The sequence below is a fragment of the Halanaerobaculum tunisiense genome, assembly GCF_054657635.1.
This window is the reverse complement of record NZ_BAAHYI010000008.1, coordinates 1-57,671: the sequence shown is the minus strand read 5'-3', so window position 1 is coordinate 57,671 and position 57,671 is coordinate 1. Positions and strand designations below refer to the sequence as shown.

The window sequence follows — 57,671 nt, the reverse complement described above, 5'->3', positions numbered from 1 at the left end:
TGAGTTTTTACAGGAAGGAACTAGTAGGTCTGAGGTAAAAGATTTCGAGGTTGACTGGCGAGAAGCTGAAGGAGAGTATTTTCGGTTTAGTATTAAGTATTAATTTATTGGAGGCGATACAGTGGGGCTATTATCTAAACTAAAAAGCATATTAGGATTTAGCCCGCAACAAGAGCTGGTTAAAGTAAGAGTTATCTGTGATAGTTGCGGTCAAGAGATTGATTCAGTCTTTCGTAGAGGCTATGATTTACAACCTACTTACGCTGAGCAGGATTATGATTATTCTATTACTAAACAGTTAGTTTGTTCTGGCTGTTATAAATCACTTGAGTTAGAATTAGAGTTGGATAATAACTTAGATGTATTAAATAGTGAACTAGATGAAGGAGAATTAATTCTAGATATTGATGAATAAAGTAGGGGATTGGATCGGGGGGAAGAAAATGACTTTAGCTAATTATTTAACTGTATTGCGCCTTTTGTTTCTCCCTTTTTTCTTATTATTTTTTTTCTTAAATATAAAGTATAATTATTTGATTGCAGGGGTTATTTTTATTCTGTCTAGTTTAACTGATCTACTTGATGGCTATATTGCTCGTAAGTTTGATCAGGTTTCAGCAGTAGGAAGATTGTTAGATCCATTAGCAGATAAACTAACTTTTATTACAGTATTTGTTGCTTTAGCAATTGAAGGATTTATCCCCATAATAATTATTACTATTATCTTAGTAAGGGAATCTATAATTTTATGTGGTTCGATTTATCTATATTATTATAGTAATGATATTATAAGTCCTAGTCAATTAGGAAAAACTGCTACTTTTTTATTGTACATAACTGCCGTAGCTTATATTTGGAATATATCTGTCTTAAAACCAGTTATCTTTTTAGCAATTATTATTGCTTTTATTTCAGGGGCTAAATATTGTATAGAAGGTTATAATAGATATCTAGATGAGACCAGTATTAATTAATACTGGTCTCATCTAATTCAAAAGTAGCTTTAGAACAGGAAGTATATGCTATAGTAGGTGCTTCTCAAGATAAGAGTAAGTGAGGTTTATTCAGTTAATCCTTAGATGTATCTGTTTAGGGTTAAAGCCAATTGTACAGCTAGGGAAGTAGGAAATATATATATGGTGTGAGTGTGGGAGATGAGTGTGAGTGACACCAAAACTTACTCGACTCACGACACACAGCATATAGCACATGACAGATAGCTAACACTAAGGAGGTAGAGGGGATATGGAAACTAATATTTATCATTTGTACCATAGTGGTCTAGCAGTGGAAACAGAGAATTATCTATTAGTTTTTGATTACTATAATGATACTCCAGCTAACGGGAATAGAACTATTAGTCAAGGAGTAATGACTAGGGAAAAGTTAGCAGAAAAAGAAAATGTATTAGTTTTTGTTACCCACAGTCATCATGATCATTTTAATCCTGTTATTTTTGATTGGGCAACAAATAGAGAAGATATTAAGTATATTTTAAGTTCTGATCTTCCTGTATCAGCTCAAGAAAATTATTTTAAGGTAGCTAAGTATCAGAATATAGAAGTGGCTGGAGCTCAGATTGAAACATATGGAACTACTGATCAGGGATTATCTTTTTATGTAGAGGTAGATGGATTTAATATTTTCCATTCTGGAGACCTTAACTGGTGGCATTGGAAGAAGTTCACTCCTGCAGAGAGAAAGAGAGAAGAAGAGGATTACAAAGCAGAAGTGGCCAAATTAGAAGGGAAAGCAATTGATTTTGCTTGTGTACCAGTTGATCCTAGATTAGAAGAGTATTATTATTTAGCAGGTGAATATTTTGCTCAGACAATTAAGCCGGAGTTAATTATTCCAATCCATTTTAGTGATAATTATCAGATTACTGCTGATTTTAGGGCTCAGATCAGTGATTTAGCAGTAGAGGCAGCTGAAATTAATGAGCGAGGAGAAAAGCTTACTTTAAAAAAGTAATTGTTCACTTGTAAATTGTTAATTTAAGGTTGGTGATAGAATGAAAGTGATTGATTTTCATTGTGATACAATGGCTAAGATATTTAATAGTGATCAACAGATTAAATTTGTAGCAAATGATTTAGCTGTAGATATTACTAAATTACAGGCAGCAGATTCTTTAGCTCAATTTTTTGCTCTTTATATAGACCTTAACAGCGAAGTGACTCAGGGAGCAAATAAATTTGAAGAGGCTTTAGCTATGTTAGATCAATTTTATCAGTTAGTAGAACAGAACCAAGAAGATTTGGCTATAGCTAGAAATTATCAAGAGTTAAAAGTAAACCAGAAGCAAGATAAGATATCGGCCTTGTTAAGCATAGAAGAAGGGGGCGTCTTACAGGGGAAGGTTTCTAACTTACATAAAGTTTATTTATTAGGTGTTAGAGCAATCACTCTTACTTGGAATTATCCTAATCAACTAGGATATCCTAATAGCAAACTAGAGTATAGAGATCAAGGGCTAACCCCTTGTGGTAAACAGATGGTAGAAGAAATGAATCGGTTAGGGATGTTAGTTGATGTTTCTCATTTATCAGATCAAGGCGTCTGGGATGTATTAGATTTATCTACTCAACCAGTTATAGCTTCTCACTCGAATGCTCGGGCTATTAAGAATAATCCTAGGAATTTAACTGATGATTTGATCAAAGCTATTGCTCAGCAAGGTGGAATTATTGGGGTTAATTTTGTGGCTGATTTTGTGGCTGATAAACAGGTAGCTAAAATAGAGGATATAATTAAACATATTAGACATATTAAGCAAGTAGGCGGCAGTGATGTAGTAGCTTTAGGTTCCGATTTTGATGGTACTGAGTGTGAGATGGAGATTAGTGATATTAGTCAGATGGATAAATTAATTCAGGGATTAAGGAAGACTGATTTTAGTGGAGCAGAGATGGATAAAATATTATTTAAAAATGGACAGCGGGTGTTAAAAGAAGTATTAGGGTAAATCCTAATACTTCTTTTTATCGATAAGAAACCATATATTTTTAGTTTTAAGTATACCATGATGGTATACTTAACTCTTTTAGGAGAGGTAATATTTCTGAATCTAAAACAAGAATTGAGTAGTTAAAGACAGCTTTAAAAAATAAAGTAGCAGAGGAAAAATGATTTTACAGATCAAGAAGTGAATTCAATAAGTCGAAAACTAGATAATACAGTAGTAAAAAAATAAATTATTAGCAGGAAAATTGTTGTTTGCTGAAGAATTATATAATCAAATAACTAGTATAAGTCTAAGAGAGGAGCGATTAATTGTGGAGTTAATCGGGCTAGTATATTTGTTAGGTGTCGTTTTTAATATCTTGATCTTTGTTATAAATTTAGTAAAAGATTTCAAAAATATTAAGGTTAATTATAGAGGAACTTTGATTTTTATTATTTTAAGTTGGTTGATCTATCCTATTTTATATTTTACAACTAGATAACATTTATATTTTGTTAGAATTAAAGTGGATATATTGGAGTTAGGTAAAGAACTACTACAACATTTTATTGAATCATATACTTTAAATAATAAAAATAGTTATTGAAGGAGTAGATAGTAGGCAATGATCTGTAATTAGAAAGAGAAATAATATAGGCAGTCAAAAAATTATTCAGGAGGGATTAGCGTGGTTTCTTTATGGAGGAAGTATCGTTCTGTTTCTTTGGTTTATCGGATAGCAATTGCTTTCGTTTTAGGTTCAGTTATGGGGTTGATTTTTGGTCAATCAATTACAGGGATAGAGCCGTTAGGTAATTTATTTGTTCGGCTATTAAAGATGATTATTATCCCAATTGTATTATTTACTTTAATAGCTGGGATGAGAAAGCTTACCCCGTCTAAATTAGGTCGAGTAGGTGCTCAGACAGTAATTCTTTATATTTTAACTACTGCTATAGCTATAGTTATTGGTTTAGTAGTGGCTAATATAATTGACCCAGGAGTAGGGATGACTTTGCCAGAAAGCGCAGAAATACAGACTAAGGAAGCTCCTAGTTTAGTGGATGTATTTCTGAATATAGCACCTAAAAATCCAATTCAAGCTTTAGCTGAAGGGAATGTGCTCCAGACAATTTTTATTGCAATTATTTTTGGTTTATCTTTGGCAATTCTACAGGAGAATGCAGAGGGCCAAATCAAACAAGGTGTGGAGACTATCTTTAATATAGTTGAGACTTGTGCTCAAGCAATGTTTAAGATTGTGTGGGGTGTAATGGAATATGGTGTAATTGGAGTATTTGCTTTGATGGCTTCAGTATTTGGAAAAACTGGTGTAGAAGCCATTGTGCCCTTTGGGAAACTTATTTTTAGTCTAGCATTAGCAGTATTTATTCATATAACTATTACTTATTTATTAGTTATAATGGGAGGTTTAGTTAAGCAGTCGCCAATACCATTTTTAAGAGGGATCAAAGATGCTATGATAACGGCTCTTAGTATTCGTTCAAGTAGTGGAACTCTTCCTGTAAGTATGTCTAATGCTGAGGAAAACCTTAAAATTGATGAAGAAGTTTTTAGTTTTTCTCTGCCTCTTGGTGCTACGATAAATATGGATGGGACAGCTATGTATCAAGGAGTAGCAGCTATTTTTGCTGCTAATTTAATTGGACAATCTTTAACTATAGCCCAGCAGGTGACAGTACTATTGACAGCTGTATTAGCTAGTGTTGGTACTGCAGGTGTTCCTGGCAGCGGGTTGATTATGTTGACTATGATTCTTACTCAATTAGGATTACCACTTTCAGTCGTTGGCTTTGTAGCTGGGATTGATCCTATCTTAGATAGATTAAGAACTATGAATAATGTGACAGGTGATTTAACTGTAACTACGTTAGTTGCTAAATGGAATGATGGGATTGATTTTACTAAAGGTGTTTGGAGTTCTGAGGAACAAGAACAAGAAAGTATATCAGCTTAAATAAACTTAATATTTATTATAAAACCAACCTCCATTTTTGAAAATGGAGGTTGGTTGGTTTTTTGTTATCCATAATTTCCCTTTATAGTTTCTAAATATAAAAAACTCGATGGCAAGTTAAGTTTTTTGAATATTAGTAATTAATTTCTTGGTTTGTTGTTTAATTGATCTAGAGTTTTAAACAAAATTAACAATTAATAGTAAAATTTACTTATGTTAAGTGAATAAATTTTAAGAAAAATTAAATTCTTTTTATTTCCCTTTAATTTTTTTCTCAAATTGCATATAATAAAGATCAACCATAATAATTATGCGGATAACTAAAATAATATACAACTGAGGAGGAGTAGAGAATGGTACAAGGAATAGGAATTCCACCAGCGGAGGGGCTGTATTCGCCTGAGCAAGAGAAAGATAGCTGTGGAGTAGGATTTATTGCTCAGATGAAAGGTGAACAGAGCCATCAAGTAGTGGAACAAGGATTAGATATTTTAGAGAGGTTAGCTCATCGTGGTGGTGTAGGTGCAGATCCATTGACTGGAGATGGAGCTGGTTTATTGATTCAGCTACCTGATCAGTTTTTACGATCTGAGATGAAAAAACAGGATGTTGAATTACCAGCAGTAGGGGATTATGGAGTAGGAATGATCTTTCTACCGCGTAAATTAGATGATTGTCTCTTAGCTGAAGGAATTATTGAGGATGTAATTAAGGCAGAAGGGCAAGAAGTTTTAGGTTGGCGGGAGGTACCAGTAGATACAACCGAGATTGGAGAGAGTGCTGCTAGTACCCGGCCAGTAATTAAACAAGTTTTTATTAAAAAGTCTTCTGCTACAGATAACTTTAGATTAAAGTTGTATTTGATTCGGCGGAAGATTGAAAAAGCTATCGCTGAATCAGAGATTAAGAATAAAGAATACTTTAATATTCCTAGTTTTTCTAATAGTGTACTAACTTATAAAGGTTTATTATTACCGGATCAGATTAATAGTTTTTATCAGGATTTACAGGATCCTCAGGTAAAATCTGCTCTTGCTTTGGTACACCAGAGATATAGTACTAATACGTTCCCTTCTTGGGATTTAGCTCAGCCATTTAAATATTTAGCTCATAATGGAGAGATCAATACTTTACGAGGAAATATTAACTGGATGGCTGCTCGAGAGCCAGATTTGGAGTCAGATGTTTTAGGAGCAGAAATTACAGATTTATTTCCAATTACTGATGAAACAGATAGTGATTCAGCTAATTTAGATCATGTAGTGGAATTATTACTTGCATCAGGTATGAGTATAGTAGAAGCATTAACTATGTTAGTACCAGAAGCTTGGGAAAAAAATCAGTTTTTAGACCAACAAGTGCAAGATTATTATGAGTATAATGCTTGCTTGATGGAGCCGTGGGATGGGCCAGCAGCTATTGCCTTTACTGATGGTCAGCAGATTGGAGCTACTTTGGATAGAAATGGTTTGCGGCCGGCTAGATATACTGTAACTAAGGACGATTATGTGATTGTAGGTTCGGAAGTAGGTACTTTAGATGTAGCACCAGACAATGTAGCAGAAAGTGGTCGCCTCAAGCCAGGAGAAATGTTACTAGTAGATACAGAAGAAGGCAGAATTATTCCTGACCAGGAGATTAAAGAACAAGTAAGTTCTGCTCAACCTTATGGTGAATGGTTAGAGGATAATAAACAACATCTTACTAACCTAGAAGAGGGAGCTAAAAGGTATAATGAAGACTTTGATACTATCCCTGAACGACTGAGAGCCTTTGGTTATAGTAGAGAAGATTTAAATACTTTAATTGGGCCAATGGCCGAGAATGAAAAAGAGTCTGTAGGGTCGATGGGGAATGATACTCCCTTAGCTGTTTTATCTAAGCAACAAAAACCGTTATTTAATTACTTTAAGCAGTTATTTGCTCAAGTAACAAATCCTCCAATTGATCCAATCCGGGAAGAAGTAGTCATGTCGTTAAAATCTAATCTTGGTTCTAAAGGTAATATTTTAGAGAAGACTGCGGATAAGGCGAAAACAGTTGAACTAGATTCACCAGTTTTAACTAATAAAGAACTAGATAAGATTGTCCATTTAGAGGATGATAATTTTAATACTCGGGTAGTACCGATGGTCTTTGATCCCGAAGAAGAAAATGGTTTACAACAGGGGTTAGACAAGTTATTCCATCATGTAGAAGAGAGTATTGATGCTGGATATAATGTGATTGTCCTTAGTGATCGTAAAGTTGATGATTTTAATGCTCCAATTCCTAGTTTGTTAGCTACTTCAGCTGTTCATAATTATTTAATTGAGCAGCAGAAGCGAAATGGTGTAGATATTATTGTAGAAACTGGAGAAGTTAGAGAGATTATGCATCATGCTTTATTGATTGGTTATGGTGCGTTAGCTGTTAATCCGTATTTAGCTTTAGAGACAATATCTTATATGAGTCAGGAAGGTTTATATTTGACTGAGACTACTGAGACTAATAAGAGACAGGAGAAATATATTAAAGCTGTGGAAAAAGGTCTGTTTAAGATTATGTCCAAAATGGGGATTTCTACGGTGCAAAGTTATCGCGGAGCCCAGATCTTTGAAGCTGTAGGACTTAGTTCTGATTTTGTAGCTCAGTATTTCCCAGGTACTACAACTCGGATTGAAGGTATCGGACTTGATATTTTAGAGCAGGAAGTAGTTACTAATCATACAGATGCCTACCAAGGATTAAACCAAGATCAAGATGGACTAGTTAAGAATGAAGGAGAGTATAAGTGGCGCCAAGATGGCGAACATCATCTCTTTAGTCCAGAAGCAATTGCTAAGTTACAACAGGCTACTAGACAAAGCGATTATGATCTTTATAAAGAATATGCAGCTTTGATTGATGATCAAAGTGAGCAGTTATCCACTATTCGAGGTCTCCTTTCCTTTAAAGATCGGGATCCAATTTCAATTGAAGAAGTGGAACCAGTAGAGGAGATCAGACAACGCTTTGTAACAGGAGCTATGTCCTTTGGTTCTATCTCTAAGGAAGCCCATGAGACAATTGCTCAAGCAATGAATGAGATTGGTGGTATGTCCAACTCTGGTGAAGGAGGAGAAGATCCAGCTCGTTTTGATGACGATAGAAGAAGTGCGATTAAGCAGGTTGCTTCTGGCCGCTTTGGAGTGACTACTCACTATTTAGTCAATGGTGATGAATTACAGATTAAGATGGCGCAGGGAGCTAAGCCTGGTGAAGGTGGTCATTTGCCTGGTAAGAAGGTTAGTGAAGCAATAGCTAAGGTACGTCATACTACTCCAGGTATTGATTTAATTTCGCCACCGCCGCATCATGATATTTATTCTATTGAGGATTTGGCCCAGTTGATCTTTGATCTTAAGAATGTCAATCCTGAGGCTAGGGTAAGTGTTAAGTTAGTATCAGAGATAGGGATTGGAACAATTGCAGCCGGAGTATCTAAAGCTCATGCAGATATGATCTTGGTTTCTGGATTTGATGGAGGAACAGGTGCTGCTCCTCTAAATTCTATTAAACATGCTGGTCTGCCTTGGGAATTAGGAGTTTCAGAGACTCATCAGGTATTAACTAAGAATGATTTACGAAGTAGAGTTAGAGTCCAGACTGATGGGCAGATGAAGACAGGACGAGATGTAGCAATAGCAGCTTTATTAGGAGCCGAAGAATATGGCTTTGCTACAGCAGCATTAGTGGTTTTAGGTTGTGTAATGATGAGACAGTGTAGTAGCAATAACTGTCCAGTAGGAATTGCCACTCAGAATCCAGAATTAAGAGAGAAATTTGCTGGTCAGAAGGAACAATTAGTTAACTACTTTAACTTTATTGCTCAGCATCTGCGAGAGATTATGGCTCAGTTAGGATTTAAGACAGTTGATGAGATGATTGGACGGACTGATAAATTAGATATGAACCAGGCAATTAAGCACTGGAAGTCCCAAGGTATAGATATTTCCAATATCTTACACCAGCCTACTTTACCAGCTAGAATTGCTAACTACTGTGTAGAAGAGCAAGATCATGGAATTGATGATATTTTAGATAGAGAATTAATTACAGCAGCTCAGCCAGCTTTAGAGAATCAGGAACCAGTAGAGTTAGATTTTGAGATTAATAATACTAATCGAACCACAGGTACTATGTTAAGTGGAGAAATTGCTAAGAGATATGATGACCAAGGTTTACCTGATGATACAATTAAGGTTAACTTTACTGGTTATGCTGGACAAAGTTTTGGGGCTTTTGGAATGCAAGGTTTGACACTGAATCTCCAGGGTCAAGTTAATGACTATGTTGGTAAAGGATTATTTGGAGCAAAATTAATTGTTCAACAACCTGCTGCAACTACTAGTCCAGCTTATGAGAATATCATTGCCGGTAATACAATCCTTTATGGGGCAACTAGAGGTGAGTTATATATGAATGGTGTAGCTGGGGAACGATTTGCAGTTAGAAATTCTGGAGCGCATGCTGTAGTAGAAGGCATTGGCGACCATGGTTGTGAGTATATGACAGGTGGTCGAGTAGTTGTTTTAGGTAAGACAGGTCGTAACTTTGGTGCTGGAATGAGTGGGGGTATTGCTTATGTTTATGATCTTGATGGTGATTTTAGAGATAAGTTAAATACTGCAATGGTTGATGCTTACCAGGTAGAGGCTACAGAAGATAGAGAGACGATTAAAAGATTAGTCGAAAATCATGTCCGGTATACTGACAGTCAACGTGGTCAAGCAGTACTGGATAATTGGGAGCAAGAAATCAATAAGTTTGTTAAAGTTACTTCACCACGTTATCGAGAGATACTTGCTAGTCGCAAGGAGGGAAAGAACAATGGCTAAATCAGCAGATAAAGGATTTTTAGAGATTGAACGAAAAGAAGTTTCTAAGCGACCAATTGAGCAGCGAGTAGAAGATTATCAGCAAGTTTATGAGCTTCCGCAAGAGGAATATACTGCCGAACAAGCAGCTAGGTGCATGAATTGCGGGACACCATTTTGTAATTTTTCTTGTCCTGTAGGTAATTTATGTCCTGAATGGCACGCTTTTGTTAAACAAGGTAAGTGGCAGCGGGCATTAGAAGTGCTGCAGGAAACAAATAATTTTCCTGAGTTTACAGGTCGGTTATGTCCTGCCTTGTGTGAGGGAGGATGTGTCTTAGGAATTACTGAGCAACCAGTAGCTACTCAGAATATTGAACTTGCTATCTCTGAAAAGGGCTGGCAGGAAGGCTGGATTCAGCCGCAACCTCCTCAAGTTAGAACTGATAAGGAAGTAGCTATAGTAGGTTCTGGGCCAGCCGGTTTAGCAGCAGCTCAAGAACTAAATAGAGCCGGACATCAAGTTACAGTTTACGAACGAGATGCTAAACCAGGTGGTATGTTAGCTTATGGTATCCCAGATTTTAAGATTGAAAAGTGGGTAGTAGATCGTAGAATTAACCAGTTAAAAGAAGAAGGAATCGAGTTTGTCTTAAATACAGAAGTAGGAACTGAGCTACCAGCTACAACCTTAGAGGAAGAATATGATGCTGTTGTATTAGCTGGTGGTTCGAGAGAAGCAAGGGATTTACCAGTCTATGGTCGTGAATTAGAGGGGATTCATTATGCTATGGAGTATTTAACTCAGCAGAATAAGCGAGTTAGCGGTCAGGAGATTCCTGAGCAAGAATTGATTGATGCCCAAGATAAAAGAGTAATTGTAATTGGGGGCGGAGATACTGGTTCTGATTGTGTAGGAACAGCTATTAGACAAGGTGCTGAGAAAGTTTATCAGATTGAGCTATTAGACCAGCCACCTACTGAACGAACAGCTGATAATCCATGGCCTCAATATCCACAAACACTGAAAACTTCTAGTTCTCATCAGGAAGCTCAGTCGTTAGTTGATACTAGTGGTGAAGAACTTGATGTTCGAGATTGGTCTGTTTTAACTAAGAAATTTAGTGGTAATCAGCAAGGAGAAGTAACTGAGTATCATGCTACTAGAGTAGAGTGGGTTACAGATGAGTCTGGTCAACAAGAGATGAAGGAAATTGAAGGCAGTGAATTTTCTTTACCAGTTGATTTAGTGATTTTAGCTATTGGATTTGTTCATCCTGAGCATGAGGGAATGGTAGAAGAATTGGATTTAGAGTTAGATAAGCAGGATACTATTAAAACAGAAGATTATCAGACTAGTCAGGAGCAGTTCTTTGCTACTGGTGATATGAGACAAGGAGCTTCTTTAGTTGTGCGAGCAATTAAGGATGGTCAAGAAGTAGCAGAAGCTGTTAATCAGTATTTAACTGAATAGATTAAATAAGGGCCAACTTCTGTAGGGGGGAGTTGGCTCTTGTTTGTAGGAAGGAGAATCCATGATGCAGTATATTGTAACTAAGTTAGTCTCTAAATTAGTCTTACCTCCTGGTTTGTTTATTCTATTATTGGTAGTAGCTCTGCTAAGTTTTATTTTAAATAAGACTAATTATTACTACCGCTCCCAAAAGAGTAAAGTAACCCCTTTATTATTAGTGGTGTTGATAGTTGTTATTTATTTTTTCAGTTCTTACCTAGGAGAATTAGCTTTAGTTGCTCCTTTAGAAGAAACTTATGCTCCTTTAGAAGTGGAGCAGTTATCTTTAGAACCAACTACGAGTATAATAGTAGTGTTAGGAGGAGGGATGATTAGAGGTACGCCCCAAGGAGCTAAACTAGGTCGGGCTACTTTGCAGCGGGTGAATTATGGGGCGCAGTTGCAACAAAAGACTGATTTGGATCTAGCAGTTAGTGGAGGAGTTGGCCCAGGCGTGGAAGGTCCTCCAGGAGCTACAGTGATGAAGGAGTTCTTAGTTGCACGGGGGATTTCTGAAGGGCAGATAATTACAGATAAGAAAGCATTAACGACGTGGTTAAATGCTGTCAATATAACTAAGATATTAAATAAGAAAGATTATCACAAGATAATTTTAGTGACTAGTGCTACTCATATGAGACGGGCAGTTGATTCTTTCCGGAAAAATTGGTCAGGAGAGATAGTTGTTGCTCCTACTGATTATATCTTAAGTTCGCAGGTTAGTTCATTGCGCTGGCTTCCTAATCGGACTTCATTGCATAATACTTTACAATCTTTACATGAATGGGTAGGTTTAGTCTGGTACCAGTTTAAGAGTTAAACCTAAGAAAGGAAGTGGTTATTATGAAAAAGATAGCTTTGATTGCTCATGATGAGAAAAAGGACGATTTAGTTAATTTTGCTCAAGGAAATGAGGAGATTTTAGCCCAGTTTGATTTAATTGCAACAGGAACTACAGGCCAGAGGTTAAATCAAAATACTTCGTTAGAGGTAACTAGAAAGAAATCTGGCCCCTTAGGTGGTGACCAACAGATTGGAGCTGAGATTGCTAGTGGTAATGTAGGAGCTGTTATCTTTTTGCGAGATCCTTTGACAGCACAGCCTCATGAACCAGATGTTAGTGCTTTATTACGGGTTTGTGATGTACATAATATTCCTTTAGCCACTAATTTAGGTACAGCAAATATGATTTTATTGGATAATTTGTCCAAGTAAAATCTGGCTTTAAGGAGTAACAGATAGTGATTGATAAATTAAATAACTTATGTTATTATAATGGCAGGCGGAACTAGTTAAATTTGATTTGGAGGTGTAATAGATGGCACATACAATTACTGATGAATGTATTTCTTGTGGAGCTTGTGAGTCCACTTGTCCTGTAGATGCTATTTCCGAAGGAGAGGGCAAGTATGAGATTGATGCTGATGCTTGTATTGATTGTGGAGCTTGCGCAGGAGCTTGCCCAGTAGATGCAATTGAAGGTTAATTATATATCATATTAAAGATCTCAGGAAACTCCTGAGATCTTTTTAGTTAATAGTAAAGGTGGTAGAAACTCATATAAATCATCTTTTTAATTCATACTACTGTAGTAGATAGAGGTAAAATTTAATCTCTTCTATTATAAAGTTGCCAGGCATAAACTATTTTTAGGAGTTTTTATGGTTTTGATTTAGCTAAGGAAATGAGGTGATAGCAGATGAAGCCTACTATTGGTTTAGCTTTAGGAGCAGGTTCTGCCCGAGGAGTAGCTCATTTAGGTGTTTTAAAGGCCTTGCGAGATGAGGAGATAGAAATAGATTATTTAGCGGGAACAAGTATTGGTAGCGTAATTGGTGGTTTTTATGCTGCAGGATTGGATCTACATAGATTAAAAAGGTTAGCAATTCATTTAGAATGGGATTATTTTACCGATGTTACCTTCTCTAAACAAGGGCTAGTAGCAGGAAATAAAGTTAAAGAATTCTTCCAGTTGTTAACTCAACAAAAAACTTTTTCTCAATTAGATCTACCTTTTGTGGCAGTAGCTGCTGATATAGAACACGGGGAGGAAGTTGTAATTGATGAAGGAGAAGTAGCTTCTGCTTTACGAGCTAGTATGTCAATTCCAGGAATTTATATCCCTTGTGAATTACAAGGGAGAAAATTAGTTGATGGAGCTGTATTAAATAGGGTTCCTGTCAGTGCAGTTAAAGAACTAGGAGCTGATATTACAATTGGAGTAGAAGTTAGTCATGGTTTAGAACTTAATCAGGTTACTAGTATTTTTGATGTAATTATGAATTCAATTGATGTTATGCAACAAGAAATTGCTCAACATAAAAGAGTAGGGGCTGATGTATTATTAATGCCTCAAGTAGGGCATATTGCTTCTACTGATTTAAGCCGAGCTGAAGAATGTATTACTTTAGGTTATCAGGCTGCTCAAGAAAAGATGCCTGCTATAAAAGAAAAAATTAAAGATAGTTAACTACTAGAAGGGTGGGATAGAATGGAGTTGCTAAGAAATCGTAGTCTATGGTTTAAAGTCTTAATTGGGTTAGTAATAGTTGGTATTTTAGCTATTTATCCTAGTAATTACTACTTAACTTCTCCTGGGATGGCTGAGTCTTTAGACCCAATGATTGATATTCAAGCTGATACTTATCAGCAGACAGGAGATATTATGTTGACTGCTGTTTCGATGAAGACAGCAAGTCTTTTAGAATATCTGTATGTTAAATTATTCAATCCGGATTTAAGAGAGTTACAATCTAAAAATATGTTACCTTCGGATATGAATATGGAAAAGTACTTTGAATTCATGCAAGAAGTGATGAAAGAAAGTCAATTAAAGGCTAAGGCTGTTGCTTTAAAAGAGGCAGGCTATCAACCTCAGATTACTGGTGAAGGGGCTAAAGTGGAGAAGGTATTAGAAGAAGGAAATGCCCAGGGCCAATTACAATCGGGAGACATAATTGTTGCAGTTGACGGTCAGCAAGTAGGACTGATTACAGAAGTAATTAATCAAGTCCAAGCTCGAGCCATAGGAGATGAAGTTAGTGTTACTGTTAAACGAGATGGAGAGCAGAAAAAATATTCTATCAAGACTAAAAGTTTAGAGCAGAATTCAAATCAGCCTTCGATAGGGGTCTTAATCTCATCTCATAATCGCCAATATGATTTTCCAATGAAGATTAATATTGATGCCGGTAAAATTGGTGGTCCTTCAGCAGGTAGTATGTTTGCTTTACAGATCTTTAATTCATTGACTAAGCAGGATTTAACTCAGGGCTATAAAATTACAGGAACTGGAACTATTAATTTAAAAGGAGAAATAGGTCGGATAGATGGAGTTAAACAGAAAATAGCAACTGCTAAAGAGCAAGGAGCTAAGGTCTTCTTTAGCCCGCAAGCTAATTACCAACAAGCTAAACAGATGACTGGTCAAGGAGTCAAGATTGTTCCGGTAGAAACATTTAGCGATATTATTAATTATCTGCAAGATCTAAAATAGGTTGTTGTCTAAAATCGACTCCTCCTCGCCGGGCTTGTTGATTAGAATAAGCTAGAGTATATAGATCATTAGCTACTAGATCATACTGTAGCATCTCCTGGAGTAGATTACGAGGGGTTTGTTTTGTTTTGAAATAGTTGGCTACTTTAGTTATTAAAGGTAAATCAACTTGGTTCTTGATCAATTTAAGTAGCTTTCTTCCTTGCTGGTTGAAACCTAACACTCGTAGGTATTGGGGACCACCGTGTTGATCAAACTTAGTTAGTTTATCAGCTGATAAGTCTAACAATAGTTGGATTAAAATTCGTTGAATTCTAGTCTGAGTAAAGCGTTTTGTTTTAATTTTAGTAATCAGCTCAGGTAGTGAAGTAGCTTCTAGGGCTGCTGCTTTGATTCTATTCTCCAAGCCACCAGTAACTCCAGCATAGTTTTGTAGTTTTGTCTTCTTTATTCTGCGGAGAATAGTTAGCAATTCTGCTTCCCACTGGTCAATAAAGATAGGCCCTCTGTTAGCTGTAAACTCTTTGTCTAACACTTGGGTAGTTACTTGAGGCAGGGTCTGGGTTATTTGGGGAGTGAGTAATCTTTTTTGATTTTTTTGGTTAGACTTGATTTGGTGTCTAATACCACTGCCACTAGCAATTTCTTTAAGTTCATGTGAATGATAGTCTGCTCCTTCTCGTTTGATAGTTATAGGGGTTATTGAAGCATCTAAATTAGTTAAAGCTTTGATATATTCTAAACCTAAAATGTTATTGGGGTTAGTTATTATTTCTTGAGCTTGGTCAGGAGTTATATCTATCTGGGCAGCAGTGGAAGTTAGGTAGTTATCTAAGGCCTTACTTCTGGCTTGGGGATAAGAAACTCCTTGGTTGAGCTCTTGTTGAATTAAAGTACTTAAGTGGGGAGGTTCAGTAGCTAATAATTGGCCAAGCTGTTGTAAAGGTTGAATTTTACCTAGTTCACTCCCAAAGGAGAGAATATCAACTAGGTTAGTAGCGGCTAATGATTTAACTGCTCCCCAAGCAAAATATTCAGCACTGCGGACAGAATAGGTAACAGGAAGTTGGATGATTAAATCTACTCCTGAGTCTAAAGCCATCTGGGCTCTAGCCCATTGATTGACAATAGCTGGTCTACCTCGTTGTAAGAAGCTACCGCTCATAATACAAATAGTAGCATCTGCTTTACTTTTAGTCACTGATTTTTGTAAATGTATCTTATGTCCTAAGTGAAAAGGATTATATTCAGTAATAATTCCTAATATATTCATTTTAGTTCCTCCTTAGTATTTATTATAATCTGAGGAGCAATAAATTTCAATTATTAAGGATATAATAAAATTGATTGTAAAGTGTCAGATAATTATTAATTTTAAAATTAAATATTAAAACAAGGAAACTGAACTATTCATCTAGTAGTTCATATATGGTGAAAGAATATATAAGGAGGTAGGAAAAATGGATTTTATTAATCAGATTCATGAACAAGCACGAAGTGATAAGCAAAAAATAGTTTTACCTGAAGGAACTGAACCAAGAATGATTAAGGCTTTTCCAGAAATTTTAGGAGAAGATATTGCTGATATTGTATTACTTGGAGATAAAAAAGAAATTAGAAAAAATGCTTCTAAATATAGGATTGACTTAACAGAGGTAGAAATTATTAATCCTACTCAAGCTGATAAGTTAGAGGAATATGCTCAAACTTATTATGAATTAAGAAAACATAAAGGAATTACTATAGAAGAAGCAAGAGAACAAATTAAAGATCCATTATATTTTGGAAGTATGATGGTTAATAAAGGTGATGCAGATGGTAAATTAGCAGGGTCTGTTAATGCTACTGGTAGAGTATTAGGAGCTGATTTTAAAATAATTGGTACTAGTGAAGATATTTCAAATGTGTCTGGATTCTTTATTATGATTGTTGAAAATAAAAACTTTGGTAAAGATGGTGTATTAGTATTTTCTGATTGTGCAGTAAATCCAAATCCTGATGCCGATCAATTAGCTGAAATTGCTGTCTCTTCTGCTAGGACTGCTAAAAATTTAATTGGTATGGATCCTAAAGTAGCTATGTTATCTTTTTCTACTAATGGAAGTGCTAATCATGAGTTAGTTGATAAGGTACAAGAGGCCACAGCTAAAGCTAGAGATTTAGATTCAGGAATAGAAATAGATGGTGAAATGCAAGCTGATGCTGCTTTAATTCCAGAAGTTGGAGAAAGGAAGTATCCAGAAAGTGAAATTGCTGGAGATGCTAATGTGTTAGTATTTCCTGATTTACAAGCTGGAAACATTGGGTATAAAATATTACAGAGATTAGGTGGTGCTAAAGCATATGGTCCTATTTTACAGGGGATAGCTAAACCAGTTAATGATCTGTCTCGTGGTTGTAGTGTCCAAGATATTGTTAACGTAACAGCTATTACTGCTGTACAAGCACAAAATTGTTAGTATGATTTTTTGAGAATAAAGTATATAGTTTGTTTGACTGATTAAATTTATTTTTATTAATGAGATGTTAACGATACTGTGCCAGTTTTACTTTCATAATTCAAATTAGAAGTATAAATAACAGGAGGGATTTAAAATGAAAATTTTGGTAATTAATAGTGGTAGTTCTTCAATCAAGTATCAGTTATTTGATATGGAAAGTGAATCAGTATTAGCTAAAGGTTTAGTAGAACGAATTGGGATTGAAGGTTCTCAATTAGAGCAAGAAGTTAATGGAGAAGAAATTGAGATTGAACAAGAGATTCCTGATCATTCAGTAGGGATGGAACTGGTGATTGATACTTTAACTGATTCTGAAAATGGAGTTATCACAGATGTAAAAGAAATTGATGCTGTGGGTCATAGACTAGTTCATGGTGGAGAATATTTTGAGGGATCAGTTATTGTAGATGACGATGTAAAAGAAAAGATTGAAGAGTGTGCTAAGTTGGCCCCTTTACATAATCCAGCTAATTTAATGGGGATTGAAGTTTGTGAGGACTTAATTCCAGATACTCCGCAAGCAGTTACTTTTGATACTGCTTTTCATCAGTCTATTCCGGAAGAAGCTTATATGTATGCTTTACCATATGAGTTTTATGAAAAGCATGGGGTACGTCGTTATGGTTTTCATGGAACTTCTCATAAGTTTGTATCTAATTGTGTAGCTGAAGAAATGGACGAAGAAATTGAAGATCTAAAGGTTATTACTTGTCATTTAGGTAATGGAGCTAGTGTAGCTGCAGTTAAAAATGGTAAATCTTATGACACAAGTATGGGCTTAACTCCATTAGAAGGTTTAGTAATGGGGACTCGTTGTGGAGATGTTGATCCAGCAACTGTACCTTTTATTATGGAACAAGAAGATTTATCACCACAAGAGATGGACGATTTAATGAATAATCAAAGTGGTTTACTAGGAGTTTCTGGTGTTGGAAGTGATTGTCGTGATGTTGAAGAGGCAGCTGAAAATGGAAATCATAGAGCTCAACTTGCTTTAGATATGTTTGTTTATCGGGTCAAAAAGTATATTGGTTCTTATACTGCTGCTATGAATGGTGTAGATGCACTTGTATTTACTGCTGGAATTGGAGAAAATTCTATTGATATGAGAGAAAAAATCTGTCAAGATTTAGATTATTTAGGGGTTGAAATTGATTCAACTAAGAATGATATTCGGGGAGAAGTTCAAGAAATAAGTACTGCTGATTCTGAAGTTAAGGTGTATGTGATACCAACTAATGAAGAATTAGTTATTGCACGAGATACTAAAGAGTTAATGTAGTAATTAGCTTTTAACTAGGGCCAGATCTTGACAAAAAGATGAATTATATAGTATAATAAAGAATGTTGTTTTAAAGTATAAATCTATCAGGGGATAGTTTGAGGTGATTGAATGAAGATAAATGTCAAAAGTATTAAGGGTACTTTAGGGGCCAAAATGGATGTTACACGTTCTATTGATTTAGAAGCCAGAGAAATCAAAGGACAATCTATTGAATTTATTACTCCCTGTCAACTTGAATTAATGGTGATTAATTCTGATGATAAATATATAGTTAGTGGCCCAGGAGAGGTAGTGGTTAAACTACCTTGTAGCAGTTGCTTAACAGAAGTTGAAGAAACATTAGAGTTTCAATTCACCGAAGAAGTCCCTAAAGAAGATGTAGTCCGCGATGAGCTAGATTTAACTGGTACTTTAGATGAATATATCCGTCTAGCTTTACCTATGCGAGTAGTCTGTAAGGAAGAATGTCAAGGGCTATGTCCTAGTTGTGGGGCTGATTTAAACGAAGAGGACTGTGATTGTTATATGCATGAAGTTGATCCTCGGTTAGCTAAACTTAATCAACTATTAGATGATTAAATAAATAATATTTATTTTTACTAGAGGGGGTGTTGATGATGGCAGTACCAAAGCAGAAGACTTCTAAATCCCGAAAGAGAAAAAGAAGAACTCATAAAAATTTATCTGCTCCTAATTTAGTTGAATGTTCTCAGTGTCATGAGTATAAGTTATCCCATCAGGTATGTCCTGAGTGTGGATACTATAAAGGAAGAAAAGTTAAGTAGTACATTTCTAGAGCAAGGTAGTTATTTCTATCTTGCTCTTTTTGTATTTTACCTAAAAATTAGATTCTATCCTTGCAATTAAGCTATAAATTGGATATAATACCAATGGATTGATTTAAGAGCAGGTACTAATACGAGTTATTAATAGGTGATGATAAGAATGGAAAATCTGAGCAAAGCCCAACGACAGCAGGAATTGAAGAAGAAGCTAACTGCTAATCCATTTTTAGTGGATCAGGAGCTAGCTGATATTTTTGGGGTTAGTGTCCAGACAATTCGATTGGACAGAAAGGAATTAGGTATTCCTGAAGTTCGCAAGAGAACTAAGTCAGTTGCCCGACAGGCTTATTCTAAGGTGAAATCAGTCCAGAGTGGAGAGATAATCGGGGAACTAATAGATATAGAATTAAATACAAGTGGTTTGTCTATTATAGAAACAGTAGCAGAGATGGCTTTAGAAGAGACAAAAGTAGTCCGAGGGCATCATATTTTTGCCCAAGCTAATTCTTTAGCGGTATCGATTATAGATACAGATACAGCACTAACGGGTTCAGCTGATATAAGATATAATAGACCAGTAGCAATTGGAGAAAGATTAGTAGCTAAGGCTAGAGTAACAGATAAAAAAGAGAATAAATTTCATGTTGTAGTAGAAACTAAAATAAAAGAAGAAAAAATATTTCACGGAGAGTTTGTTGTTTTTGCTGTTGCAGATGAAGTTAGTGGTAAGGAGGAGGATTAAGTTTGCAGATAGCAGTTGATGCTATGGGAGGAGATAATGCTCCAGCTGAGATAGTTAAAGGGGTAACAGAAGTTAGTTCTGAGGTTGAGGGCCAAATCATTTTATTAGGGTCTAAAGAAGAATTACAAACTGAGCTAAGCAAGTATGATTATACAGCGGATAAAGTAACTATTCGTCCTACTACGCAAAAGATTGGGATGGATGAATCTCCAGCTCAAGCTTTGCGTCAGAAAAAAGATTCTTCTGTAGCTGTAGGAGCTAATTTAATTAAGACAGGAGATGCTGATGCTTTTGTATCAGCCGGAAATACTGGGGCAGTTATGACAGCTAGTACTCTAGAGATCGGTCGGATCCAGGGGGTTAAAAGACCAGCTATTGCTACTGTATTTCCTGGTTTGCAAGGTGAAACATTAGTCTTAGATATAGGAGCCAATGTTGATAGCAAGCCAGAACATTTGCTCCAACAGGCCCAGATGGGGCATATTTATACTCAAGAAATATTACATAAAGATAATCCTCAACTAGGGTTGTTAAGCATTGGAGAAGAGAAAAAAAAGGGAAATCAATTAATTAAAGAGGTTTATCCCCAATTAGAAGAATTAGATAATATAAATTTTGTTGGTAATGTAGAAGGTAGAGATATTTTCACTGGTCAATATGATGTTATTTTAACTGATGGGTTTGTAGGTAATGTAGTACTCAAGACAGCGGAAGGATTATCCTCTGTATTGTTTAAGATTATTAAACGAGAGATTAAATCCAGCTGGTTAGGAAAATTAGGTGGTTGGTTATTGCAATCAGCTTTTCAGCGAATCAAAAAGCAAGTTGATTATACTGAGTACGGAGGAGCTCCCCTATTAGGTGTAGATGGGATTACAATAATTGGCCATGGTAGTTCAAATGCCAAGGCAATTAGTAATGCAATTAGAACAGCTAAGGAAGCAATAAATGTTGAATTACTCAATTCAATCAAGCAGAATATTAATGAAGGGACTGATTGATAATGGGCCAAGCTACAAGAAAGGCCAAGGTTGCAGGAGTAGGATCTTATGTACCAGATCAAGTAGTGACTAATGGAGATTTAGAAGAAATGGTTGATACAAGTGATGAGTGGATTACAAAGAGAACAGGCATTAAAGAACGAAGAGTAGTAGCAGAGGGAGTAACTACTTCTGAACTTGGTTATCAGGCTGCCCAACGAGCAATTGCTAGTAGTGATTTAACAGTAGAAGACTTGGACTTAATTTTAGTAGCTACTTCTACTCCTGATCATGTTGGTTTTCCTGCTACAGCTTGTTTAATTCAAAATAAATTAGGGATTACAGAAATTCCTGCTTTTGATGTAGCTGCTGCTTGTACAGGTTTTATTTATGGCTTATCTACGGCTGCCCAATATATTGAGACAGGTGCTTATGATAATATTCTAGTAATTGGGGCTGAGACTTTATCTAAGTTTATTGATTGGGAGGATAAAGGTACTTGTATCTTATTTGGTGATGGAGCTGGTGCTGCTGTGTTAACTCCTACTGAGTCTGGTGGTATTTTAGCTAATCACTTAGGAGCTGATGGTAGCCAAAGTGATGTCTTAAGGATACCTGGTGGTGGCTCCTGTGAACCTATCTCTCAACAACTACTAGACGATAGAAATCATTATATAGAGATGGAAGGAAATTCAGTCTTTAAGTTTGCTGTTAGAATTTTAGGTAAAGCAGTAAAACAGGCTTTAGCTAAGGTGGACTTAGATAAAGGTGATATTGATTATTTAATTCCTCATCAAGCTAATGTAAGAATTATAGATGCGGCTGCTAAAAGATTAGATTTGGATAGAGAGCAGATTTATGTTAATTTAGATAAATACGGGAATACATCTTCTGCTTCTATTCCTCTTGCTTTGGATGAAGCAAGTGAAGCTGGTAGAATTGATACTGGTGATACTGTAGTACTAGTTGGTTTTGGAGCAGGTTTAACTTGGGGGGCAACAGTTTTAGAATGGATTTAAGGGAGGAAAAAATGTTTACAACACGAATATGTGATCTATTAGATATTAAATATCCTATTATTCAAGGTGGTATGGCTTGGGTTGCTACTGGTGAATTGGCTGCTGCAGTTTCTGAAGCAGGTGGCTTAGGAGTTATTGGGGCTGGAAATGCACCAGCCGATGTAGTTCGCGAAGAAATTAAGAAAATTAAAGAGCAAACTGATAAGCCTTTTGGCGTTAATGCTATGTTATTATCTCCTCATATTGATGAAGTAATCGATGTTTTATTAGAGGAAGAAGTACCAGTTGTTACTACTGGAGCAGGAAATCCGTCTAAATACTTAGATCAATTACAGGAGATGGGAGCTAAAGTGATTCCTGTGGTTGCGTCAGTAGCCTTGGCTAGAAGAATAGAACGGGCTGGTGTTGATGCTGTGATTGCTGAGGGAACGGAATCAGGTGGTCATATTGGTCAATTATCTACAATGACTCTGATTCCTCAGGTGGCTGAAGCACTAGAGATTCCTGTAATTGCTGCTGGTGGAATTGCTGATGGAAGAGGTTTGGCTTCGGCTTTATCCTTAGGAGCACAAGGTGTCCAAATTGGAACTCGATTTGTTTGTGCTGCTGAGTGTATTGCACATGATAATTATAAAGAAGCTATTGTTAATGCTAGAGATAGAGATGCAATTGTAACAGCTCGTTCTACTGGGCATCCAGTTCGGAATTTAAAGAATAAGTTGACTCGTAAGATCCAAAAGATGGAAGAAGAAGGAGCGCCTAAAGAAGCAATAGAAGAGTTAGGTGTTGGTAGATTAAGACAGGCTGTGATTGAAGGAGATACTAAAGAAGGTACAGTAATGGCTGGTCAAGTAGCAGGAATGGTTTCTGAAGTGGAACCAGCAGAGAAAATAGTGACTGATATTATAGATCAGGCTAGGGAAGTAATGGAAAATACTTGTCAATATATTAAGGAGTAATTAATTTATATTTATTGATTAATATAGGGAGGATAGAAGATGAGTCAAGTAGCTTTTATATTTCCTGGTCAAGGTTCGCAAGAAGTAGGAATGGGCCAAGACTTAGCTGAGGAATTTCCGATTGTTAAAGAAACATTTCAAGAAGCTAATCAAGCTTTAGATATAGATATTACTGAGTTATGTTGGGAAGGACCAGCGGAGAAACTTAAAGAAACTAAGAATACTCAGCCAGCTATTTTAACAACTAGTATTGCTGTCTATAGATTATTAGTTGATAAAGGAATTAAGCCAGAAGTAGTAGCTGGACATAGTTTAGGAGAATATTCTGCTTTAGTTGCTGCTGGGGTGCTTGATTTTAAAGAAGGTTTGCGCCTAGTTAGAAAACGTGGTGAATTAATGTCCCAGGCTGGAGCAGGAACTATGGCTGCTGTTATTGGATTAGAGCCCCAAGAAGTAGAAGCTGTCTGTGAAGCAGGTAGTGAAGTTGGAATAGTAGAAGTAGCTAATTATAATTGTCCGGGCCAAGTTGTTATTTCCGGGGCTGAGGATGCTGTTGCTCAAACAGTAGAATTGGCTAAAGATAGAGGAGCTAAAAAGGCTGTTACTTTAAATGTAAGTGGTCCATTCCATTCTAGTTTAATGGAGTCAGCTGGAAGACAATTAGCTCGCTACTTGGGAGAGGTTGACTTTACTACTCCAGAAGTTCCAGTAGTTACTAATGTGGATGCTACAGCTACTACTGATCCAGCTGCCATGAAAGAAGCATTGATTAATCAGATTAGTGGTGCAGTGCGGTGGGAAGAGTCAATTAGAAATCTGATTGCTGGTGAGGCAGATACCTTTATTGAAGTTGGCCCAGGTAGAGTACTAAAAAGTTTTATGCGTCGCATTGATCGTAGTGTAACAGCTCTAAATGTAGGAAGTACTAGATCCCTGAAAAAGACTTTAAAAAAGCTATAAAGAGTATTTATTTACAGTAGATTGTTAATTATAATTTAGGGAGGGATTTGGATGCAAGTTAAAGATAAAATAGCCTTAATTACAGGTAGTTCACGAGGAATTGGTAAGCAAATAGCACTTAAGTTAGCAAGTGAAGGAGCTAAAATAGTAGTTAATTACCCAGTAGAATCAGAAGCAGATAGTGCAGCGCAAGTAGTAGCTGAAATAGAAGAGCAAGGTAGCGAAGCAAAAGCTATTAAAGCTGATGTAACTGAGATGGAAGAAGTAAAAGAAATGGTTAAGGAAATTAAACAAGAATTTGGTCAATTGGATATTTTAGTGAATAACGCTGGGATTACTAAAGATACATTATTAATGAGAATGAAAGAACAAGACTGGGATGATGTACTAGAGGTTAATTTAAAAGGAGCCTTTAATACTACTAAAGCTGTTACTAGATTGATGATGAAGCAAAGAAGTGGTAGTATTATTAATATTTCTTCTGTGGTTGGTTTAAGAGGTAATGCTGGTCAGGCTAATTATTCTGCTTCTAAAGCAGGATTGATAGGATTGACTAAATCAACAGCCAGAGAGTTAGCTAAACGAAATGTTACTGTTAATGCTGTTGCACCTGGATTTATTGAGACTGCTATGACTGATGAATTATCTGAGGAAGTAGTAGAAAATACCATAGACGAAATCCCTCTAGCAGACCTTGGGCAGCCAGAGGATGTGGCTGATACAGTTCTATTTTTAGCTAGTGAAGCAGCAGATTATATTACAGGAGAGGTTATCCGAGTTGATGGCGGTATGGCTATGTAGTAAGTAGGTAATATAGTTGTGAGTTGTGTGTCATGTGCTATGAGTTGTGAGCTGCTATGGTTTTAAAGGTTTTGAATCAGCTCATGGCACATAGCACACAGCAGACAGCAATTAATTTAGCTTGTTAGTTATATATTATAAATTGTACATTATCCTATATAAGGAGGTGACAATCATGAATGTATTTGAAACAGTTAAGGAAATTATTGTAGAGGAGTTAATGTTAGATGAAGAGGAAGTTACTCTAGAGGCTACTTTTGATGATTTAGGGGCTGACTCCCTAGATATTGTAGAGATTGTAATGGCCTTTGAAGAGGAATTTGATGTTGAAATTTCTGATGAAGATGCAGAAGAGATTAATACTGTTCAAGATGCTGTAGATTATATTGAGGATCTATTATAATTTATAATTAACTTAACTAAGTCCCGTTTGTAATAGAACGGGACTTTTATCCACTACAGATTATAAATCACTTATTTCATATCTAGAGTACTAATATATTATAACATAATTATACTAACTATGATTTAGACTTTTATCATTAATTATATGGAGGAATAATCTTGGAATTACCAACTTTACCTAATTTAAAAATTGGCGATTTAGTGGCTAAAGTACCTATAGTACAAGGTGGTATGGCTGTTAAAGTTTCCACTGCTCCTTTAGCTGCCGCGGTAGCTAATCAAGGAGGAATTGGATTAATAGCTGGTTCTGGATTAGAGACTGGTGAATTGCGGTCTGAAATCAAACGAGCTAGAGAACTATCCTCAGGAATTATTGGTGTCAATATCATGGTAGCAATTAGTAAATTTAAGGAATTGGTTAAAGCTTCAATAGATGAAGGTGTGGACTTAATTGTAGCTGGGGCAGGTTTCTCCCGGGATTTGTTTTCTTTAGGTCAGGAAAATGATGTAGAAATTGTGCCTATTGTTTCTTCAGTTAAGTTAGCTAAAATATCAGAGAAATTGGGAGCTTCAGCAATAGTTGTGGAAGGAAAAGAAGCAGGAGGTCATCTAGGAACTGATAAACCAATGAGACCACTGTTGGAAAAAGTTGTGTCAGCAGTTGATATTCCTGTTATTGGAGCTGGGGGTATAATTGATGGACAAGATGTGGCTGAAGTTTTAGAACTAGGTGCTGCCGGAGTACAAATGGGATCTAGATTTGTTGCTAGTGAAGAATGTGAAGTTGATGATAGTTTTAAAGAACTTTATCTGGAGGCTGATGCTGATTCAGGTGTACTAATTGATAGTCCAGTAGGACTACCAGGTAGAGCTTTAAAGAATGACTTTATTACTCGCCTAAATGATGAGGAAGTAACAACTGAAGCTAGCTGTGATTATCTCTGTCTTAAAAAGTGTTCACGCAGATTTTGTATTATGGATTCGTTACTTAAAGCTCAAGTTGGTAATATGGAAGAAGGATTAGTATTTGCTGGGGAAGAAGCCTATCAATTGGAAAATATATTACCTGTTAAGGAAATAATTAATAATTTAGTAGATGAAGCAATAGAGTACTTAGGAGGGAAGAGAAATGAATAAACGAGTAGTAGTTACTGGAATGGGGGTTATCTCACCAGTAGGAAATGAATTAGAAGATTATTGGACTGCTTTAACAGCAGGAGAATCAGGCATTGCTGAGGTTACTAATTTTGATGCTGCTGAATATAAAACCCAAATAGCTGGTGAAGTTAATGATTTTGATCCGCGAGATTTTGGTATGAATCGTAAGGAAGCTCGAAGAATGGATAATTATACTCAATTTGCTGTTGCAGCAGCAAATAAGGCAGTTGAAGATGCTCAATTGGAGATTAATGAAGATAATGCTACTAGAGTAGGAACACTAGTCGGTTCAGGGATTGGGGGCATAGAAACTCTAGAAGAACAACATAAGAGATTATTGGAGCGAGGTCCTAATAGAGTTAGTCCTTTCTTAATTCCGATGATGATAGCTAATATAGCTGCTGGTCAAGTAGCTATTCAAACAGGAGCTAAAGGACCTAATACTTCAGTGGTTACAGCTTGCGCTACAGGAACTCATGCTTTAGGAGAGGCTCATAGAATGATTCAATGTGGAGATGCTGATATAATGATTGCTGGAGGAAGTGAAGCAGCTATTAGTCCTGTATCATTTGCTGGTTTCTCTTCTTTAAAGGCAATGAGTACTAATAATGATAATCCTCAACAAGCTAGTTGTCCTTTTGATGCCGATCGAGATGGTTTTGTAATGGGCGAAGGAGCAGGAGTTTTAGTTTTAGAGACTTTAGAAAGTGCTCAAGCAAGAGGGGCGGAAATTTATGCTGAGTTAGTAGGGTATGGATTATCTGCTGATGCTCACCATATTACTGCTCCAGCTCCAGAAGGAGAAGGCGCTGCTCGAGCTATGCAGATGGCTGTTGATAAAGCTGATATTTCTGCTACAGAAGTGGATTATATTAATGCCCATGGTACATCAACTCCAGCTAATGATAAATTAGAAACGCAAGCAATTAAAGATGTATTTGGAGATCATGCTTATGATTTAGCAGTTAGTTCAACTAAATCTATGACAGGTCATTTGCTTGGAGGCGCTGGTGGAATTGAGGCAATTGCTTCAATTTTAGCTATTCGAGATAATATTCTACCACCGACAATTAACTATCAGACTGAAGACCCAGAATGTGATTTGGATTATGTCCCTAATAAAGCAAAAGAAACTAGTGTTAATGTAGCTTTATCTAATTCTTTAGGTTTTGGAGGCCATAATGCATGTGCTTTATTTAAAGGCTATAATGAATAATCAGGGTGAGAAATAATATGATACTAAAGCAAGAAATATTAGCTGATTTAGAAGAGGAATTGGAGATTAAGTTTACAGATTTAGAATTATTAAAGCGGGCTATTACTCACAAGTCCTATGCTAATGAAAATCGAGAGTTAAATATCAAAAACAATGAACGATTGGAATTTTTAGGTGATTCAGTTTTAGATTTAGTGATTAGTAAATATATTTTTCTGAATTATCCAGAGCATCCTGAAGGTGAATTAGCTAAAATTAGATCAGTGGTAGTTAGTTCTCCTATTTTAGCTAATAAGGCAGAGGAAATTGAATTAGGTTCTTATATATTATTAGGTAAAGGTGAGGAGATGACTGGCGGCCGGAATAGAGATTCTATTTTGGCTGATACTTTTGAAGCTATAGTAGGTGCAATTTATTTAGACCAAGGATTAGAAGCAGCTCGAGAGTTTATTTTGGATTTATTAGTCTCTAAGATTGAGATAGTAGAACAAGGAGAGTATATTACTGATTATAAGACATTATTGCAAGAGGTAGTCCAACAGGATTCTAATCTAATACCTGAATATAAAGTAGTTGAAGCAAAGGGGCCGGACCATAACAAACGATTTACTGTAGAGGTTGTCTTTGATGACCAAATTTTAGGTATTGGAACAGGTTTTAGTAAGAAGGAAGCAGAACAGGAAGCTGCTAAAAAAGCAATTAGTAAATTGGAGTAGCTCGTGGCAGACGGGCTACTTTTTTGTTTTGGTTACATGAATAAGTAATCAATCTTAAGTAAAATTTAATTGATATAAAGTGGCACTTTATATCAGCTGTGTGCTATGAGCTATGAGTCGTGAGCCAATTCAAAATCAAAATCATAAATACAATTCAAATCTCTTGGATATAGAGGTTATAAAGATTTAGGCTTTAAGTTTAAAGGTTTTGAACTGGCTGATCCTACAAGTTTCATAGAAACTTTTCGTGATAAAAAGCATCCGCACATAGCACACGACTGTGTCACCGCAGGTGACACAATATAACTAATTGAAAGGGGATTAAACCATGTATGATTTAATTGTAATTGGTGGTGGGCCAGCAGGTATGATGGCGGCTGGAATTGCTGCTGATAGAGGACAAGAAGTTTTACTATTAGAGAAGAAGGGCCAACTAGGTAAGAAGTTAGCAATCACTGGGAAGGGGAGATGTAATTTAACAAATGATTGTTCAGTAGAAGAGATTATTAATAATTTTTCTGAGCAAGGTGATTTTTTATATAGTACACTTTATTCTTTTTCTAACTGGCAGTTAAGAGATTTCTTTGCTGATCTAGGTGTGGAAACAAAAGTAGAAAGGGGCGATAGAGTCTTTCCTGTTTCTGATTCAGCTAAGGATGTAGTTCAGGCTTTAGAGAAATTTATGACTCAAGCTGGGGTAGAGGTTAAGCTAAATAGCAGCGTAACGAAGTTATTAACAGCAGATCAGGAAGTAACTGGCGTTCAATTAGCAGATGGTAGTAGGTATCGCAGTGCTAATGTATTAGTGGCGGTGGGAGGTAAGGCTTATCCTACTACTGGTTCTACAGGAGATGGTTATGATCTAGCCCAGCAGGTAGGACATACAATAACAGAGATTAAACCTTCACTAGTGCCCTTAGAGACCAAAGAAGACTGGGTGCCAGAAGCCCAAGGTCTTAAATTAAAGAATGTAACAGCTACTTTAATGATTGATGGAGAAGCTAAAAAAGAAGAATTTGGTGAGCTATTATTTACTCATTTTGGAATTACAGGGCCAATAGTCCTGACATTAAGTCGAGATATAGCTCAGTACTTAGGTTATCATAGTATTAAATTAAAACTTGATCTGAAACCTGCTTTATCCCAGCAGAAGTTGGATGCTAGACTACAACGGGATTTTGAAAAATACTCCAGAAAACAGTTTAAAAATAGTTTAGATGATTTATTACCTAGTAAATTAAGACCAATAGTTGTGGATTTGGTTTCTATTCCAGCTACTAAATTTGTTAATCAAATTACTACAGAGGAAAGAAGGGAATTAGTTGAATTATTAACTAATTTAGAGTTAACGGTTATAGGGACTAGAGGATTTAAGAAAGCTATAGTTACTCAAGGTGGGGTAGATACTGACCAGCTAGACCCTACTACCTTAGAATCAAAACTAGTTGAGGGATTATATTTTGCTGGGGAAGTAATTGATATAGATGCTTATACTGGTGGATTTAATCTCCAAGCAGCTTTTTCTACAGGTTATGTAGTAGGAAATAAGGTATAATAAGTTATGTCTGCCCTTGATAGTACATAAATTTATAGTAAACTAGTATGCTATCAAGGGGGCGATTTTATGTTCGGGTATTATAAATTGAAAAGATTTTTTCGTAAGTTACAGAAACTAGTAGTCAATATTATAGTTGTTGGTTTTATCTTACTAGTAACTATTCAGCTTATCTTAGCTAATCCTGGTTTAAAAGATAGTTTAGTCAGTAAAATACCGCAGATGGATTATATTTTAGCAATTGGACAACAACCTGAGTTTGATGCACCAGCTAAAGAGGTATTCTCCCTTCAAAATCAATCCAAGGAACAGTTGACAATTAAACTTCAAAATAGATTGCAACTATCTAATGTTAAGTTGGTAGTTAATGACCAGGTAGTAGATGATTTTAAAGCTGGAATTGCTAAAGCTAAAATCAAAGCAGGAGACAAAATTGCTATTGATGCTAGAGGTTATAAGCAGGGGTTATGGTTTAAAATAACTAAGATGTCTACTCAAATAGATAACTTTGCACCTCAACAACAATTTTGGATTAAGAATGAATATAAAGTTTTAGGAGAGATAGAAAAACTGAATAAATTTTAGTTTACTCTTGTCTTTAGTAGGTGAGTGTGTTAGTATTATAAACAACATAGTAGAAAAAAAGTTAGGCGGGTATAGTATAGTAGGAAGGTAGTAGGGATAGGATAGTAGTAGAGTTAACTAGTAGTAAAATTTAATAGAAATAGTAGGAAAGTAGGAGTCTAGTAGGGATAACTATATCAAGTTTGACTGATTAAGTACTCCTTGGGGAGTACTTTTTTTAATTGGGATTATAAATAAGTTTAATTGGGATTATAAATAAGGAGGATAAATACATGGTTAAAAAAGATACCTTAAGTAAAGAAGTTGCTGCTGCAGCAATTAAGATGTCGTTAAGTGATAGACAAGAAGAAAAAGATTTAAAAGAGAATTATCAAGCTCAAGAGTTACAAGTTGCCGCTGTTGATTTTGGTGGTGAATTCAATTCTTCTATTAAGAAGATTATTGAACGGGCTGTAGTTGCTGCTGAAAGAGAGGAAGTAATTGCAGATAATCACGCTGAATTAGGAGCAGTTGCTGGTGCTGCTAGAGAAGCTGTTACTCAGATCCAAAATAAGGCAGCAGGTTTTAATATTGGAGGTAAGATAGGAGTAGCTAGACAAGAGGACCATATTAGTGTAGCTGTCTTTTTTGCTATTGGTTTATTACATCTTAATGAGATGTCAATTGGTTTAGGACACCGAGCAGTACACAAATAGTAATAGTCCTAGTTTGGATTGTTTAATATTAGAATGTGGGTTAATTGATATAAAGTGTAACTTTCATGCCACAGCTATTAGCTATCTGCAAATGGTTTTTATTACGGAAGGTCTGCTTTCTAGACCTGTAGGATGTGCCGTATGCTAATTCAAATTCAAAACCACAGATTTAGTTCAACCCCTTAAAACATAGTAATTTTAAAGGGTTAAATTTTGAATTTGAAGGTTTTGAATTAGCTGATAGCATAGAGCACACGACTGACGACTGTGTCACCATAGGTGACACAAAGTTAGATTTTATGTTAAGTATATGTCAGATAGAGGAGGATAGAGGATGAAGGTGAGAGGTATTAGAGGTGCAATCACAGTTGAGAAGAATAGTAGTCAGGAGATTTTATCAGCTACTGAAGAATTATTACAGGAATTAATTGCAGTTAATAATATAAAAGAAGATAATATTGCATCAGTCTTTTTTTCTATGACTTCAGATTTAGACCAAGCTTTTCCAGCTAAAGCTGCTCGAGAATTAGGCTGGTCTCAAATTCCTTTGTTTTGTACTCAGGAATTGGAAGTAGAAGGGGCTTTAGCTAAATGTATTAGAGTATTGATTCATTATAATACTGATCAATCTATAACTGAAGTAAATCATATTTATTTAAGAAAAGCTAAGAGTTTAAGACCAGATTTAGCTGAGAAAGGAGGAGTATAGATGGTTGATCAAAGTTTAGTTCGCCAGGCGATTATGAATATTAAACCATATGTACCTGGTAAGCCAATTGAGGAAGTAAAAAGAGAGCTAGGGTTAGAAGAAGTTATTAAGTTAGCTTCTAATGAGAATCCATTAGGTGCTTCGCCCCAGGCTATTGATCAGATGCAACAGGCTCTAGAAGAAGTACATATTTATCCTGATAGCAATCTGCATAGTTTAAGGCAAAAATTAAGTAGTCAACTAGGAGTAGCAGGGGAAAATTTAATCTTTGGGAATGGTTCAGATGAGTTATTAACTTATTTAGGGCAGAGTTTTATCAAGCCTGATGATGAAATAGTGATGGCTGAAACTACTTTTGGGGAGTATGAATTTACTACTAATTTAATGGGAGCAGAAGTAGTTACAGTTCCGCTGACAGACTATACTCATGATTTAGAGGCTATGTTGGCCGCTATTACAGAGAAGACTAAGATTGTCTTTATCTGTAATCCTAATAATCCAACAGGTACAATAGTTCCCCACCAGGAAGTTGTTGACTTTTTAGAGCAAGTTCCTGAAGATGTACTAGTTGTATTTGATGAAGCATATCAGGAATATGTTACTAGTGAGCAGTATCCTACAACAATAAACTATTTAGCTGATTATGATAATCTGTTGATTCTGAGAACTTTTTCTAAGATTTATGGTTTATCAGGATTGAGAATAGGTTATGGAATTGCCAGTCAGGAAGTAATTTCCTATTTAGAACGAGTTCGGCAGCCTTTTAATGTCAATGCTATTGCTCAGATAGGAGCTAGTGAAGCTTTAGAGGATCAAAGGCATGTTGCCAGATCTAGAGCTTATAATCAACAAGGAAAAGAATATTTATATCACCAGTTTGAAGAATTGGGTTTGGATTATGTGCCAACTGAAACTAATTTTATTTTAGTAGACGTAGCTAAAGATAATGATCGAGTATTTGAGGAACTATTACAAAGAGGAGTGATTGTCAGAAGTTTATCTTCTTATGGTTATCAGACCAAGATTAGAGTCACTATTGGTCTACCTGAGGAGAATAAAGCTTTAATAGAGGCTTTAAAAGAAGTGTTAAGTTTATAATAATATAACTCGAGTAGGGAGGAATTAATAATGATTGTAGTAATGGAACCTAAGGCAAGTGAAGAAGAAGTTGAGCAGGTAATTGAGAAGGTAGAAGAGGAAGATTTTCAAGCACATCCAGATAAGGGCCAATACCAGACAGTTGTAGGTGTAGTTGGTGATGGTCGAAGAGAGGTGCTGCTTAATTCAATTGGTGCTTTTGCTGGAGTTAATAATGTAATTGAAATTAGTAAGCCTTATAAATTAGTGGGGAAAGAATTTAAGTCTGAACCTTCTGTAATTGATGTCGATGGGGTTAAAGTTGGTGGCGATAACTTTACAATTATGGCTGGCCCTTGTGCAGTAGAGAGTAAGGAGCAATTATTTACAGCAGCTAGACAGGTTAAAGAAGGCGGAGCTAAAATCCTTAGAGGAGGAGCTTTTAAGCCCCGAACTTCACCTTATAGCTTCCAAGGTTTAAAAGAAAAAGGATTACAGATGTTATCAGAGGCTGCTCAAGAGACGGGATTAAAAGTAGTTACGGAAGTAATGGATACGCGAGAAGTGGAGTTAGTAGGTCAGTATGCAGATATCTTCCAGATTGGAGCGCGTAATATGCAGAATTATCCACTACTAAGAGAAGTAGGAAAGACTGATCAGCCTGTCTTACTCAAGAGAGCTATGACAGGTACTTATAAAGAATTATTAATGGCTGCTGAATACATTATGGCTGGCGGAAATTATAATGTGATTCTATGTGAACGAGGAATTAGAACTTTTGTTAATGAAACACGAAATACAGTTGATTTATCTGTAATACCTGTTATTAGAGAGTTGAGCCACTTACCAATTATAATTGATCCTAGTCATGGAACAGGTAGTTGGAAGTATGTTTCTCCCTTAGCTAAAGCAGCTTTAGCTGCTGGTGCAGATGGGTTAATGACAGAAGTTCATCCTGATCCAGCTAATGCATTATGTGATGGACCACAATCGCTACGACCTGATAAATTCAGACAGTTAGTAACAGAAATGGGACCAATTGCTGAAGCAGTAGGTCGGGAATTATAAATTCAGTGATAAGTAACAAGTGATCAGTGACTAGTAACAAAAGATTTAAAGGTGAGGTTTTAATTATGAGTGTATAAAGTATGAGTGTGGGGAATCAGTGAATTTATTACGTTAGGACTTGTATGTGAGTAACTTCAAAACTTTTAATTTATATGGTTTTGATTTCGCTCACACTCACACACGTTCCTCACACTTAATGTTAATGAGGTGAGAAGATGATCCAACAAGTTGCCATTATAGGGGTGGGCTTAATAGGCTCTTCTTTAGGTTTAGCTTTCAAAGAAATCACAGACATTAATAAGGTATTGGGGATTGATGCAAATCCTCAGCATTTACAACAAGCTCTAGATATTGGAGCAATTGATGACAGGGTAGATTTAGCAACAGGAGTACAACAAGCAGATTTGGTGATTTTAGCTGTTCCAGTAGGGCTAGTTAGAGATTTAGCTTTAGAAGTAAAGCCTTATCTTAACGAGGAAACAATAGTTACTGATGTAGGTAGTACTAAAGTAGGTTTAGTGACAGAGTTAGAAACAATGTTACCTACCTATATTGGTGGTCATCCTATGGCTGGTTCTGAATTGTCAGGCCCTAGTGGAGCTGACAAATATTTATTTGAAAATGCAATGTATGTTTTAACTAAGACAGAAAATACTAATCAACAGGCTTTAACTAAATTACAGAATTTAGTAGAAAAAATAGGAGCCCAGTCTTTAGTTATAGAGCCACAAGTTCACGACCAGATTGTAGGAGTTACTAGTCATCTGCCTCATTTAGTAGCTGTGAGTTTGATGGAGGCTATAACAGATTATTCCCAAGAGAGTGAATTGCTTACTTCTTTAATTGGGGGCGGTTTTAAGGATACAACTAGAATTGCTGCTGGTGCTCCTAGGATGTGGAAGGATATTTTTTTACATAATCAAGAAGAGGTTTTGGCGGCAATAGATGTATTTTTAGAGAATGTAAAGGAATTTCAGGATTTAATTGCTACTGAGGCAGAAGCAGAGTTGGAAAGTAGATTAGCGGCAGTTAAAGAAGCTAGACAAAGTATTCCAATGCACAAGAAAGGGTTACTACCAACTAATTATGAATTGATTCTTACTTTAGAGGACAAGCCGAATGCTATTGGTCAGGTAGCTACTTTATTAGGTGAGGCCAAAATTAATATTCAAGATATTGAAGTGTTAAAGGTTAGAGATGACGGAGGAACTATCAGACTTAGTTTTAAGCAACAACAGGAACAAGAAACAGCTTATAAATTATTACAGCAAAATAATTATAAAGTGGTGAAGAAATAATATTGATATAATGTGTCATTGACACATTATATCAATAGTCGTGAGCTATGAGTTATGAGTCATGAGCCAATTCAAAGTCAAAATCATAAATCTAATTCAACCCCTAAAGTTTAGAAGTTATAGTGGTTTTGATTTTGAGTTTGAAGATTTTGATTTAGCCCACAGCTCACGACACATGACTCATGACTGTGTCACCTTTGGTGACACAATATATCAATTATTATTCCGAAAATGAGGAGGAAAGAAAGTGGACTTAACAGTAGAACCTAAATCTAAGTTACAAGGAACAGTTAAGGTACCAGGCGATAAATCAATTTCTCATCGAGCAGTTATGTTAGGTTCATTAGCAGAAGGTGTAACAGAAATTGAAGGCTTTCTAACGGGAGAAGACTGTTTAAGTACAGTTCGGGCTTTCCAACAGTTAGGAGTGGAGATTGAAGGTGTAGGAGAAGAGAAGATGACTATTTATGGTCAAGGACTTAAGGGGTTAACTGAACCGGATAATGTGCTTGATCTAGGTAATTCAGGAACTACAACTCGGTTAATGCTAGGTTTATTAGCGGGCCAAGATTTTTATTCAGTGGTAACAGGAGATGACTCCTTAAGGCAAAGACCTATGGCTAGAGTAACAGATCCTGTAGGCCAGATGGGGGGTCAGTTTCAAGGTCGAGATGGAGCCAATTTACTACCAATTACAGTGGTAGGAGGGCAGGATTTAAAGCCTATTGAGTATCAGTCTCCTGTTGCTAGTGCTCAAGTTAAATCTTCTATTTTGTTAGCTGGGTTATATGCAGCAGGTGAAACTAAAGTAGTTGAACCGGCTAAATCAAGAGATCACACAGAAAGAATGTTAGACTATTTTGGAGCTGAGGTAACAGTAGATGGTTTAGAGGCAAGTGTTAAAGGCCAACCAAAGTTAACAGGTAACAAAGTAATTGTACCAGGCGATATCTCTTCAGCTGCTTTTATTATGGTAGCCGGTTTAGTTGCTGCTGATGCTGAGATAAAATTAAAAAATGTAGGTTTAAATCCTACTCGAGCTGGCGTATTAGAGGCTCTAGAACAGATGAAGGCTAATTTAGAGTTGGTTAATGAAAGGGAAGTTAATGGGGAACCAATAGCTGATGTTATAGTTACTACAAGTGATTTAGAAGGGACAGTAATTGATGGTGACTTAATTCCGCTATTAATTGATGAGATTCCTATTTTAGCTATAGCTGCTACCCAAGCTGAAGGTAAGACAGTAATTAAAGATGCTCAGGAGTTAAGAGTTAAAGAAACTGATAGAATAGATGCTATGGTAACAGAATTAAGAAGATTAGGAGTTGAAGTTACAGAACGAGAAGATGGATTAGAGATAGTTGGCCCGCAGGAGATTACAGGTGGGGTGGAATGTTTAAGCTATGATGACCATCGTGTGGCTATGTCTCTAGCTATAGCAGGTTTAATTGCTGACCAACAGATTACGATTCAAGATGCCGAATGTATTGATATTTCTTTTCCTCAGTTTGCTAAACAATTAAAAAGTTTATAAATACTAATCTCTGGTATATACCAGAGATTTTATTATTTTAGGTTGTTATATAGTGTGGGGAACCAGTTAACTTAATGTTTTAAAGTTATTGACTAGTCTAGTGAGATTTCCTAGTTTGACAGCTAAGCTTAGGTTATTATAATATAAATTATGGGGATATTATACCCCATAATATTCTATAATTTTTTGGGATCTATAATTAAGATAGAAAGGACTGGTCAGACATGATTCGTACTAAATTAACCTCTATTTTCTGTCTGATTATTATCTTAATTATTGGTAGCTGTTTACAACCAATGGTAGCTAAGGCTGTAACAAATGATGGAGGACAAGTTAGTTACACCTCCAATTTAGGGATGCTGGTAGTAACTGGATTAGTTATTTTAGCAGTTATATTATTTTTATGGGAACCAGTGCGACTTGATATTATAGCTTTAGCAATTCCGGTGTTATTAGTAAGTTTTAATTCCTGGACTCAGGTATCTACCAGTCAAGCTTTAGCTGGTTTCTCTAATCAAGCTACTATTACTATCCTAGCTATGTTTATTTTAAGTGAAGGTATTAGGCGTAGTGGTTTAATGCAGATTTTGGGAGATAAAATTGCCCAGTTAACTGGTGCTAATGAAATGCGGCAGTTAGGAGTGATTACTGGATTATCAGGAGTAGTAGCGGGGATTATAAATAATACTCCAGTAGTAGCTGCTTTTATTCCTCTGGTAACTGATTTAGCGAGGAAGACTAAAGTATCCCCTTCTAAATTATTAATTCCTTTATCTTATGCTTCAATGATCGGCGGCATGATGACTTTAATTGGCACTTCTACTAATTTATTAGCCAGTGATCTGTCAGCTAGATTAATTGGGCACCCCTTTTCTATGTTTGAATTTACTAAATTAGGATTTATAATTTTAATTATTGGTATTTTATACTTGCTTACGTTAGGTCGCTATTTAACTCCTAGTAGAATTGATCCTAATGAAGATTTAACGGAAGAATATGAAATGGGCGATTTTTTAACTGAAGTAATAATTGAAGAGAATTCTTCTTTACCAGGGCGGAGTGTAGTAGAAGTATTAGATGAAGTAGATCTGGATCTGAATTTAGTTAAAATCATTCGTAATGGAGAGGAGTTTATGGAGCCTTTAGCTTCTAAGGTCTTTCAGGTAGGCGATCACTTGATTATTCGAACTGGTCATCAGACTCTAATTAAACTGATTGAGATTGAAGGTTTACGACATTTATCAGAGATTAAAGTTACAGATCAGGAGTTAGAGGAGCCCCAACAAGGCCAAAAGTTAGTGGAAGTTGTTGTGGCTAATGACTCTTATTTAGCTGGGCAGACTTTAGAGGAAGTTAATTTCTCCGATCGTTATGATACTTCTGTATTAGCTATTCGGCGCGGGAAAGAGTTAACTCATAAGCGAATGGATGATATTATGCTCCATCCTGGTGATGTGCTTTTGTTATTAACTACAGAGATAACTTTTAATAGATTACAAAAGAATCGCAGTTTTATTATTACTAGAGAGCTTGAGAATACTAGTTATCAGTATTCTAAGATACCTATTGCTTTAGGAATTGTAACTGGCGTGATTGCTTTAGCTGCTCTAGAGATAGTACCGATTGTAATTTCTGCTCTTGGAGGCGTGTTGGCAATGGTGGCTACTGGTTGTATAGAACCTAGTAATATGTATCAGGCCATAAATTGGGAGGTTATCTTTTTGTTAGCTGGTTTAATCCCTTTAGGAATTGCCCTAGAAGAGACTGGTACTGCCCAATTTATTGCTAGTCAACTGCTAGAGTTAACTGGCTTTTTGCCTCCTATAGTAATCTTAGGTCTTTTTTATCTTGTGACTGCTATTTTGACTAATATTATTAGTAATAATGCTAGTGTAGTCTTAATGATTCCAGTAGCAGTAGATGCAGCTCACCAATTAGGAGCCCAACCTTTCTCTTTTATTTTGGCTGTAACTTTTGCGGCTAGTACAGCTTTTTTAACTCCTATAGGCTATCAGACTAATCTAATGGTCTATGGCCCTGGCGGTTATCGGTTCAGAGACTTTATGATTGTAGGAGCTCCTTTACAGTTGTTATTAGCTATTTTAACTCCTCTTTGTATTGCTTTTTTCTGGGGCTTATAAAAACCATTTTTAGTTAGTAAAAATGAATATTTTGCAGGAGAAATATTTTTTTGTTAGAAGTAATCAATATAAGTAAAGTTTTTCCTGGTGGCGAATAAAATAATTAGTAGACAGTGCCTACAAAGGGGGATTAAAATGGGATCAACAATTAATGATGGGATTAAATTATATCTTAATCAATCGGCCCATGAATTATTGACATCGGAAGAAGAAAAGGAGTTAGCTAAAAGGATAGATGCTGGAGATAAAGAGGCAGAACAAGAATTAATTGAGGCTAATTTAAGGCTAGTAGTCAGTATTGCTAAGAAATATGTTGGTCAGGGGCTGGATTTTTTGGATTTGATCCAGGAAGGAAATCTAGGTTTGATGAAAGCAATCCAAAAGTTTGATCATGAGCGGGGATTTCGCTTTAGTACTTATGCTACTTGGTGGATCAAACAACGGATTAATAGAGCTTTGGCTGATAAATCAAGAACAATTAGGGTGCCGGCTCATATTTGGGAATCGATAAATAAGTATGTTAAGATTTTCAATAGATTAGCTGGTGATTTAAATCGGGAACCTACTTTAGAAGAATTAGCTGCTGAAATGGGAGTGGAAGAGGATAAAGTGAAGAAGATCCAAAAGTTAATCCAGGATCCTATTTCTTTAGATACTCCTGTAGGAGAAGATAATGATTGCTATTTAGGAGAAGTAATTGAAGATCCCAATATAGCCTCACCTGATGAGCTAGCTGATAAAGATATGTTAAAGCAGGAATTAGAAGGGGTACTAGATACTTTAGATGAGAGAGAAAAAAGAATTCTCCAGTTAAGATTTGGCTTATTAGATGGTAGACCACGTACTTTACGTGAAATTGGCCAAGATTATGATCTATCCCGAGAAAGAATCAGACAGATAGAAAAGAAAGCCTTACAAAGATTACGCCACCCTAAACGAAGTAAAAAATTAAAAGGATATCTTTCTTCCTAATAAATCCTCTATTGTTTATTATATTTTTCAAGTTGCAAATAATATAAGTGCTTGCTATAATAGATATGATAAAAAACATTCTATAAGTTAGTGGTAAATAAAAAAGGAGTTTGATAGTCATGGATAAGGAATTAACAGTAGCAATTGATGGACCAGCCGGAGCAGGAAAGAGTACAGTAGCTAAAGAAGTGGCTACTAGATTAGGGTATATTTATGTGGATACTGGAGCTATGTATCGGGCTATTACTTATAAGGCGCTTCAAGCAGATATTGATCTTGAATCAGAAACAAGTTTAGTTTCTTTAGCCCAGCAAGTAAAAATCAGGTTTCAAAAACAAGAGGGCCAAGATAGAGTTTTATTAGATGGGATAGATGTTACAGAAGAGATTAGAAGTAGTCAAGTTAGTAATCATGTATCTTTAGTGTCTCAAGTAGGAGGAGTTAGAGAGGAGTTAGTTACAACTCAACGTAAGATAGCTAGTCAGTCGGGAGTAGTAATGGATGGTCGAGATATAGGGACTGTTGTAGTGCCTAAAGCAGAAGTGAAAGTCTTTTTGACTGCTTCGGTAGAGGAAAGAACTAAAAGAAGATATGAACAATTGAATTCTAATAGACAGGATGTTAGTTTTTCTCAATTAAAACAAGAAATTATTAGACGTGATAAATTAGATCGTAATCGTGAGGTTAGCCCGTTAAAACAGGCCCAAGATGCTATTAAAATTGATACTACTAATCTAACTATAGATCAAGTAGTTAATAAAATAATTTCTCTTTGTCAGGAGGCATAAGTAGTGGACATCACCTATAATATTACTCATAAATTATTTAGAGTTTTTTTTAAACTAGGATTTAATTGGCAAGTAACTGGTAGAGATAATCTACCTCAGTCGGGGCCAACTATTGTAGTAGCTAATCATGTTAGTAATTTTGATCCACCTATTTTAGGAGCGGCTCTAGACCGTAAGGTCCATTATATGGCTAAACAACAGTTATTTTCTAATCCTGTAGCAGATAAGGTGTTACGCCATTATGGGGCTTTTCCGGTTAAAAGAGGTGGAGTAGGGAAATCAGCCCTCAAGAAAGGATTGCAGATTCTTAAAGAGGATAAGGTATTAGCCTTATTTCCGGAAGGAACGCGCAATAGAGAGGCTAAGTTAAAGCAGGCTAAATTAGGAATAGTAATGTTAGCCACTAAATCACAAGTACCAATTACACCAGTAGGACTGCTAGGGACTAGTAATCCTTTTGACAGAGATGTTAAAGTGAATATTGGCCCGTCTTTTGATTTAGCAAACTATTATAATCGTAAATTATCTAAGGAAGAAATGAGACAAGCGGGAAAGAAAATTATGAATAAAATTGCAGAGTTAGTGGAGTAAAAGAGAGTCCCTAGAGACTCTCTTGATTTATTTGGTGACAGATAGTTATTCTTAGTAATTATTTAGAACCCCACTTATAGATAAAAGGCCTTCTTTAGAAGGCCTTTTAGTTATTATTCCACTTGTTCTCTTTCTCGGAATAAGAAACTAATAGAATATAATCCTGCTAATCCAACTAAAGAATAAATTAATCTGCTAAAGGGAGCTAGTTGTTCCCCCCCTCCAAATAAAGTGGCAACTAGGTCAAAACCAAATAATCCGATTGAGCCCCAATTGAGAGCTCCAACTATAACTAGGATTAATGCTAACCTATCCATGAATTTTCACTCCTTTATGATTCATATTAGTTTCTTTTATAGTATCTTAAAAACAGGAGTTTAATATGTAGATAAGGTACGTTTAATCTGTTAATTTCTTTTATATTATTGGTATCAATAGTAATATTTTACATCTAAACTTAATATACTCCTTATTGTAACTAGTAGATTTAATGATTTAGTAGTTTACTTATAGGTGAGGAGGTATTATTAGTAAATAACTATTCTTAGGTCTTAATTAATCGCTGATTATAGCTTATGAATTTGATTTCCGGTTTTAGCTTGAAAAATGATTGGTAATTACTTATATTAAGAGTGGAGCTAATTAATAATTATTATTGTTTTATTAAGGAGGTTAATTATGAAGTATCGATTAATGTTAGTGATTTTGATAGTACTTATTATTTGTAGTGGTAATGTATTAGCAGAGGACTATAATCCAGAGGCTTATGATCATAAAATAGTGGAGAATTATATTGCCTATAGAATTAAATACATTCATAGTGTGGCTTATAATACTAGTTTAGAATTGAAGAAGTCTCGAGTGGAAAATTACGCTCAATCCATTATTAAGTGGTCGGATTATTATTCTCGAGAATTAGGAGTTGAAATGGATCCTTTATTAGTGACAGCTATTTTAGAAACAGAGACTAATTTTGTTTCTCGGGCTGACTATGATAATGGAGCCAGTATTGGCGTCTCTAGTATGAAAGTTAAAACTGCTAAGTGGATAGCTAATAGATTAGGGGTTAACTATACAAAATGGCGAGTTTTAGATGCTACTGACTTAGGGATTAGATTTGCTGTCTATTATTTAGGATTGGCCCAACAAGAATACGGGAATGATTTACATACAGTAATTACTTCTTATAATCAAGGCCTTAATGGAGCTAAGATAGAAGAGGGAAATCAATTTTATAATAATTATTTGTTTAAAGTATTAGGAAGATATCAATATTATCAGAAACGAATTAGTAAATATGGAGGAACAGCAAGTGATTATTTTTTATATAAGTTTAATAAACAATATAAATAAAATTAAGCCTACCTGTCTAGGTAGGCTTAATAATAGTTTACTTTTTGATGATTTCTGTTCTATAGCCATCAGGATCAGTTAAGAAGTAATAACCTCCACTTGCTTCTTCATCTATGCTTTTGATATCGCTTAACTCATAACCTAATTCTTGGTGGCGATTATAAGAATCTTTTAGATCTTCTACTGTAACAGCAAAATGGCTAAAACCATTACCGATTGTATAAGGTTCTTGGCGATCATAGTTGTATGTAAGTTCTAGTTCAAAATCACCTGTTTGGTTAGTCATATAAACTAGTGTAAATTCATCTTCAGGAAAATCTCTTCTGCGGTCTACTTCAAAATTAAGTGCAGTTTCGTAAAATTCAATAGATTCTTCTAAATCTAGCACTCTAATACAAGCATGAACTACATTGTAATCTTGGCTCATCATTATCTCTCCTTTCTGAATGGTATACATTTTACATTGTAGTAGTTAGTTATTCAATTGTCAATCTTTAATTGAAAATAATTAGATGTCTAAATATTTTTCTTTATTCTTAAGTTAGGGAATGATATAATAAAATCACTAATCATGATCTATTTATTTGGTTAAGTAGATATAGTCATTATTGATATAATGCTTCACTTTTTAATAAAAAAGTTCAATAAAAATTTAACACCTAGTTCGGAAAAGCTACAAAGTAGCTTTTTCCCGAGTAACTTTTATTGAACTATAAAAGTTACCAAAAGATTTCAAGGGAGAACAATCAATGCTTTCTGTCAGTAAAAAAATTGCTATAATATTTAGTTAGTCTTAGTTCATATATTACTTGCTGATCTTAACTATAGGGCACTGATTGTTCTATTTAAATTAAACCAGAGCAATCTTTCTTCATTACTAAGGAAGAGTTTCACAACGACATTTGAATTTTTTAGTAACGAATCTTAGCGAACTGGAGTAAAAATAAGGTTTGAATTACCTAATTTGCAGGGCATTAAATTAGGTTAGCCTTATTTTTAAGCAGTGAGCTGTAGATGAGTTTAAAAAAATTCCGAAAGTGAGAAAACTCTTGCTTAGTAAACTATAAAATTGCAATTACATAAGTTGAGGTGACGAAAGTGGAATATATAGAATTATTAGATCAATTAGAAGATTATTTTAGGGCTGGAGAAACAAAAGAAGAAAAGATAGGAATTGAGATTGAACATTTTATAGTGGCCCAGGATACATTAGAAACTATTACCTACCAAGAAGAAAATGGAATCGAGGATCTACTATATAATTTACAAGATAAGGGGTGGCAAGGAGAAGAAGAAGCAGGTCATTTAATTAAATTATATTCTAATCAGGCTGATATTACTTTAGAACCAGGTGGTCAATTAGAGATTGGGATTTATCCCTGTGGAGAGATTAATCAACTGGAGGAAGTTTATTTTAATTTCTTAGAGGATTTAATTCCTATTTTGGAGGAGCATAATTATTACTTAGTGACTTTAGGTTACCAACCAGAGAGTAAAATTGCTGATATTGCCTGGAATCCTAAACGGCGTTATAAGATTATGTCTAAATATTTTCAAGAAAAAGGAGATTATGCTCATAATATGATGAAAGGCACAGCTGCCTTTCAAATTGCTTTGGATTATAGAAGCGAAGCTGATTTTGTTAAAAAGTTTAAAGTAGCAAGTGTTTTATCTCCAGTATTAGGGATCTTAGTGGATAATGCACCTATATTTGAAGGAGAAATTTATGAAAGACAGGCTTTACGAACGTTAATTTGGAATAATACTGATCAGACTAGAACAGGTATAGTTAATAAAAGTCTAGTATCCGATTTTAATTATCGTAAGTATGCTGAATATATCTTAACTAGAGAGCCTATTTTGATTAAACAAGGAGCTAGTTATCAAGCAACAGGTGATCAAACTAACCGGGAGATTTTTGCTAACCAAGAGTTAAACCAGCAGCAATTAGAACATATTCTGACTATGGTTTTTCCTGATGTGCGGGCCAAACAATTTATTGAAGTCAGAATGGCTGATTCTTTACCACCTAAGCTTAGTTTTGCTCTAGTAGCTTTTTGGAAAGGATTATTTTATGATCAGACTAGCCTCCAACAGGTAACTGATCTGGTTGATCAATTTTCACTGGTAGATGTTTTAACAGCCAAAGAAGATATTATTCAAGAGGGATTAGAGGCTCAATTAGGTAAGCAATCTATTTTAGAGGTGGCTCAAGAAGTGATTAAGTTGGCCCAAGCTGGATTGGATAAACAAGAAGTGGATTATTTAACTCCTTTGTTAGAGTTAGTAGAGGAAGAAAGAACTTATGCTGGTAAGTTAAAAGAGCGATTAGAACATCATTCTAAAGAGGAAGTAATTAAAGACGTGATTATTAATGATAAAGTCGACTATTAAGGAGGGAGAGTAGATGGTACAAGTTAGCAGTAAATACCATAGTATTCTTCAGCAAGCTGAGAAGAAGTACTATCAGGACTACCAAAAGTTACATACTAAATTAGAGGATTCTTATGCCTATTACCAAGGACAAGTGATTCCTTTTTTATACCAACCATTATTTTTTAGTCAGCAGGAAATAAACGAGTTTCAGAACTTAGTAGCTACTTTTAATGGTATTTTAGATAAAGTAGTTACTCAGTATTTAACAGATCAGGAGTTTCGGGCTGCTTTTGGTTTTAGCCGTCAATTAGAAGAGCTAATTTTAGTGGACCCTGGTTATAGTTGTAATCTGCCTATGGAAAGACTGGATATCTTTTATTATGGATCAGAAGATTTTAAGTTTTGTGAGTTAAATGCTGATGGATCCTCAGGAATGGTTAAGACTAATACCTTAGAAGAGTATTTTCTCACTCAGTCCCAGGTGGTAACTGAGCTACAAGCTGATTATGATTTTACTTACTGTGAATTATTAGATAGTTGGGTAGATACGTTACTAGAAAATTATCAAGAATTTAGTGATGGAGCTATAAATCCGCAAGTAGCAATTCTGGATTTTGCTGGCTGTGGTATGCGTAGTGAGTTCAATTTTTTTAAAGAAGAGTTAGCAACAAGAGGTTTAGAAGCTAGAATAGTCGATCCTAGAGAAGTGGAATATAAGAATGGGAATCTGTATGCGGAAGACTTTAGAATTGATTTGATTTATCGGCGTGCTGTAACTACTGATCTAATGGATTATTATGAGCAAATTTCTGATTTTTTAGCTGCTTATAAGAATCATGATGTTTGTGTAGTTGGCCCTTTTCGGTCGCAGATTATTCATAATAAAGTTTTATTTTCTATTTTACATGATCAGGAACAAGTTTCTTTCTTATCTGCTAGGGAACAGCAATTTGTTAAGCAATATATCCCGTATACTGCTACTGTTGACCCTAGTGACCAAGAACAACTGGAGTATATAGTCAATAACCAGAAGGAATTAGTACTAAAACCTCATGATAGCTATGGTTCTCAAGGAGTAGTTATTGGAGCAGATGTAAGTCAGTCCACTTGGGAGGATAAAGTATTTGCTATTGAACAAGAGGATTACTTAATCCAGGAATTTTGTCCTTTACCTGAAATAGATCTGGCTACTTTTAAAGAAGGTCAAGTAGAGATTAAACCTTACAAGTATACTTTAGGCTTATTTGCTTATAATCAAAGTTTTCAGGGGATTTATACCCGAGCTGGTCAGGAAAATGTAATTGCTAGTGCTACTGGTTGTGTAACCTTGCCTAATCTAGTGGTTGATGATGCTGAAGTAAAGAATGAATGAGTCACTTATTTTCATCTAACTGCAAATAGATAGCAAGAAAAAGCCTCCCTTACGGGAGGTTCTTATAATTTAACTACATTTTTAGCTTTCAATCCTTCTTGTTCTTCTTCTAGCTCAAAGGCTACTTCAGCTCCTTGTGGGAGTTGATTATAATTAGGACTGATACTCGAGTAGGCTTCTCCTTCCTGAGGTAAGACTTCTGTAGCATCTACTATTACTTGTTGTTGATCATCCAGGGCAATTTCTCCTTGCCCTTGGTTAGGGTCAAAGTTGGTTACTCTACCATAGTGCATATTTAGCCTCCTTTAGCAATTAATTTTCCCTGATTAGTAGGTGGTTATGTCTGGATAAATAAGTAAATAAGATTTAAGAAAAGAGCAGATGTACAATTTAGATATGGTCACTTATGACTATAAACTAATAAAATATTAAACTAATTTAAAAATAATACCAAATTAAAAACTGAGATAACAAGTGTAAAGACACTTGACATTGCATAAATATAATTGTAAAATGTGAAAGAAGCTAACTATATTAAGGAGGCAAAATATGAATAAAAATTTAAAAGATAAGATAAATTATTTAAAAGAAGAAAGAAATGCGATTATTTTAGCTCATAATTATCAAATAGATGAAGTACAAGCTATAGCAGATTATACTGGGGATTCTTTAGGATTAAGTCGTAAAGCAGCTACAGCTGAAGCTGAGGTTATTGTTTTTGCTGGGGTGGATTTTATGGCGGAAAGTGCTGCAATATTATCTCCGGAAAAGACAATATTATTACCAGCCAGAAATGCTGGTTGTCCAATGGCAGATATGATTACTGTTGAAGGATTAAGAAAGAAGAAAGAGGAGTATCCTGATGCAACTGTTGTATGTTATGCAAATTCTTTAGCAGCAGTAAAAGCAGAAAGTGATATTTGTTGTACTTCTTCTAATGCCTTAAATATTGTAGAGGAACTTGAGAATGACCGAATTTTATTTGTACCTGACCAAAACTTAGGTCAGTATGTAGATGCTAGAACTGATAAAGAAATTATTTTATGGGATGGATATTGTCGGACACATCATCGAGTTCAGGTTACAGATGTAGAAGCAGTTAGAAGCGCTTATCCTGACTCTTCAGTTATAGTTCATCCTGAGTGCAGACCAGAAGTGGTAGAATTGGCTGATTATGTTGGTAGTACAGCACAAATTTTAGATTTTGCTCAAAGGTCTGAGGAAGAGAAGATTATTATTGGAACTGAAATGGGAATTTTATATGGTTTAGAAGAGGAAAATCCAACTCAAGATTTTTATTTATTAAGCCAAAGTTTGGTTTGTCAAAATATGAAGATGACTTCTTTAGAAGATATAGCTTCAGTTTTAGAAGAAATGCAATATCAAGTAACTGTTGACCAAGAAACTAGAGTTCAAGCTAAAGATTCTTTAGATAAAATGTTAGAGTTTAGTAATTAGTGGAGGGGTAGTATGATTTCACGTTACTTAGTGAATTTTGATTTGGCAAATGTTAAACAGGTAAAGAATGATTATATAGTAATAGGAACTGGAGTTGCTGGTTTGGTTAGTGCTCTAAAATTATCTGAATCCAATAATGTTACTTTATTAACTAAAGGAGAACTAAGTGAATGTAATACAGAGCAAGCTCAGGGTGGAGTTGCAGCAGCAATTGCTAAAGATGATACAGTCACATCACATGTTACGGATACTCTACAGGCTGGAGCTGGATTATGTAATCCGCAAGCAGTAAAAGAATTAGTAACAGAAGGTAAGGAACAAATAGAAAAATTAATAGATTTAGGAATGAGATTTGATCAAGTCAATAAAGAATTGGCTTTAACTAAAGAAGGGGGACATAGCTGTTCTAGAGTCTTACATGCTGGCGGAGATGCTACTGGGAGTGAATTGAGAAGTTTCTTAACCAATCAAGTTTTAGCAGTAGAGAATATAGATTTACAAAATAGATTTGTTATAGATTTACTGACTAAGGATGGAGAATGTTGTGGGGTCTTAACCTATAATTCGCAAGAAGGATTGGTAGCTTATTTAGGTCAAGCTGTTATTTTAGCTACTGGCGGAGCTGGGCAATTATATCCTGTAACTTCTAATTCTGATGTTGTAACAGGAGATGGAGTAGCTATGGCTTATCGGGCTGGAGTTGAGGTAATGGATCTAGAATTTATTCAATTTCACCCAACTACTTTACAGTTACCTAATGGACCTAATTTCTTAATTTCAGAGGCTATGAGAGGGGAAGGAGCTGTTTTAAGAAATCAGGCTGGAGAACGCTTTATGTCACAGGAACATAAATTAGCTGACTTGGCTCCTCGAGATATTGTAGCGCGAGCTATTTATCGACAGATGCAAGGGGCAGATATGGATTATGTTTATTTGGATGCAACTGATTTAGAAGCTAATTTTGTCCAAGAAAGGTTTCCCACTATTTATCAGACTTGCTTAGAAGCAGGAATTGATATAACTACTGATTATATTCCAGTTGCCCCAGCTGCTCATTATTTAATGGGGGGGATTAAGACTAATCAAGTTGGTGAGACTAATTTAGATAGACTTTATGCTTGTGGTGAGACAGCTTGTGTAGGAGTTCATGGAGCTAATAGATTGGCTAGTAATTCTTTATTAGAAGGACTAGTTTATGGTGCTAGAGTGGCTAAGGCAGCTGATAAATCACCAACTAGAGATCTTGAGGTGGATATTTCAAGTAATCAACAGATTAATAAGTCAAAGCCATTAGCTAAAGTTAAATCTCAACTCCATAATATTATGGTTGATAGAGTGGGAATAGTGCGTAATAAATCTGATTTAGAAGAAGCATTAGATAGTTTAAAAGAATTGTTAACTAATTTAAGATATAATTTTTCTGTACCAGATAGATGGGAAGTACAAAACTTGTTATTAGTAGCTTATTTAGTAGTCAAGAGTGCTTTATTAAGAGAGGAAAGTCGAGGGGCACATTATAGAAAAGGTATTCCCTATAGTAAACCCCAATGGAAGAAACATATTGTTTTTCAAGAAGAAGAATGGGAGGAGTTAGGTCTTGAATTTTAAGCAACATAAAGTTTTGCAGATAATTGATGATGCATTGGTTGAGGATATAGGGACTGGTGATTTAACTACTAGTAGTATAATAGATGCAGATAAGGAGGGCCAAGGTACTATTTTAGCTAAGGAAGAAGGAGTAATTGCTGGTTTAGAAGTAGCTCAATTAGTATTTGAGCGTTTAGATGATAATATAAATTTTGAACCATTAGTTACAGATGGTCAGCAAGTTGAAAGTAGAACAGCTATTGCTAAAGTAAGTGGTAGGGTCGCTCCTATTCTAACTGGAGAACGGTTGGCCCTTAACTTTTTACAACGAATGTCGGGTATAGCTACTAAAACAGCTAAATATCAAGAGTTAGTAGCAAATTATAATGTTCGAGTGGTTGATACTAGAAAGACTACACCAAACTTAAGAATATTAGACAAGTATGCTGTTAGAGTTGGAGGTGGCTTTAATCATCGTTTTGGTTTATATGATGCAGTGATGATTAAAGATAATCATATTCAAGCTGCTGGAGGTATTATTCAAGCAGTAAAGAAAGCTAAAGTAAATTTACCTCATACAGTAAAAGTTGAGGTGGAAGCAGAGGCCTTAGAGCAAGTTAAAGAAGCATTAGCAGTTGGAGTGGATATTATTATGTTGGATAATATGACACCTGATCTTATGTCTCAGGCGGTAGATGTTATTGATAACCAAGCAATTGTGGAAGCTTCAGGTGGTATTACTGCTGATCAGATTACTAAAGTAGCTAAGACAGGAATAGATGTAATTTCAATTGGAGCTTTAACTCATACTATTAATTCTTTGGATATTAGCTTGGGTTTAAAGGAGGATTAAGATGAAACAAGTTAAATCATTTCTAAAAGAAAAAAATATTGAGTTGTCTTTAGAAAGATACGGAATTCAAGCTTTAGGAGCTATGGCTCGTGGTTTATTTGCTTCTTTAATAGTAGGTTTGATTTTAAAAGTAGTAGGGCAAAGATTATCTTTGCCTTTATTAGTTGATTTTAGTAAGACAGCTAGAGATATGATGGGGCCAGCTATTGGAGTAGCAGTTGCGTATGGTCTAGAAGCTCCTCCTTTAGTTATCTTTACTTCTGTAGTTACAGGAGGAGCTGGAGCTCAGTTAGGTGGTCCAGTTGGTGCCTTTTTAGCAGCAGTAATTGGAGCAGAAGTAGGGAAATTAATTTCTAAAGAAACTAAATTAGATATTGTACTAACGCCTAGTCTAGTGATTATTAGTGGACTCTTAACGGCTAAGTTTGTTGGCCCCCAAATTGATCAATTAATGACTAACCTAGGATACTTAATTATGACAGCTACCAAATTACAGCCAATTCCAATGGGGATTATTGTTTCTACACTAATGGGGATGTCTTTGACTTTACCAATCAGTAGTGCAGCAATTGGTTTAATGCTCAATTTAAGTGGTTTAGCTGCTGGAGCAGCTACCGTAGGATGTAGTGCTCAGATGATTGGTTTTGCTGTAATGAGTTATCAGGAAAATGGTTGGGGAGGATTAGTAAGTCAAGGCTTAGGAACTTCTATGCTACAGATGCCTAATATAGTCAGGAATCCTTATATTTGGCTACCACCGACTTTAAGTGGAGCTATTATAGGTCCTATAGCTACTACTATTATTCCTTTAAAAAATATTCCTATTGGTTCAGGAATGGGTACTGCAGGTTTAGTAGGCCAATTTGGCACTATTGAAGTGATGGGGCTGGAGGCAGTTGGCCCGATTATTTTACTCCATTTTATTTTACCAACGATATTAACTTTAGTTATTGCTGGAATAATGCGAAAGCAAGGTTGGATTAGAAGTCATGATTTAGAGTTAGAATTATAATTAAAAATTTGTTATTAATAGTTTTTATTTAAAGGGAGCCTGCTAAAAGCATGCTCCCTTTTTAGTATTGGAAATTAGTATTTGTCTTATTTAGCTTTACGTTATTAATTAAATAATCTTGTATAAGTTTTTTCTAAATACAAATACTAGTTGTGGATTAAATTTATTAAAAAAGGAGTGAAAGAATGAAAACATTAGCTTTAGTTCTAGCTGGGGGACGAGGAACTAGATTAGATATTTTATCAAATCATCGGGCCAAGCCAGGGGTACCATTTGGAGGGAAGTTTAGGTTAATAGATTTTGCTTTAAGTAATTGTGTTAATTCAGGCATCTATAATGTAGGAGTTTTGACTCAGTATCTACCTCTATCTTTACATGAACATATTGGGATTGGTAAGCCTTGGGACTTAGATCGGAAGTTAGGCGGGATTAATTTATTACAACCTTATAAAGGCCGAAATAACAATGGTAATTGGTATCAGGGTACAGCTCATGCAGTTTACCAGAATATTGATTATATCAAACAGAATAATCCGGATTATGTAGTTGTCTTATCTGGAGATCATGTTTATAAAATGAATTATCAGGATATGGTACAGTATCACCAACAGAATAACGCTGAATTAACGATTGCTGCTCAGAGAGTACCAGAGGAAGAAGCAAGTAGATTTGGGATCTTGGAGTGTAATGACCAACAGGAAATTTTAGATTTTGCAGAAAAACCAGCCGAACCAGCAAGTAATTTAGCTTCTATGGGGATTTATGTGTTTAATACAGATGCTTTAATCAGTATTTTACATGACTGTTGTACGCAGGAGAACTCGGATTTTGGTCACGATATTATTCCGCCTATGATAGATAACAACCAAGTTTTTGCTTATGAATTTGATGGTTACTGGAAGGATGTAGGTACTTTGAAATGTTTTTGGGAGACAAATTTAGCTTTGACTGGCCCAATGCCTGAGTTTAATTTATACGACAAAAACTGGAAGATTCATACTAGAAGTGAAGAAAAACCTCCGGTTAAGTTTGGAGCTCAAGGTAAAGCAGAACAGAGTATTGTTGCTAATGGTTCAATAATTAATGGTGAAGTTAAAAATTCTGTGATTTCGCCCGGGGTATTTATTGAAGAAGGAGCAGTGGTTAGAGATTCAATTATCTTTAATGATACTGTAATTAAACAGGATTCTATAGTTTCACAAGCAATCATTGATAAAAATGTCGTTGTTGGTGATAATTGTCATATAGGATTTGGTAATGATCTAACTCCTAACCAAGAACGGCCTGAACTGTTAAATTGTGGCTTGACAGTGCTAGCAAAAGGAGCTCAAATTCCTGCTAATACTCAAATAGGTCGTGATTGTAGAATTCTATCTTTTGTGGATCACAGTGATTTTACTGATCAAGTTATTCCTAGTGGTAGTACTGTTAAACCAGAAACAAACGAAGAACTTTATTTGCTAGATAAGGCAGAATAAATCATTTTATTAAAAAAATATTTGAAATTTTGATATACTATTAGTAGAAATTAATATTGAATTCGATCTAGCGTGTTACTAATTAGATTAGGCATTAGCTAGAGAGGGTTCTATTATAGTTAGAAAGTGGCTATTAAGTATAGCTAATATCTCTAATTTATAATAGAGTTTTCTCTAGCTTTTTTGTTTTTTGGATAGGTCAATGATTGAAAAAGCTAACGAAGAAAGATTTATCGTTAAAGGGCTGGGGGGATTAACCTCTAGCTTTTTTTGTTTGGAGAAGGAAGATAATTAGTAACATATGATAGATATTATCATAATATATAGTGAACAAGAAAGGAGGAAGATTATGGGAAACTATCAACCTGATGAAGGTAGAGATAGACAAAGAGATCGCTATAGAGATCCTAGGTATCCAGGTTGTCCGAGAAATCCAGGTGAGAGAAATAGACACGTTCATGATTATCAAGGCACTACTTCTTATGATGATAGGCATCGTCATGACTACCGAGATACTACTAGTCCACCTATTTATAATAATAATACCCACTATCATAATTATAGCACAGTTACTACTATGAATGATGCTCATCAGCATATTATGGAAGGGAGTACTGGGCCAGCAATCCGCACTAGCTATGGCCATACCCATGAGATGGAAGGTACTACTAGTTATAATGATCGACATCAGCATGAGTATGAAACTTCCACTTCGCGGCCTATTTCTGAATAGGTAGATTGAAATGGTATTTTATGATTAAAGGAGGGGTATTATTGAAGAAGATAAAGAATATATAGTAAAATCTGGGGATACACTATATAAAATTGCAAATAAGTTTAGAGTGACTGTTGCTCGTTTAAAATCAATTAATAACTTAGACAGTAATCTAATTTACCCGGGGCAAAAACTAAAAATTCCTGAAAAACAAGAGGGAATTTATATTGTTAGGGCAGGAGATACATTATTTGAAATTGCAAACAAATATAATATAACAGTTGATCAATTAAAGTTATATAATAGACTGGAAAGTAATATAATTAATATTGGACAGAAACTATATATTCCAAACCAAAAGCTAATAAACCTTGTTAATCAATTACCTAATAATATATATACTACTAGTGATAGCGGAAAAGATGTAAGACAAATACAAAAAGGGCTAAATACTTTAGGCTATTTATTGGCTGAAGATGGAGAATATGGAGAAACAACCAGAAGAACAATTTTAAATTTTCAAAAGCAATATAAAGAATTAGCTAATGATGGCATATATGGGCCAAAAACAAGAGATTATTTATATCGAGCTTTATTGACTGATCATATTGAAGTAGTAAACCCTAGCGATATTTTAGTACTTGTAAATAAAAATTATAGTCTTCCAGCAGATTATGTTCCCCAAAATCTCGTAGTACCAGGTGTTTCTTTTCCCTTTGAAGAGTTTCAGCAAAAGAAATTAATGCGGGAAGAAGCAGCAACTGCTCTTGAAAGATTATTTACGAGAGCGAATCAGGAAAATATAGATTTATATGCAATTTCTGGTTATAGGTCCTATGACCGGCAAGAAGCAATATTTGGTGCTAAAGCTATGGAACGTGGTTTAGAAGTTGCTAATCGATTCAGTGCTAAACCAGGAGAGAGTGAACATCAAACTGGTTTGGCAATGGATGTAAGTAGTCCTCAAGTTAATTTTCGCTTAACTCAAGAGTTTGGTGCTACAAAAGAAGGAAGCTGGTTACGAGAGAATGCTCCTCAATTCGGATTTATTATTCGGTACTCAAAAGGAAAAAAGGAGATTACTGGGTATCAATATGAACCTTGGCATATTCGTTATGTGGGAGAAGATATAGCCTCAGAAATTGCAAAGCAGAATATAACCTTAGAAGAATATTTAGATAAGGCTTAATTAGTAAAAAAGGAGTCTAGCCAATAGACTCCTTTACTTTTTGAAAAATTAGAATTTATAACCTGCTCCAATTTTTAAGCCAGGAGAGTATTGATCACCAATCATTCCCTTAAGTCCAGCTCTTAAATCAACTTGGTTATCTAAATTGAGCTTAATTCCTAGGTCATAATGAACTACTAGATCCTCTCTAGCAGTTGATAAATCAAATTCATAAATTCCAGTTAGCTCATTATCAATTATTCTAGCTCCATTGATACCTAAAAAAGGACTATCATCAGTAATTCCGGCTACCAAAGCAAAATTAGAATCAATTTGATACTTGCCTCCAATTCTAGTAAATGGTCCTCCTATCTTACCTATTAAAGCTGTCTTTGGTGTTAGACCGTATTTTCCTTCTAATGTTACTCCGTTATCACTGATAATCATGCCCGTTACTACTCCGTGATTAGTTAGAACTTGAGGACTAGTAGAGGCTAATGAAGTTCCGGTAAATAAAACTAAAATTGTAATTATAGAATAAATAGTTACTAGTTTTTTCATTAGTTTTGACTCCTTTTGTTTGTATATTTATTAGATGTGCTATTATATTTATTCTAGTTTAGTGTTACATTCCCTGTTAGAAAAATATGGTTTATTTTTTATTGGAAGGTTTGGATATGGATCCCTTCTATTGTGGACCATTCTGCGTAGAGTACGTCTTCGAATTTATGAATTTGATGATCTAATAGTTTTTGTTCTAACCAGTCTCGATCTAAATTATGATATTTGAGATTTTGCCATAAGACTTGGCCATCGGTGATAAGAGTAATTGGGATATCAACTTCTTGTTGTGGTAAATCCAAATCTTGTCGGCTCGGTGACCCGTGTTCATACTTATTGAGAACAGTTATTTCTCCGTTAGGTTCTAAAATGGCGTATTCTACTTCTCTAAGAGAGAAGACATCTTTTTCGCGTAGTAAGGAGCGTAGTTGGGTAATTGTCATTTTATTGTTTTTTAACTCCTGGTAATCAATTTGGCCATTCCGAATTATAACTGCCGGAGAATCAGCTATAATCTTTCTGATTCGAATAAATTTTCGTTCCAGTAGATGGATTAAAAACATTAATAACCCCCAAAGAGATAGAGCATATAAAATATAACCAACTCCAGTTTCTGGATCGTAAATAGCATTTCCTAAGAGTTCTCCAAGTACAATAGCAGATATAAAGTCAAAAGGAGTAAGTGGTGTAATCTGTCTTTTGCCAATAAACTTAGTAATTGTAAATAGTGCTATAAATCCAATTGTTATCTCCAAAGTGATACTACCTATCCCAGGCATAATTTTTGAGCCTCCCTTCATATATCTTTTACTAAATTAAATTTAATATTAGGATTGTATAGCAAAAACATTTAGTTATATTTATATCTAATCATGTGACAAGGTAAAATAATAAAGAGATAATTGTAGAGGAGGGAGGGGTTAGATGCAGGAATATATTGAAGCAATCTGGACAACTATATTAATTTTTATAATGTTAGTGGTTTTAACTAGAGTAATAGGTAGAAAGTTGTTGGCCCAGCTTACTTTTTATGATTTTGTAACTGGGGTAACTATTGGAACGATTGCTGGTGCATATGTTGTTAATGAAGCTGAAGGTGCTGCTGTATTATTAAGTCCAATTGTATTAGCTTTATGTTCGTTAGGTTTAGGTTATTTAACAGTTAAAAGTTTAAGGATCAGAAAAATATTTAAAGGGGAACCAGTAGTGATTATTCAAAATGGTAAAATTCTTGAAGAAAATATGTTTAAATCTCGTTATACATTAGATGCTTTAGAGATGCAGTTACGACAAAAAGGGGTTTTTAATATTAATCAGGTGGAATTTGCTGTTTTAGAATCCAATGGGAAATTGAGTGTCTTAAAGAAAAGTTCTTATAACCCAGTTACTCCTAAAGATTTGGATTTGGATACTCAGTATCAAGGGTTACCGACAGAGATAATTAAGGATGGGGAAGTTTTAGAACAAAATTTAAGACAGAATAATCTTGATTTTAATTGGTTATATAGTACATTAAACCAACAAGGGGTAGATGATATTTCAAAAGTTATGCTAGCAAGTTTAAATACAGATGGATCTTTGTATTTGGATTTAAAAGATGAAGAGGCTAATTATACTCAACAAGTGGAGGATTAATGTTAGTTTTTAGTTGATTAGAATTGACAATTGCACTAGCTTCTTTTTATAATGATACTAAGTTTATAAATAAGGAGGGGCTAGTATGGAAGCTAAACAAGAGTATTATAAGACACAAGTAGAAGAAGTGATTAAAGAATTAGAAAGTAGAAATATGGAAGGATATTATTGTGCTACTGCAGAAGAAGCTTTAGAGCAAGTATTATCTTTATTGCCTAAGGGGCAGAGTGTTTCCTGGGGTGGTTCTAAGACATTAAATCAATTAGGAATTAAAGAGAAAGTACATGAAGAGGATTATACTGTATATGATCGGGCGGAGGCTGCTAATGAAGCGGAAAAGGATAAAATTTATCATCAGGCTTTAAATTGTGATTATTATTTGATGAGTACTAATGCTATTACTCAGAAGGGGAAATTAGTTAATGTTGATGGTAATGGTAATCGAGTAGCAGCTTTAATCTATGGTCCACAGCATGTAATTATAGTAGCTGGAATGAATAAATTAACAGTTGATGAAGCAAGTGCTCGGCAGCGAGTTAGAAATCACGCTGCTCCAATAAATACTCAACGCTTAGATATGGAGACACCTTGTGCTCAGACGGGTCAGTGTGCTAATTGTAAGGCAGAAGATAGCATTTGTAGTCAGACGGTAATAACTAGATTATCTCGTTCAGAAGGTAGAATTAAAGTAGTCTTAGTAGGAGAAGAATTAGGCTATTAAATATAAGTAATTATTTGTATAAATATAACAAGATTTTAGAATAGGCTAACGTCTTTAGGGCGTTGGCCCT

Annotated in this window: 57 protein-coding genes (1 of these 57 running past the window's edge); 51 read left to right on the top strand and 6 right to left on the bottom strand. The window is 35.3% G+C overall.

Going from position 1 to position 57,671, the window contains the following annotated elements; genetic code table 11:
* The 13 genes from ACYQ3D_RS08395 to ACYQ3D_RS08335 form a co-directional block, all read left to right on the top strand.
* Nucleotides 1-103, top strand: the 3' end of a protein-coding gene (locus tag ACYQ3D_RS08395) for an acylphosphatase (protein WP_459837763.1). 176 nt of this gene lie to the left of the window's left edge; the window shows 103 of its 279 coding nt (coding positions 177-279); its start codon lies off the left edge, out of view; it ends in the stop codon at nt 101-103.
* An 18-nt stretch (nt 104-121) separates the two neighbouring features.
* On the top strand, nt 122-415 hold the full coding sequence (locus ACYQ3D_RS08390) for a hypothetical protein (protein WP_459837761.1): 294 nt from the start codon (nt 122-124) through the stop codon (nt 413-415).
* A 28-nt stretch (nt 416-443) separates the two neighbouring features.
* Nucleotides 444-974, top strand: coding sequence for a CDP-diacylglycerol--glycerol-3-phosphate 3-phosphatidyltransferase (gene pgsA, locus ACYQ3D_RS08385; protein WP_459837759.1), 531 nt, complete (start codon nt 444-446; stop codon nt 972-974).
* A gap of 271 nt (nt 975-1,245) precedes the next feature.
* Nucleotides 1,246-1,974, top strand: coding sequence for an MBL fold metallo-hydrolase (locus tag ACYQ3D_RS08380; protein ID WP_459837758.1), 729 nt, complete (start codon nt 1,246-1,248; stop codon nt 1,972-1,974).
* A gap of 40 nt (nt 1,975-2,014) precedes the next feature.
* On the top strand, nt 2,015-2,968 hold the full coding sequence (locus ACYQ3D_RS08375; RefSeq protein ID WP_459837756.1) for a dipeptidase: 954 nt from the start codon (nt 2,015-2,017) through the stop codon (nt 2,966-2,968).
* Nucleotides 2,969-3,629: 661 nt separating this feature from the next.
* Entirely contained in the window at nt 3,630-4,925 is a 1,296-nt protein-coding gene (locus tag ACYQ3D_RS08370; protein ID WP_459837855.1) for a dicarboxylate/amino acid:cation symporter, read from the top strand.
* A gap of 353 nt (nt 4,926-5,278) precedes the next feature.
* Nucleotides 5,279-9,784: a glutamate synthase large subunit gene (gene gltB / locus ACYQ3D_RS08365; RefSeq protein ID WP_459837755.1), complete on the top strand. Its 4,506-nt coding sequence runs from the start codon at nt 5,279-5,281 to the stop codon at nt 9,782-9,784.
* Nucleotides 9,777-11,237, top strand: a complete 1,461-nt coding sequence (locus ACYQ3D_RS08360) for a glutamate synthase subunit beta (RefSeq protein WP_459837754.1) — start codon at nt 9,777-9,779, stop codon at nt 11,235-11,237. Before gltB ends, ACYQ3D_RS08360 begins: the two co-directional genes overlap by 8 nt.
* Nucleotides 11,238-11,301: 64 nt before the next feature.
* Nucleotides 11,302-12,096, top strand: coding sequence for a YdcF family protein (locus ACYQ3D_RS08355; protein ID WP_459837752.1), 795 nt, complete (start codon nt 11,302-11,304; stop codon nt 12,094-12,096).
* 20 nt (nt 12,097-12,116) lie between these two features.
* A complete protein-coding gene (gene mgsA / locus ACYQ3D_RS08350; RefSeq protein ID WP_459837853.1) occupies nt 12,117-12,491 on the top strand; it encodes a methylglyoxal synthase in 375 nt (124 codons plus the stop codon).
* Between the two features lie 103 nt (nt 12,492-12,594).
* Nucleotides 12,595-12,762, top strand: coding sequence for a DUF362 domain-containing protein (locus ACYQ3D_RS08345; RefSeq protein WP_459837750.1), 168 nt, complete (start codon nt 12,595-12,597; stop codon nt 12,760-12,762).
* Between the two features lie 213 nt (nt 12,763-12,975).
* Complete coding sequence (locus tag ACYQ3D_RS08340; protein WP_459837748.1) at nt 12,976-13,746, top strand: patatin-like phospholipase family protein; 771 nt, start codon at nt 12,976-12,978, stop codon at nt 13,744-13,746.
* Between the two features lie 21 nt (nt 13,747-13,767).
* Nucleotides 13,768-14,772 carry a YlbL family protein gene (locus ACYQ3D_RS08335; RefSeq protein ID WP_459837747.1) on the top strand — a complete coding sequence of 335 codons (1,005 nt, stop codon included), beginning with the start codon at nt 13,768-13,770 and terminating at the stop codon, nt 14,770-14,772.
* Here ACYQ3D_RS08335 and ACYQ3D_RS08330 read toward each other — a convergent pair.
* Nucleotides 14,747-16,045, bottom strand: a complete 1,299-nt coding sequence (locus tag ACYQ3D_RS08330) for a nucleotidyltransferase (RefSeq protein ID WP_459837744.1) — start codon at nt 16,043-16,045, stop codon at nt 14,747-14,749. The two genes, ACYQ3D_RS08335 and ACYQ3D_RS08330, sit on opposite strands and share 26 nt — an antisense overlap.
* A gap of 187 nt (nt 16,046-16,232) precedes the next feature.
* On the opposite strand from ACYQ3D_RS08330, the gene pta reads away from it, so the two are divergent.
* From pta to ACYQ3D_RS08200, 26 genes are all read left to right on the top strand, one after another.
* Nucleotides 16,233-17,231 (top strand): phosphate acetyltransferase, encoded by a 999-nt coding sequence (gene pta, locus ACYQ3D_RS08325; protein WP_459837743.1) that lies wholly within the window; start codon nt 16,233-16,235, stop codon nt 17,229-17,231.
* 136 nt (nt 17,232-17,367) lie between these two features.
* The gene (locus ACYQ3D_RS08320) at nt 17,368-18,555 is read left to right on the top strand and encodes an acetate/propionate family kinase (RefSeq protein WP_459837741.1); all 1,188 of its coding nucleotides are present in this window, start codon (nt 17,368-17,370) and stop codon (nt 18,553-18,555) included.
* A 111-nt stretch (nt 18,556-18,666) separates the two neighbouring features.
* A complete protein-coding gene (locus tag ACYQ3D_RS08315) occupies nt 18,667-19,137 on the top strand; it encodes a YceD family protein (protein ID WP_459837740.1) in 471 nt (156 codons plus the stop codon).
* Between the two features lie 38 nt (nt 19,138-19,175).
* Complete coding sequence (gene rpmF / locus ACYQ3D_RS08310; protein WP_459837738.1) at nt 19,176-19,343, top strand: 50S ribosomal protein L32; 168 nt, start codon at nt 19,176-19,178, stop codon at nt 19,341-19,343.
* Nucleotides 19,344-19,503: 160 nt separating this feature from the next.
* Complete coding sequence (gene fapR / locus ACYQ3D_RS08305; RefSeq protein ID WP_459837737.1) at nt 19,504-20,085, top strand: transcription factor FapR; 582 nt, start codon at nt 19,504-19,506, stop codon at nt 20,083-20,085.
* 2 nt (nt 20,086-20,087) lie between these two features.
* Nucleotides 20,088-21,086, top strand: a complete 999-nt coding sequence (plsX, locus tag ACYQ3D_RS08300) for a phosphate acyltransferase PlsX (protein WP_459837735.1) — start codon at nt 20,088-20,090, stop codon at nt 21,084-21,086.
* Nucleotides 21,087-21,088: 2 nt separating this feature from the next.
* Nucleotides 21,089-22,084: a beta-ketoacyl-ACP synthase III gene (locus ACYQ3D_RS08295; protein WP_459837733.1), complete on the top strand. Its 996-nt coding sequence runs from the start codon at nt 21,089-21,091 to the stop codon at nt 22,082-22,084.
* 11 nt (nt 22,085-22,095) lie between these two features.
* Complete coding sequence (gene fabK, locus ACYQ3D_RS08290) at nt 22,096-23,043, top strand: enoyl-[acyl-carrier-protein] reductase FabK (protein WP_459837732.1); 948 nt, start codon at nt 22,096-22,098, stop codon at nt 23,041-23,043.
* Between the two features lie 39 nt (nt 23,044-23,082).
* The gene (fabD, locus tag ACYQ3D_RS08285; RefSeq protein WP_459837730.1) at nt 23,083-24,003 is read left to right on the top strand and encodes an ACP S-malonyltransferase; all 921 of its coding nucleotides are present in this window, start codon (nt 23,083-23,085) and stop codon (nt 24,001-24,003) included.
* A gap of 51 nt (nt 24,004-24,054) precedes the next feature.
* Nucleotides 24,055-24,804 (top strand): 3-oxoacyl-[acyl-carrier-protein] reductase, encoded by a 750-nt coding sequence (gene fabG / locus ACYQ3D_RS08280; RefSeq protein ID WP_459837728.1) that lies wholly within the window; start codon nt 24,055-24,057, stop codon nt 24,802-24,804.
* 175 nt (nt 24,805-24,979) lie between these two features.
* Nucleotides 24,980-25,207 (top strand): acyl carrier protein, encoded by a 228-nt coding sequence (gene acpP / locus ACYQ3D_RS08275; protein ID WP_459837727.1) that lies wholly within the window; start codon nt 24,980-24,982, stop codon nt 25,205-25,207.
* Between the two features lie 161 nt (nt 25,208-25,368).
* A complete protein-coding gene (locus ACYQ3D_RS08270) occupies nt 25,369-26,346 on the top strand; it encodes an NAD(P)H-dependent flavin oxidoreductase (RefSeq protein WP_459837725.1) in 978 nt (325 codons plus the stop codon).
* Nucleotides 26,339-27,583 carry a beta-ketoacyl-ACP synthase II gene (fabF, locus tag ACYQ3D_RS08265; RefSeq protein ID WP_459837724.1) on the top strand — a complete coding sequence of 415 codons (1,245 nt, stop codon included), beginning with the start codon at nt 26,339-26,341 and terminating at the stop codon, nt 27,581-27,583. The genes ACYQ3D_RS08270 and fabF overlap by 8 nt, the downstream gene beginning before the upstream one ends.
* 17 nt (nt 27,584-27,600) lie before the next feature.
* Complete coding sequence (gene rnc / locus ACYQ3D_RS08260; protein ID WP_459837723.1) at nt 27,601-28,299, top strand: ribonuclease III; 699 nt, start codon at nt 27,601-27,603, stop codon at nt 28,297-28,299.
* Nucleotides 28,300-28,627: 328 nt separating this feature from the next.
* Entirely contained in the window at nt 28,628-29,854 is a 1,227-nt protein-coding gene (locus ACYQ3D_RS08255) for a BaiN/RdsA family NAD(P)/FAD-dependent oxidoreductase (RefSeq protein ID WP_459837722.1), read from the top strand.
* A gap of 69 nt (nt 29,855-29,923) precedes the next feature.
* Nucleotides 29,924-30,439, top strand: coding sequence for a hypothetical protein (locus ACYQ3D_RS08250; protein WP_459837721.1), 516 nt, complete (start codon nt 29,924-29,926; stop codon nt 30,437-30,439).
* Nucleotides 30,440-30,711: 272 nt separating this feature from the next.
* Complete coding sequence (locus tag ACYQ3D_RS08245; RefSeq protein ID WP_459837720.1) at nt 30,712-31,134, top strand: HutP family protein; 423 nt, start codon at nt 30,712-30,714, stop codon at nt 31,132-31,134.
* A gap of 334 nt (nt 31,135-31,468) precedes the next feature.
* Nucleotides 31,469-31,843: a chorismate mutase gene (aroH, locus tag ACYQ3D_RS08240; RefSeq protein WP_459837719.1), complete on the top strand. Its 375-nt coding sequence runs from the start codon at nt 31,469-31,471 to the stop codon at nt 31,841-31,843.
* Nucleotides 31,844-32,941 carry a histidinol-phosphate transaminase gene (gene hisC / locus ACYQ3D_RS08235; protein WP_459837718.1) on the top strand — a complete coding sequence of 366 codons (1,098 nt, stop codon included), beginning with the start codon at nt 31,844-31,846 and terminating at the stop codon, nt 32,939-32,941.
* A gap of 30 nt (nt 32,942-32,971) precedes the next feature.
* Nucleotides 32,972-33,988 carry a 3-deoxy-7-phosphoheptulonate synthase gene (gene aroF / locus ACYQ3D_RS08230; protein WP_459837716.1) on the top strand — a complete coding sequence of 339 codons (1,017 nt, stop codon included), beginning with the start codon at nt 32,972-32,974 and terminating at the stop codon, nt 33,986-33,988.
* 215 nt (nt 33,989-34,203) lie between these two features.
* Complete coding sequence (locus tag ACYQ3D_RS08225) at nt 34,204-35,286, top strand: prephenate dehydrogenase/arogenate dehydrogenase family protein (RefSeq protein ID WP_459837715.1); 1,083 nt, start codon at nt 34,204-34,206, stop codon at nt 35,284-35,286.
* Between the two features lie 247 nt (nt 35,287-35,533).
* Nucleotides 35,534-36,820 (top strand): 3-phosphoshikimate 1-carboxyvinyltransferase, encoded by a 1,287-nt coding sequence (gene aroA / locus ACYQ3D_RS08220; protein WP_459837713.1) that lies wholly within the window; start codon nt 35,534-35,536, stop codon nt 36,818-36,820.
* Nucleotides 36,821-37,044: 224 nt separating this feature from the next.
* On the top strand, nt 37,045-38,961 hold the full coding sequence (locus tag ACYQ3D_RS08215) for an SLC13 family permease (RefSeq protein ID WP_459837711.1): 1,917 nt from the start codon (nt 37,045-37,047) through the stop codon (nt 38,959-38,961).
* 135 nt (nt 38,962-39,096) lie between these two features.
* Complete coding sequence (locus ACYQ3D_RS08210; protein ID WP_459837710.1) at nt 39,097-39,933, top strand: sigma-70 family RNA polymerase sigma factor; 837 nt, start codon at nt 39,097-39,099, stop codon at nt 39,931-39,933.
* 119 nt (nt 39,934-40,052) lie between these two features.
* Nucleotides 40,053-40,721, top strand: coding sequence for a (d)CMP kinase (gene cmk, locus ACYQ3D_RS08205; RefSeq protein WP_459837709.1), 669 nt, complete (start codon nt 40,053-40,055; stop codon nt 40,719-40,721).
* A gap of 3 nt (nt 40,722-40,724) precedes the next feature.
* Nucleotides 40,725-41,312 carry a lysophospholipid acyltransferase family protein gene (locus tag ACYQ3D_RS08200; RefSeq protein ID WP_459837708.1) on the top strand — a complete coding sequence of 196 codons (588 nt, stop codon included), beginning with the start codon at nt 40,725-40,727 and terminating at the stop codon, nt 41,310-41,312.
* A gap of 113 nt (nt 41,313-41,425) precedes the next feature.
* On the opposite strand, the gene ACYQ3D_RS08195 is transcribed toward ACYQ3D_RS08200, so the two are convergent.
* A complete protein-coding gene (locus tag ACYQ3D_RS08195; protein WP_459837706.1) occupies nt 41,426-41,629 on the bottom strand; it encodes a DUF378 domain-containing protein in 204 nt (67 codons plus the stop codon).
* Nucleotides 41,630-41,990: 361 nt separating this feature from the next.
* Between ACYQ3D_RS08195 and ACYQ3D_RS08190 the strand changes: the two genes are divergently transcribed.
* Nucleotides 41,991-42,665, top strand: coding sequence for a transglycosylase SLT domain-containing protein (locus ACYQ3D_RS08190; RefSeq protein WP_459837704.1), 675 nt, complete (start codon nt 41,991-41,993; stop codon nt 42,663-42,665).
* A 37-nt stretch (nt 42,666-42,702) separates the two neighbouring features.
* On the opposite strand, the gene gloA is transcribed toward ACYQ3D_RS08190, so the two are convergent.
* Nucleotides 42,703-43,092, bottom strand: coding sequence for a lactoylglutathione lyase (gene gloA, locus ACYQ3D_RS08185; RefSeq protein ID WP_459837702.1), 390 nt, complete (start codon nt 43,090-43,092; stop codon nt 42,703-42,705).
* Between the two features lie 671 nt (nt 43,093-43,763).
* Between gloA and ACYQ3D_RS08180 the strand changes: the two genes are divergently transcribed.
* The gene (locus ACYQ3D_RS08180; protein WP_459837700.1) at nt 43,764-45,059 is read left to right on the top strand and encodes a glutamate--cysteine ligase; all 1,296 of its coding nucleotides are present in this window, start codon (nt 43,764-43,766) and stop codon (nt 45,057-45,059) included.
* Nucleotides 45,060-45,072: 13 nt separating this feature from the next.
* A complete protein-coding gene (locus ACYQ3D_RS08175) occupies nt 45,073-46,413 on the top strand; it encodes a circularly permuted type 2 ATP-grasp protein (protein ID WP_459837699.1) in 1,341 nt (446 codons plus the stop codon).
* 62 nt (nt 46,414-46,475) lie between these two features.
* Here ACYQ3D_RS08175 and ACYQ3D_RS08170 read toward each other — a convergent pair whose 3' ends face one another.
* Complete coding sequence (locus tag ACYQ3D_RS08170) at nt 46,476-46,706, bottom strand: cold-shock protein (protein WP_459837697.1); 231 nt, start codon at nt 46,704-46,706, stop codon at nt 46,476-46,478.
* Between the two features lie 256 nt (nt 46,707-46,962).
* Here ACYQ3D_RS08170 and nadA point away from each other — a divergent pair, with 256 nt between their 5' ends.
* The 7 genes from nadA (at nt 46,963) to ACYQ3D_RS08135 (ending at nt 54,705) form a co-directional block, all read left to right on the top strand.
* The gene (gene nadA / locus ACYQ3D_RS08165; protein ID WP_459837695.1) at nt 46,963-47,871 is read left to right on the top strand and encodes a quinolinate synthase NadA; all 909 of its coding nucleotides are present in this window, start codon (nt 46,963-46,965) and stop codon (nt 47,869-47,871) included.
* Nucleotides 47,872-47,883: 12 nt separating this feature from the next.
* Nucleotides 47,884-49,479, top strand: a complete 1,596-nt coding sequence (gene nadB / locus ACYQ3D_RS08160; RefSeq protein ID WP_459837694.1) for an L-aspartate oxidase — start codon at nt 47,884-47,886, stop codon at nt 49,477-49,479.
* On the top strand, nt 49,469-50,311 hold the full coding sequence (gene nadC / locus ACYQ3D_RS08155; protein ID WP_459837692.1) for a carboxylating nicotinate-nucleotide diphosphorylase: 843 nt from the start codon (nt 49,469-49,471) through the stop codon (nt 50,309-50,311). Before nadB ends, nadC begins: the two co-directional genes overlap by 11 nt.
* Before the next feature lies 1 nt (nt 50,312).
* Complete coding sequence (locus ACYQ3D_RS08150; RefSeq protein ID WP_459837691.1) at nt 50,313-51,323, top strand: PTS sugar transporter subunit IIC; 1,011 nt, start codon at nt 50,313-50,315, stop codon at nt 51,321-51,323.
* 185 nt (nt 51,324-51,508) lie between these two features.
* Complete coding sequence (locus tag ACYQ3D_RS08145) at nt 51,509-52,801, top strand: glucose-1-phosphate adenylyltransferase (protein ID WP_459837690.1); 1,293 nt, start codon at nt 51,509-51,511, stop codon at nt 52,799-52,801.
* 349 nt (nt 52,802-53,150) lie between these two features.
* On the top strand, nt 53,151-53,534 hold the full coding sequence (locus tag ACYQ3D_RS08140; RefSeq protein ID WP_459837689.1) for a YmaF family protein: 384 nt from the start codon (nt 53,151-53,153) through the stop codon (nt 53,532-53,534).
* Nucleotides 53,535-53,643: 109 nt separating this feature from the next.
* Entirely contained in the window at nt 53,644-54,705 is a 1,062-nt protein-coding gene (locus ACYQ3D_RS08135; RefSeq protein WP_459837687.1) for a D-alanyl-D-alanine carboxypeptidase family protein, read from the top strand.
* Nucleotides 54,706-54,753: 48 nt separating this feature from the next.
* Here ACYQ3D_RS08135 and ACYQ3D_RS08130 read toward each other — a convergent pair whose 3' ends face one another.
* Nucleotides 54,754-55,245, bottom strand: coding sequence for a hypothetical protein (locus tag ACYQ3D_RS08130; RefSeq protein WP_459837685.1), 492 nt, complete (start codon nt 55,243-55,245; stop codon nt 54,754-54,756).
* A gap of 98 nt (nt 55,246-55,343) precedes the next feature.
* Nucleotides 55,344-56,024 carry a DUF421 domain-containing protein gene (locus tag ACYQ3D_RS08125; protein WP_459837684.1) on the bottom strand — a complete coding sequence of 227 codons (681 nt, stop codon included), beginning with the start codon at nt 56,022-56,024 and terminating at the stop codon, nt 55,344-55,346.
* A gap of 145 nt (nt 56,025-56,169) precedes the next feature.
* Between ACYQ3D_RS08125 and ACYQ3D_RS08120 the strand changes: the two genes are divergently transcribed.
* The gene (locus ACYQ3D_RS08120; RefSeq protein ID WP_459837683.1) at nt 56,170-56,880 is read left to right on the top strand and encodes a YetF domain-containing protein; all 711 of its coding nucleotides are present in this window, start codon (nt 56,170-56,172) and stop codon (nt 56,878-56,880) included.
* Between the two features lie 85 nt (nt 56,881-56,965).
* Nucleotides 56,966-57,601 carry a lactate utilization protein gene (locus ACYQ3D_RS08115; RefSeq protein ID WP_459837682.1) on the top strand — a complete coding sequence of 212 codons (636 nt, stop codon included), beginning with the start codon at nt 56,966-56,968 and terminating at the stop codon, nt 57,599-57,601.
* Nucleotides 57,602-57,671 lie beyond the last annotated feature (70 nt).

Coding starts and splice junctions, on each gene's coding strand:
- pgsA (WP_459837759.1), top strand. CDS start 444: ATGACTTTAGCTAATTATTTAACTGTATTGCGCCTTTTGTTTCTCCCT.
- ACYQ3D_RS08380 (WP_459837758.1), top strand. CDS start 1,246: ATGGAAACTAATATTTATCATTTGTACCATAGTGGTCTAGCAGTGGAA.
- ACYQ3D_RS08375 (WP_459837756.1), top strand. CDS start 2,015: ATGAAAGTGATTGATTTTCATTGTGATACAATGGCTAAGATATTTAAT.
- gltB (WP_459837755.1), top strand. CDS start 5,279: ATGGTACAAGGAATAGGAATTCCACCAGCGGAGGGGCTGTATTCGCCT.
- ACYQ3D_RS08360 (WP_459837754.1), top strand. CDS start 9,777: ATGGCTAAATCAGCAGATAAAGGATTTTTAGAGATTGAACGAAAAGAA.
- ACYQ3D_RS08355 (WP_459837752.1), top strand. CDS start 11,302: ATGCAGTATATTGTAACTAAGTTAGTCTCTAAATTAGTCTTACCTCCT.
- ACYQ3D_RS08345 (WP_459837750.1), top strand. CDS start 12,595: ATGGCACATACAATTACTGATGAATGTATTTCTTGTGGAGCTTGTGAG.
- ACYQ3D_RS08340 (WP_459837748.1), top strand. CDS start 12,976: ATGAAGCCTACTATTGGTTTAGCTTTAGGAGCAGGTTCTGCCCGAGGA.
- ACYQ3D_RS08335 (WP_459837747.1), top strand. CDS start 13,768: ATGGAGTTGCTAAGAAATCGTAGTCTATGGTTTAAAGTCTTAATTGGG.
- ACYQ3D_RS08330 (WP_459837744.1), bottom strand. CDS start 16,045: ATGAATATATTAGGAATTATTACTGAATATAATCCTTTTCACTTAGGA.
- pta (WP_459837743.1), top strand. CDS start 16,233: ATGGATTTTATTAATCAGATTCATGAACAAGCACGAAGTGATAAGCAA.
- ACYQ3D_RS08320 (WP_459837741.1), top strand. CDS start 17,368: ATGAAAATTTTGGTAATTAATAGTGGTAGTTCTTCAATCAAGTATCAG.
- ACYQ3D_RS08315 (WP_459837740.1), top strand. CDS start 18,667: ATGAAGATAAATGTCAAAAGTATTAAGGGTACTTTAGGGGCCAAAATG.
- rpmF (WP_459837738.1), top strand. CDS start 19,176: ATGGCAGTACCAAAGCAGAAGACTTCTAAATCCCGAAAGAGAAAAAGA.
- fapR (WP_459837737.1), top strand. CDS start 19,504: ATGGAAAATCTGAGCAAAGCCCAACGACAGCAGGAATTGAAGAAGAAG.
- ACYQ3D_RS08295 (WP_459837733.1), top strand. CDS start 21,089: ATGGGCCAAGCTACAAGAAAGGCCAAGGTTGCAGGAGTAGGATCTTAT.
- fabK (WP_459837732.1), top strand. CDS start 22,096: ATGTTTACAACACGAATATGTGATCTATTAGATATTAAATATCCTATT.
- fabD (WP_459837730.1), top strand. CDS start 23,083: ATGAGTCAAGTAGCTTTTATATTTCCTGGTCAAGGTTCGCAAGAAGTA.
- fabG (WP_459837728.1), top strand. CDS start 24,055: ATGCAAGTTAAAGATAAAATAGCCTTAATTACAGGTAGTTCACGAGGA.
- acpP (WP_459837727.1), top strand. CDS start 24,980: ATGAATGTATTTGAAACAGTTAAGGAAATTATTGTAGAGGAGTTAATG.
- fabF (WP_459837724.1), top strand. CDS start 26,339: ATGAATAAACGAGTAGTAGTTACTGGAATGGGGGTTATCTCACCAGTA.
- rnc (WP_459837723.1), top strand. CDS start 27,601: ATGATACTAAAGCAAGAAATATTAGCTGATTTAGAAGAGGAATTGGAG.
- ACYQ3D_RS08255 (WP_459837722.1), top strand. CDS start 28,628: ATGTATGATTTAATTGTAATTGGTGGTGGGCCAGCAGGTATGATGGCG.
- ACYQ3D_RS08250 (WP_459837721.1), top strand. CDS start 29,924: ATGTTCGGGTATTATAAATTGAAAAGATTTTTTCGTAAGTTACAGAAA.
- ACYQ3D_RS08245 (WP_459837720.1), top strand. CDS start 30,712: ATGGTTAAAAAAGATACCTTAAGTAAAGAAGTTGCTGCTGCAGCAATT.
- aroH (WP_459837719.1), top strand. CDS start 31,469: ATGAAGGTGAGAGGTATTAGAGGTGCAATCACAGTTGAGAAGAATAGT.
- hisC (WP_459837718.1), top strand. CDS start 31,844: ATGGTTGATCAAAGTTTAGTTCGCCAGGCGATTATGAATATTAAACCA.
- aroF (WP_459837716.1), top strand. CDS start 32,972: ATGATTGTAGTAATGGAACCTAAGGCAAGTGAAGAAGAAGTTGAGCAG.
- ACYQ3D_RS08225 (WP_459837715.1), top strand. CDS start 34,204: ATGATCCAACAAGTTGCCATTATAGGGGTGGGCTTAATAGGCTCTTCT.
- ACYQ3D_RS08215 (WP_459837711.1), top strand. CDS start 37,045: ATGATTCGTACTAAATTAACCTCTATTTTCTGTCTGATTATTATCTTA.
- ACYQ3D_RS08210 (WP_459837710.1), top strand. CDS start 39,097: ATGGGATCAACAATTAATGATGGGATTAAATTATATCTTAATCAATCG.
- cmk (WP_459837709.1), top strand. CDS start 40,053: ATGGATAAGGAATTAACAGTAGCAATTGATGGACCAGCCGGAGCAGGA.
- ACYQ3D_RS08195 (WP_459837706.1), bottom strand. CDS start 41,629: ATGGATAGGTTAGCATTAATCCTAGTTATAGTTGGAGCTCTCAATTGG.
- ACYQ3D_RS08190 (WP_459837704.1), top strand. CDS start 41,991: ATGAAGTATCGATTAATGTTAGTGATTTTGATAGTACTTATTATTTGT.
- gloA (WP_459837702.1), bottom strand. CDS start 43,092: ATGAGCCAAGATTACAATGTAGTTCATGCTTGTATTAGAGTGCTAGAT.
- ACYQ3D_RS08175 (WP_459837699.1), top strand. CDS start 45,073: ATGGTACAAGTTAGCAGTAAATACCATAGTATTCTTCAGCAAGCTGAG.
- ACYQ3D_RS08170 (WP_459837697.1), bottom strand. CDS start 46,706: ATGCACTATGGTAGAGTAACCAACTTTGACCCTAACCAAGGGCAAGGA.
- nadA (WP_459837695.1), top strand. CDS start 46,963: ATGAATAAAAATTTAAAAGATAAGATAAATTATTTAAAAGAAGAAAGA.
- nadB (WP_459837694.1), top strand. CDS start 47,884: ATGATTTCACGTTACTTAGTGAATTTTGATTTGGCAAATGTTAAACAG.
- ACYQ3D_RS08150 (WP_459837691.1), top strand. CDS start 50,313: ATGAAACAAGTTAAATCATTTCTAAAAGAAAAAAATATTGAGTTGTCT.
- ACYQ3D_RS08145 (WP_459837690.1), top strand. CDS start 51,509: ATGAAAACATTAGCTTTAGTTCTAGCTGGGGGACGAGGAACTAGATTA.
- ACYQ3D_RS08140 (WP_459837689.1), top strand. CDS start 53,151: ATGGGAAACTATCAACCTGATGAAGGTAGAGATAGACAAAGAGATCGC.
- ACYQ3D_RS08130 (WP_459837685.1), bottom strand. CDS start 55,245: ATGAAAAAACTAGTAACTATTTATTCTATAATTACAATTTTAGTTTTA.
- ACYQ3D_RS08125 (WP_459837684.1), bottom strand. CDS start 56,024: ATGCCTGGGATAGGTAGTATCACTTTGGAGATAACAATTGGATTTATA.
- ACYQ3D_RS08120 (WP_459837683.1), top strand. CDS start 56,170: ATGCAGGAATATATTGAAGCAATCTGGACAACTATATTAATTTTTATA.
- ACYQ3D_RS08115 (WP_459837682.1), top strand. CDS start 56,966: ATGGAAGCTAAACAAGAGTATTATAAGACACAAGTAGAAGAAGTGATT.